Annotated in this window: 54 protein-coding genes and 1 other RNA gene (2 of these 55 running past the window's edge); 37 read left to right on the forward strand and 18 right to left on the reverse strand. The window is 64.8% G+C overall.

The features are described from left to right. Nucleotides 1-832: the 3' portion of a PA0069 family radical SAM protein gene (locus BW975_RS14240; RefSeq protein ID WP_076535255.1), read on the forward strand. 251 nt of this gene lie to the left of the window's left edge; only the last 832 of its 1,083 coding nucleotides appear in the window; the start codon falls outside the window, past its left edge; it ends in the stop codon at nt 830-832. 64 nt (nt 833-896) lie between these two features. Here BW975_RS14240 and bmt read toward each other — a convergent pair whose 3' ends face one another. Together bmt and BW975_RS14250 are read right to left on the reverse strand one after the other, a co-directional pair. Beyond that, nucleotides 897-1,907 (reverse strand): betaine--homocysteine S-methyltransferase, encoded by a 1,011-nt coding sequence (bmt, locus tag BW975_RS14245; protein ID WP_076534991.1) that lies wholly within the window; start codon nt 1,905-1,907, stop codon nt 897-899. A gap of 157 nt (nt 1,908-2,064) precedes the next feature. After that, entirely contained in the window at nt 2,065-2,379 is a 315-nt protein-coding gene (locus BW975_RS14250) for a DUF1476 domain-containing protein (protein ID WP_076534992.1), read from the reverse strand. 183 nt (nt 2,380-2,562) lie between these two features. Here BW975_RS14250 and purC point away from each other — a divergent pair, with 183 nt between their 5' ends. From purC to BW975_RS14280, 6 genes are all read left to right on the forward strand, one after another. After that, nucleotides 2,563-3,324, forward strand: a complete 762-nt coding sequence (purC, locus tag BW975_RS14255) for a phosphoribosylaminoimidazolesuccinocarboxamide synthase (protein ID WP_076534993.1) — start codon at nt 2,563-2,565, stop codon at nt 3,322-3,324. 45 nt (nt 3,325-3,369) lie between these two features. Continuing rightward, the gene (gene purS, locus BW975_RS14260; RefSeq protein WP_076534994.1) at nt 3,370-3,600 is read left to right on the forward strand and encodes a phosphoribosylformylglycinamidine synthase subunit PurS; all 231 of its coding nucleotides are present in this window, start codon (nt 3,370-3,372) and stop codon (nt 3,598-3,600) included. Then, entirely contained in the window at nt 3,600-4,268 is a 669-nt protein-coding gene (gene purQ, locus BW975_RS14265) for a phosphoribosylformylglycinamidine synthase subunit PurQ (RefSeq protein WP_076534995.1), read from the forward strand. Before purS ends, purQ begins: the two co-directional genes overlap by 1 nt. A gap of 60 nt (nt 4,269-4,328) precedes the next feature. Further along, the gene (locus tag BW975_RS14270; RefSeq protein ID WP_076535256.1) at nt 4,329-6,119 is read left to right on the forward strand and encodes a sensor histidine kinase; all 1,791 of its coding nucleotides are present in this window, start codon (nt 4,329-4,331) and stop codon (nt 6,117-6,119) included. A 6-nt stretch (nt 6,120-6,125) separates the two neighbouring features. Further along, nucleotides 6,126-7,460, forward strand: coding sequence for a sigma-54-dependent transcriptional regulator (locus BW975_RS14275; protein WP_076534996.1), 1,335 nt, complete (start codon nt 6,126-6,128; stop codon nt 7,458-7,460). A gap of 449 nt (nt 7,461-7,909) precedes the next feature. Next, nucleotides 7,910-10,681, forward strand: a complete 2,772-nt coding sequence (locus BW975_RS14280; RefSeq protein ID WP_076534997.1) for an Rne/Rng family ribonuclease — start codon at nt 7,910-7,912, stop codon at nt 10,679-10,681. A 172-nt stretch (nt 10,682-10,853) separates the two neighbouring features. On the opposite strand, the gene BW975_RS14285 is transcribed toward BW975_RS14280, so the two are convergent. Continuing rightward, nucleotides 10,854-11,081, reverse strand: a complete 228-nt coding sequence (locus BW975_RS14285) for a sulfurtransferase TusA family protein (protein WP_076534998.1) — start codon at nt 11,079-11,081, stop codon at nt 10,854-10,856. 92 nt (nt 11,082-11,173) lie between these two features. On the opposite strand from BW975_RS14285, the gene BW975_RS14290 reads away from it, so the two are divergent. The 3 genes from BW975_RS14290 to BW975_RS14300 all read left to right on the forward strand — a co-directional run bounded on the left by BW975_RS14290 (nt 11,174) and on the right by BW975_RS14300 (nt 14,697). Further along, the gene (locus BW975_RS14290; protein WP_076534999.1) at nt 11,174-11,929 is read left to right on the forward strand and encodes a cytochrome c biogenesis CcdA family protein; all 756 of its coding nucleotides are present in this window, start codon (nt 11,174-11,176) and stop codon (nt 11,927-11,929) included. An 84-nt stretch (nt 11,930-12,013) separates the two neighbouring features. Further along, nucleotides 12,014-13,336, forward strand: coding sequence for a hypothetical protein (locus tag BW975_RS14295; RefSeq protein WP_076535257.1), 1,323 nt, complete (start codon nt 12,014-12,016; stop codon nt 13,334-13,336). Beyond that, the gene (locus BW975_RS14300; protein WP_076535000.1) at nt 13,333-14,697 is read left to right on the forward strand and encodes a cytochrome P450; all 1,365 of its coding nucleotides are present in this window, start codon (nt 13,333-13,335) and stop codon (nt 14,695-14,697) included. The genes BW975_RS14295 and BW975_RS14300 overlap by 4 nt, the downstream gene beginning before the upstream one ends. A 50-nt stretch (nt 14,698-14,747) precedes the next feature. Here the strand turns inward: BW975_RS14300 and BW975_RS14305 are convergent, their stop codons facing one another. After that, entirely contained in the window at nt 14,748-17,150 is a 2,403-nt protein-coding gene (locus BW975_RS14305) for a GcvT family protein (protein ID WP_076535001.1), read from the reverse strand. 200 nt (nt 17,151-17,350) lie between these two features. Here BW975_RS14305 and BW975_RS14310 point away from each other — a divergent pair, with 200 nt between their 5' ends. From BW975_RS14310 to BW975_RS14320, 3 genes are all read left to right on the forward strand, one after another. Continuing rightward, nucleotides 17,351-18,688, forward strand: coding sequence for a DUF2254 domain-containing protein (locus BW975_RS14310; protein WP_076535002.1), 1,338 nt, complete (start codon nt 17,351-17,353; stop codon nt 18,686-18,688). Between the two features lie 101 nt (nt 18,689-18,789). After that, on the forward strand, nt 18,790-21,210 hold the full coding sequence (locus BW975_RS14315; RefSeq protein WP_076535003.1) for a GcvT family protein: 2,421 nt from the start codon (nt 18,790-18,792) through the stop codon (nt 21,208-21,210). An 87-nt stretch (nt 21,211-21,297) separates the two neighbouring features. Then, nucleotides 21,298-22,788 carry an inorganic phosphate transporter gene (locus BW975_RS14320; protein WP_076535004.1) on the forward strand — a complete coding sequence of 497 codons (1,491 nt, stop codon included), beginning with the start codon at nt 21,298-21,300 and terminating at the stop codon, nt 22,786-22,788. A gap of 15 nt (nt 22,789-22,803) precedes the next feature. On the opposite strand, the gene BW975_RS14325 is transcribed toward BW975_RS14320, so the two are convergent. Beyond that, on the reverse strand, nt 22,804-24,111 hold the full coding sequence (locus tag BW975_RS14325) for an HlyC/CorC family transporter (RefSeq protein WP_076535005.1): 1,308 nt from the start codon (nt 24,109-24,111) through the stop codon (nt 22,804-22,806). Nucleotides 24,112-24,350: 239 nt separating this feature from the next. Between BW975_RS14325 and BW975_RS14330 the strand changes: the two genes are divergently transcribed. Further along, a complete protein-coding gene (locus tag BW975_RS14330) occupies nt 24,351-25,088 on the forward strand; it encodes a leishmanolysin-related zinc metalloendopeptidase (RefSeq protein WP_076535006.1) in 738 nt (245 codons plus the stop codon). Nucleotides 25,089-25,098: 10 nt separating this feature from the next. Here the strand turns inward: BW975_RS14330 and BW975_RS14335 are convergent, their stop codons facing one another. The 3 genes from BW975_RS14335 to BW975_RS18110 are packed head-to-tail and all read right to left on the reverse strand — an operon-like array spanning nt 25,099 to nt 27,735. Next, nucleotides 25,099-26,049 (reverse strand): tyrosine recombinase, encoded by a 951-nt coding sequence (locus BW975_RS14335; protein WP_076535007.1) that lies wholly within the window; start codon nt 26,047-26,049, stop codon nt 25,099-25,101. Continuing rightward, entirely contained in the window at nt 26,046-27,596 is a 1,551-nt protein-coding gene (locus BW975_RS14340) for a hypothetical protein (protein WP_076535008.1), read from the reverse strand. Before BW975_RS14340 ends, BW975_RS14335 begins: the two co-directional genes overlap by 4 nt. Beyond that, nucleotides 27,586-27,735, reverse strand: a complete 150-nt coding sequence (locus BW975_RS18110; protein ID WP_170846589.1) for a hypothetical protein — start codon at nt 27,733-27,735, stop codon at nt 27,586-27,588. Before BW975_RS18110 ends, BW975_RS14340 begins: the two co-directional genes overlap by 11 nt. A 90-nt stretch (nt 27,736-27,825) precedes the next feature. On the opposite strand from BW975_RS18110, the gene BW975_RS14350 reads away from it, so the two are divergent. Beyond that, complete coding sequence (locus BW975_RS14350) at nt 27,826-28,404, forward strand: shikimate kinase (protein ID WP_076535010.1); 579 nt, start codon at nt 27,826-27,828, stop codon at nt 28,402-28,404. Next, nucleotides 28,401-29,513, forward strand: coding sequence for a 3-dehydroquinate synthase (aroB, locus tag BW975_RS14355; protein ID WP_076535011.1), 1,113 nt, complete (start codon nt 28,401-28,403; stop codon nt 29,511-29,513). Before BW975_RS14350 ends, aroB begins: the two co-directional genes overlap by 4 nt. A 72-nt stretch (nt 29,514-29,585) precedes the next feature. Here the strand turns inward: aroB and tyrS are convergent, their stop codons facing one another. After that, the gene (gene tyrS / locus BW975_RS14360) at nt 29,586-30,836 is read right to left on the reverse strand and encodes a tyrosine--tRNA ligase (RefSeq protein ID WP_076535012.1); all 1,251 of its coding nucleotides are present in this window, start codon (nt 30,834-30,836) and stop codon (nt 29,586-29,588) included. Between the two features lie 63 nt (nt 30,837-30,899). Between tyrS and BW975_RS14365 the strand changes: the two genes are divergently transcribed. From BW975_RS14365 to BW975_RS14400, 8 genes are all read left to right on the forward strand, one after another. Next, entirely contained in the window at nt 30,900-32,000 is a 1,101-nt protein-coding gene (locus BW975_RS14365; RefSeq protein ID WP_076535013.1) for an anhydro-N-acetylmuramic acid kinase, read from the forward strand. After that, entirely contained in the window at nt 31,997-32,743 is a 747-nt protein-coding gene (locus tag BW975_RS14370) for a maleate cis-trans isomerase family protein (RefSeq protein WP_076535014.1), read from the forward strand. Before BW975_RS14365 ends, BW975_RS14370 begins: the two co-directional genes overlap by 4 nt. A 66-nt stretch (nt 32,744-32,809) precedes the next feature. Continuing rightward, nucleotides 32,810-34,114: a hypothetical protein gene (locus BW975_RS14375; protein WP_076535015.1), complete on the forward strand. Its 1,305-nt coding sequence runs from the start codon at nt 32,810-32,812 to the stop codon at nt 34,112-34,114. After that, nucleotides 34,111-34,887, forward strand: coding sequence for a COG3904 family protein (locus tag BW975_RS14380; RefSeq protein ID WP_076535016.1), 777 nt, complete (start codon nt 34,111-34,113; stop codon nt 34,885-34,887). The genes BW975_RS14375 and BW975_RS14380 overlap by 4 nt, the downstream gene beginning before the upstream one ends. Before the next feature lie 85 nt (nt 34,888-34,972). Beyond that, entirely contained in the window at nt 34,973-37,471 is a 2,499-nt protein-coding gene (locus tag BW975_RS14385; RefSeq protein ID WP_076535017.1) for a heavy metal translocating P-type ATPase, read from the forward strand. Between the two features lie 12 nt (nt 37,472-37,483). Next, the gene (cueR, locus tag BW975_RS14390; protein ID WP_076535018.1) at nt 37,484-37,870 is read left to right on the forward strand and encodes a Cu(I)-responsive transcriptional regulator; all 387 of its coding nucleotides are present in this window, start codon (nt 37,484-37,486) and stop codon (nt 37,868-37,870) included. Between the two features lie 196 nt (nt 37,871-38,066). Continuing rightward, entirely contained in the window at nt 38,067-38,939 is an 873-nt protein-coding gene (locus BW975_RS14395; RefSeq protein ID WP_076535019.1) for a DUF305 domain-containing protein, read from the forward strand. 30 nt (nt 38,940-38,969) lie between these two features. Continuing rightward, nucleotides 38,970-39,737, forward strand: coding sequence for a MauE/DoxX family redox-associated membrane protein (locus BW975_RS14400; RefSeq protein WP_170846588.1), 768 nt, complete (start codon nt 38,970-38,972; stop codon nt 39,735-39,737). Between the two features lie 13 nt (nt 39,738-39,750). Here the strand turns inward: BW975_RS14400 and BW975_RS14405 are convergent, their stop codons facing one another. Next, the gene (locus BW975_RS14405; protein WP_076535020.1) at nt 39,751-40,383 is read right to left on the reverse strand and encodes a DUF3047 domain-containing protein; all 633 of its coding nucleotides are present in this window, start codon (nt 40,381-40,383) and stop codon (nt 39,751-39,753) included. Between the two features lie 204 nt (nt 40,384-40,587). Beyond that, a complete protein-coding gene (locus BW975_RS14410; RefSeq protein ID WP_076535021.1) occupies nt 40,588-41,280 on the reverse strand; it encodes a metal-dependent hydrolase in 693 nt (230 codons plus the stop codon). 139 nt (nt 41,281-41,419) lie between these two features. Here BW975_RS14410 and gatC point away from each other — a divergent pair, with 139 nt between their 5' ends. The 7 genes from gatC to BW975_RS14445 all read left to right on the forward strand — a co-directional run bounded on the left by gatC (nt 41,420) and on the right by BW975_RS14445 (nt 46,197). Then, entirely contained in the window at nt 41,420-41,707 is a 288-nt protein-coding gene (gene gatC / locus BW975_RS14415) for an Asp-tRNA(Asn)/Glu-tRNA(Gln) amidotransferase subunit GatC (RefSeq protein WP_076535022.1), read from the forward strand. Further along, nucleotides 41,707-43,194: an Asp-tRNA(Asn)/Glu-tRNA(Gln) amidotransferase subunit GatA gene (gene gatA, locus BW975_RS14420; protein WP_076535259.1), complete on the forward strand. Its 1,488-nt coding sequence runs from the start codon at nt 41,707-41,709 to the stop codon at nt 43,192-43,194. The genes gatC and gatA overlap by 1 nt, the downstream gene beginning before the upstream one ends. Nucleotides 43,195-43,251: 57 nt before the next feature. Next, entirely contained in the window at nt 43,252-43,989 is a 738-nt protein-coding gene (locus BW975_RS14425; RefSeq protein ID WP_076535023.1) for a hypothetical protein, read from the forward strand. Between the two features lie 8 nt (nt 43,990-43,997). Next, nucleotides 43,998-44,702, forward strand: coding sequence for an N-acetylmuramoyl-L-alanine amidase (locus BW975_RS14430; RefSeq protein WP_076535024.1), 705 nt, complete (start codon nt 43,998-44,000; stop codon nt 44,700-44,702). A 12-nt stretch (nt 44,703-44,714) separates the two neighbouring features. After that, nucleotides 44,715-45,139: RNase P RNA component class A (gene rnpB / locus BW975_RS14435), an RNA gene on the forward strand. Nucleotides 45,140-45,340: 201 nt separating this feature from the next. Then, entirely contained in the window at nt 45,341-45,508 is a 168-nt protein-coding gene (gene rpmG, locus BW975_RS14440) for a 50S ribosomal protein L33 (RefSeq protein WP_007204264.1), read from the forward strand. Nucleotides 45,509-45,678: 170 nt separating this feature from the next. Next, on the forward strand, nt 45,679-46,197 hold the full coding sequence (locus BW975_RS14445; RefSeq protein ID WP_076535025.1) for a VOC family protein: 519 nt from the start codon (nt 45,679-45,681) through the stop codon (nt 46,195-46,197). A gap of 49 nt (nt 46,198-46,246) precedes the next feature. On the opposite strand, the gene BW975_RS14450 is transcribed toward BW975_RS14445, so the two are convergent. Both BW975_RS14450 and BW975_RS18415 read right to left on the reverse strand, forming a co-directional pair. Then, nucleotides 46,247-46,966 (reverse strand): Bax inhibitor-1/YccA family protein, encoded by a 720-nt coding sequence (locus tag BW975_RS14450; RefSeq protein ID WP_076535026.1) that lies wholly within the window; start codon nt 46,964-46,966, stop codon nt 46,247-46,249. A 75-nt stretch (nt 46,967-47,041) separates the two neighbouring features. Continuing rightward, entirely contained in the window at nt 47,042-47,353 is a 312-nt protein-coding gene (locus tag BW975_RS18415; RefSeq protein WP_335743502.1) for a YjiS-like domain-containing protein, read from the reverse strand. Between the two features lie 123 nt (nt 47,354-47,476). Between BW975_RS18415 and BW975_RS14460 the strand changes: the two genes are divergently transcribed. Further along, the gene (locus BW975_RS14460) at nt 47,477-48,346 is read left to right on the forward strand and encodes a LysR family transcriptional regulator (RefSeq protein ID WP_076535028.1); all 870 of its coding nucleotides are present in this window, start codon (nt 47,477-47,479) and stop codon (nt 48,344-48,346) included. A 24-nt stretch (nt 48,347-48,370) separates the two neighbouring features. Here BW975_RS14460 and BW975_RS14465 read toward each other — a convergent pair whose 3' ends face one another. Next, complete coding sequence (locus tag BW975_RS14465; protein ID WP_076535260.1) at nt 48,371-49,333, reverse strand: NADPH:quinone oxidoreductase family protein; 963 nt, start codon at nt 49,331-49,333, stop codon at nt 48,371-48,373. A gap of 311 nt (nt 49,334-49,644) precedes the next feature. On the opposite strand from BW975_RS14465, the gene BW975_RS14470 reads away from it, so the two are divergent. The 3 genes from BW975_RS14470 to BW975_RS14480 all read left to right on the forward strand — a co-directional run bounded on the left by BW975_RS14470 (nt 49,645) and on the right by BW975_RS14480 (nt 51,476). Then, a complete protein-coding gene (locus BW975_RS14470; protein ID WP_076535029.1) occupies nt 49,645-50,043 on the forward strand; it encodes a helix-turn-helix domain-containing protein in 399 nt (132 codons plus the stop codon). Nucleotides 50,044-50,129: 86 nt separating this feature from the next. Next, nucleotides 50,130-50,948 carry an inositol monophosphatase family protein gene (locus BW975_RS14475; RefSeq protein WP_092746243.1) on the forward strand — a complete coding sequence of 273 codons (819 nt, stop codon included), beginning with the start codon at nt 50,130-50,132 and terminating at the stop codon, nt 50,946-50,948. A 90-nt stretch (nt 50,949-51,038) separates the two neighbouring features. Continuing rightward, nucleotides 51,039-51,476, forward strand: a complete 438-nt coding sequence (locus BW975_RS14480; RefSeq protein ID WP_076535030.1) for a CAP domain-containing protein — start codon at nt 51,039-51,041, stop codon at nt 51,474-51,476. A gap of 13 nt (nt 51,477-51,489) precedes the next feature. Here BW975_RS14480 and BW975_RS14485 read toward each other — a convergent pair whose 3' ends face one another. After that, a complete protein-coding gene (locus BW975_RS14485; RefSeq protein ID WP_076535031.1) occupies nt 51,490-51,738 on the reverse strand; it encodes a hypothetical protein in 249 nt (82 codons plus the stop codon). 177 nt (nt 51,739-51,915) lie between these two features. On the opposite strand from BW975_RS14485, the gene mgtE reads away from it, so the two are divergent. Together mgtE and BW975_RS14495 are read left to right on the forward strand one after the other, a co-directional pair. Next, nucleotides 51,916-53,319 (forward strand): magnesium transporter, encoded by a 1,404-nt coding sequence (mgtE, locus tag BW975_RS14490; RefSeq protein ID WP_076535032.1) that lies wholly within the window; start codon nt 51,916-51,918, stop codon nt 53,317-53,319. Then, nucleotides 53,316-53,876 (forward strand): 5-formyltetrahydrofolate cyclo-ligase, encoded by a 561-nt coding sequence (locus tag BW975_RS14495; RefSeq protein WP_076535033.1) that lies wholly within the window; start codon nt 53,316-53,318, stop codon nt 53,874-53,876. The genes mgtE and BW975_RS14495 overlap by 4 nt, the downstream gene beginning before the upstream one ends. Nucleotides 53,877-53,923: 47 nt before the next feature. On the opposite strand, the gene BW975_RS14500 is transcribed toward BW975_RS14495, so the two are convergent. The 3 genes in view from BW975_RS14500 to BW975_RS14505 are tightly spaced (at most 15 nt apart) and all read right to left on the reverse strand, a layout consistent with a single transcriptional unit that may run on beyond the window. Beyond that, complete coding sequence (locus BW975_RS14500) at nt 53,924-55,108, reverse strand: vWA domain-containing protein (protein ID WP_076535034.1); 1,185 nt, start codon at nt 55,106-55,108, stop codon at nt 53,924-53,926. 15 nt (nt 55,109-55,123) lie between these two features. After that, a complete protein-coding gene (locus BW975_RS18115) occupies nt 55,124-55,291 on the reverse strand; it encodes a hypothetical protein (protein WP_092746242.1) in 168 nt (55 codons plus the stop codon). A gap of 3 nt (nt 55,292-55,294) precedes the next feature. Beyond that, nucleotides 55,295-56,228 carry the 3' portion of a DUF2927 domain-containing protein gene (locus BW975_RS14505; RefSeq protein WP_076535035.1) on the reverse strand. It continues 431 nt past the right edge of the window, so only the last 934 of its 1,365 coding nucleotides appear in the window; its start codon lies beyond the right edge, outside the window; the stop codon is at nt 55,295-55,297.

The following is a 56,228-nucleotide window of genomic DNA, read 5'->3' on the forward strand; positions in this document are numbered from 1 at the left end:
CTACTGTTTTGCGCGCCCGACCCACGCGTGGCTGGGCCTGTCTGCCGGGCTGGATTTCGAAACGCGCCTGGTTGCGCGGCCAGAGGCGCCCGACGTTCTGGCGCGCGAGCTGCGCCACCGCGCCTATACGCCGCGCACCATCGCCATTGGAACCAATACCGATCCCTACCAGCCCATTGAAAAGGTGCATGGGATCATGCGCAAATGCCTTGAGGTGCTGCGAGACTTTCGCCATCCGGTCGCCATCGTGACGAAGGGCACACTCATCGAGCGGGATATAGACATCCTGTCGGACATGGCGCGGCAAGGTCTGGTGCGGGTCGGAATTTCGGTCACCTCGCTCGATGCGGATCTGTCGCGCAAGCTGGAGCCGCGCGCGCCCACGCCGCATCGGCGGCTGGCGACGATCCGCGCGCTCAGCGAGGCGGGGATCGAGGTGCGGCTGATGACATCCCCCATCATTCCGGGACTCACGGATCACGAGGTCGAGGCGCTGTTGAAGGCCGGCCGCGATGCGGGCGCGATTGCCGCCAGCTGGGTGATGCTGCGCCTGCCGCTGGAGGTGGCGCCGCTTTTTCGGGAATGGCTGGAGACGCATTATCCAGACCGCGCGGCGCGCGTCATGGGGCATGTTCGCGGTATGCAGGGCGGCAAGGATTACGACAGCACCTTCGGCACACGCATGCGCGGAACAGGGCCCTATGCCGAGATGATCGCGCAGAGGTTCGAGGCCGGGCTACGGCGCTATGGACACGCGCGCAAGTTGCCGGATCTGCGCTGTGATCGCTTCAAGGCGCCAGCGCGCGCCGGGGACCAAATGTCGCTGTTTTAGCGTGGCGCAGGCTTTTCGATGAAAAGCCTGCGCCTTTTTCTTTGGACAAGAAGATGCCCGCGGGTCAGCCGCCCCGGCGGCGTGTCCGGCGCGGAGCAGGGGCGTCGTCGCCGGTGCCGTCGATGGCCGAGGAAAATCCGCCCAGGGCCTCTGTGATCTGATCAAGCGTCGGGCGCGGGCCCTTGGGGCGCGTCTCGAGCGCAACGCGCATTGCCGACAAATGCTCGGCCATCGTGCCGCAGCAACCGCCGATAATCGTGGCGCCCGCGTCGCGCGCGAGGCACGCGTATTCAGCCATCAACGCGGGCGTGCCATCATAATGGATGTGCCCATCGTGAAATTTCGGGATGCCGGCATTGCCCTTGGCGATCACGGGGCGCTCGGTGCCTTGTGCGACAAAGCCGAGAACCGTGCGCAAAAGATCTGACGAGCCGACGCCGCAATTGGCGCCATAGGCGAGCGGCTTGTAGTCCAGCGTTTCGACCATGTCGGCCATATCGGACGACGTCATGCCCATCATCGTGCGCCCGGCGGTGTCGAAGCTCATCGTGCCGCACCACGGCATATCCGCCAGTTTGAACGCCTCGGCGGCGGCCTTGTATTCCTCGGGGGCGGAAATGGTTTCCAGCCAGAGCACGTCCGCGCCGCCTTCCTTCAGGCCTTCGGCCTGCTCGTGGAACATCTCGACCGCAATCTCGTGGGTCAGCGTACCCATCGGAGCCATGATCTCGCCCGTGGGCCCGACCGAGCCCGCGACGATCACGTCGCGGCCTGCCGTGTCGGCGACTTCGCGGCCAATTTCGGCAGACATCCGCGACAATTCACGCGCACGCTTTTGTGCGCCGTGCAGTTTCAGCCGCGAGGCATTGCCGCCAAAGCTGTTGGTCAAGAAGAGATCGCTGCCCGCATCGACGGCCATCTTGTAGAGCTTGGTGATGCGGTCCGGGTGCGTCTCATTCCAGAATTCGGGCGCGTCTCCGGACTCGAGGCCCATATTGAAAAGGTTGGTGCCCGTGGCGCCATCGGCCAGGATCCAGTCGCGCTGCGACATCATCTTGGAAAGTGCGTTGCTCATCAAATCATCCAAATCCGCTGTTGCGCGTCGTGCTATCAGCCCTGCTTGTGACACGCGCGGGCGCGGGCCGCAAATTCATAACACGCATCAAGATGTCGCGCTGCGGCTGCGCACCGGCAGGGACCACAGGCCGGAGGCCCGTGGCCTGCGCCCTGCCTCAGTTTTCGGCGACCAGCTGCGCCTTGGCGGCGGCCATCAGCTCGGCGCGTTTGGCGCGGATCGTGTCGGCATCGGCCTTGTCACCCAGATCGGCGGCAACTTTGCGGATCACGTCCTCAAACCCGGCCTCTTCGAAATCGGCCTTGATGACCTCGCGCACATAGGCATCCACCTCATCGCCGGTCTTGCCCATGAGGTCTGCAGCCCACTGGCCCAGCAGCTTGTTGCAGCGCGCCTCTGCCTTGAACTTCATTTCCTCGTCATGTGCATATTTATTCTCGAATGCGTTTTCGCGGTCTTTGAACGTGCTCATGGGCGTGGTCCCTCTGTCATGATGGCCGGTAGTGGCTGGCGCAGAATGCGCCCTTTCAGATATGGCTGCACTCGCGCGCGACCGCAAGGGCGCTGCCTGCCCGCTTGCGGCAGCGCGGGCCATGTTCTACATACGCCCTATGACAGAGCGGGGCTGCGCCCCATTGGCAAGGACAGGCATATCATGGCACGTCGCAAAAAGATCTACGAAGGCAAGGCCAAGACCCTTTATGAGGGCCCAGAGCCGGGCACGATCGTCCAGTATTTCAAGGACGACGCGACCGCCTTCAACGCCGAGAAGAAGGCCGTGATCGAGGGCAAGGGTGTACTGAACAACATCCTCTCCGAGTATTTCATGACCGGCCTCAACAATATCGGCGTGCCGACCCATTTCATGAAGCGCCTCAACATGCGCGAGCAGTTGGTGCGCGCGGTCGAGATCATTCCGCTGGAAGTCATCGTGCGCAACTACGCCGCTGGGACCATGGCCAAGCGCCTCGGTCTCGAGGAGGGCGCGCAACTGCCGCGCCCCATCGTCGAATACTGCCTCAAAGACGACAAGCTGGGCGATCCGCTGGTCACCGAAGAGCATATCGCCGCCTTCGGCTGGGCCAGCCAGCAGGATCTCGATGACATGCTCAGCCTCGCCCTGCGGGTCAATGACTTCATGGCGGGCGTCATGTACGGCGTCGGGATCAAGCTGATCGATTTCAAGATCGAGATTGGCCGCGTCTATGACGGCGATTTCCAGCGCCTCATCGTCGCCGATGAGATCAGCCCCGATAGCTGCCGCCTGTGGGATATCGAAACCGGCCAAAAGCTGGACAAGGACGTTTTCCGCCGCGATCTGGGCAGTCTGACCGATGCCTACACCGAAGTGGCCAAGCGCCTCGGCGTGCTGCCCAAGGGCGCGACGCCTATGGCGCGTCCTACACTGATCAACTGATTTATCTCGCCTCGACCTCAATTCTGCGACCCAAGGATACTGCCCATGAAAGCCCGCGTTCACATCATGCTCAAGACCGGTGTTCTCGACCCTCAGGGCGAGGCGGTGCGCCACGCTTTGGGCAGCCTCGGCTTTGACGGCGTCAATGCCGTGCGCCAAGGCAAGGTGATCGAGTTGGATCTGGCCGATGGTACCGATGAGGCCACGGTGAACGAAATGTGCGAACGCCTTTTGGCGAACACCGTCATCGAAAGCTACAAGGTGGAGATCCTCTGATGCACGCTGCCGTCGTCGTCTTCCCCGGATCGAACTGTGACCGGGACTTGGCCGTGGCGTTCGAGCGGGCCGGCGCGCGCGTCACCATGGTCTGGCACAAGGACACGTCGATGCCCGAGGGCGTCGACATCATCGGCGTGCCGGGCGGCTTTTCGTTCGGCGACTACCTGCGCTGCGGTGCGATCGCGGCCAATTCGCCCATTTGCCAATCGGTCAAGGTGCATGCGGACAAGGGCGGTTATGTGCTGGGTGTCTGCAACGGCTTTCAGATCCTGACCGAAACGCGCGTTCTGCCCGGCACGCTTCTGCGCAATGCGGGGCTGAAATACATCTGCCGCGCCGTGCCGCTGACCGTCTCGACCGCCGACAGCCCGTTTACCTGCGGCTACGAGGCGGGGCAGACCATCACGGTGCCCATCGCGCATCACGACGGCAATTACCACGCCGATGCCGAAACGCTGGCCGCCCTCAAGGCCGAGGACCGCGTGGCCTTCCGCTATGGCGCCAACCCCAACGGATCGGCCGATGATATCGCGGGCATCCTGTCGGAAAACCGCCGCGTTCTGGGCATGATGCCCCACCCCGAGCGGATGTCCGAGGCCGCCCATGGCGGAACGGATGGCGCGGCGATGTTCACGGGTCTGGTACGGCAGCTGGAAAACGCCTGAAACAGGCGGCACAGCGTCGAAGGGCTTGAGGCGGCAGGAATGCCGCCGTAGCGTATGGCGATGAGTGACCGCGATCCCAAATCGCCCGCCAAGGGCAGCCAGCGGCCTTTGCCGCCGCAGGCGGACACCCGCCCCACAAGTTGGCGGGTGCGCATCGCGCTGCTCATCCTGACGGCCATTGCCATCGCAACCGTATACGTCACGAACCAGCTGCTGACTGAGCGGTTCACGCAGAACACCCGCAACCGGGCGGAACTGCGTCTGGTGCTCTATTCGGGCAACCTGCTGAGCGAGCTGCGCCAGAACGCCATCGTGCCGCAACTTCTGGCGCGCGATCCGGCGCTGATCTCGGCGCTGAATTCCAGCAATTATTCGCAATCTACGCAGCGCCTGATTTCCTTCGTGGATGAAATCGGCGCCGCTTCGCTGACCTTGCTGGACAAGGACGGGCGCACCGTCGCGTCCACGGACCGCAATTCGCTGGGCGAAAGCCATCGGTCGATGCCTTATTTCGTGGATGCCACCCGGTCAAAAGATACGGTTTTCACCCTGATCCAGGACGAGACGGGCCGGTTCGACTTCTACTATTCGCGCCGTGTCGAAAGCCAGGGCAGTCTGATCGGCGTCATCATGGTCGCTGTCGATCTGCACAAATACGAACGCGCCTGGGCGGGCATTACCGATGCGGTGATCGTGACCGATACCGAAGGCCGCATCATCCTGTCGACCGAGCCGCGCTGGCGCGGCCTGACCGAGGCGCAGGCCCTGGCCGAGCAGCCGGTCAGCAGTGCGTTCGAGCGCGCGATCCAGGCCACCGCCGACTGGACACTTCTGCCTGCCGACGCCTATCTCAGCGGCGAGGCGGTGATGCGCGTCGAGGGGCGCGTGGCCTTTCGTGGCTGGCGCATCGCCAATTTCACAACCTTTGATTCGGTACGCGAGAAGGTGAATGGCGTCCTCGCGCTCGAAATCATGGGCTTCGCGATTCTGCTGGCGCTGGCCTTCTACTTTCTCAGCCGCAAGACGGCGGTGCGCATGGCGCTCTTTCAGCGCGAGTCGGCAGAGCTTCGCCAGTTGAACCTGCGTTTGCAGCGGGAAATCGCCGAGCGCGAAAGGGTGCAGGAGAACCTTGCCGTGGCCGAGCAGACGCTGGCGCAAAGCTCGAAACTGGCCGCGCTGGGCGAGATGTCGGCGGCCGTCAGCCACGAGTTGAACCAGCCGCTGGCGGCGATGAAGACCTACCTTGCCGGCGCGCGCCTCTTGCTGACGCGCAATCGCCCGGACGAGACGATGTCCTCCTTTCAACGCATCGACGATCTGATCGAGCGGATGGGCGCCATCACGCGGCAACTGAAATCATATGCGCGTCATTCGGGCGATACGTTCGAGCCAGTAAATATAGGCGATGCACTGGCTGCGTCCTTGTCGATGATGGAGCCGCAGCTGCGCCAGCGGCGCGTCACGATCAACCGCACCTTGCCGGACGAGCCTGTGATGGTGATGGGCGACCGCGTGCGCATCGAACAGGTGATGATCAATTTGTTGCGCAACGCGCTTGATGCCACGCAAACGGTCGACGAGGCGCAGATCGATATCGTGTTGGCGGCGGGCAGCATGGCGGTGCTGACCGTCCGTGACAACGGCCACGGCATCAAGGATTTCGACAAGATGTTCGAGCCCTTCCACACCACCAAGCAGCCGGGCGAGGGCGTCGGGCTGGGGCTTGCCATTTCCTCGGGGATCGTCAACGACCTAGGGGGAAGACTGACCGCGCGTGACGCGGCGGCGGGGGGGGCTGTATTTGAGATGCGCCTGCCCATATTGACTGAACAAACGCGTGCAGCGGAGTGACCCCAGATGGCTAATGCGATGAAGATTGCGATCGTCGATGACGAGAAGGACATGCGCCAGTCGATCAGCCAATGGCTGGCGCTTTCGGGATACGACACCGAGACGTTCGCCTGCGCCGAGGACGCGCTGAAGGCGCTGGGGCCCGATTATCCCGGCATCGTGGTCAGTGACATCCGCATGCCAGGCATGGATGGGATGCAGTTCCTGAAAAAGCTGATGGGCACCGACAGCACATTGCCCGTCATCATGATCACCGGCCATGGCGATGTGCCGATGGCGGTCGAGGCGATGCGCGTCGGCGCCTATGATTTTCTGGAAAAGCCGTTCAATCCTGACCGCATGACCGAGCTGGCCAAGAAGGCGACCCATGCGCGTCGCCTGACGCTCGACAACCGCGCGCTGCGGCGCGAGCTGTCTGATGGCGGGCAGCTGATGAAGAAGCTGATCGGCTCCAGCCCTGTGATGGAACGGCTCAAGGAGGACATCCTCGATCTCGGGCAGGCGGACGGCCACGTCCTGATCGATGGCGAGACGGGGACAGGCAAGACGCTGGTCGCCCATGCCCTACATGCTGTCGGCGCGCGCGCGGGCAAGAAATTCGTCCTCGTCTCCTGCGCGGCCTATGAGCAGGACCAGCTCTCCAAGCGCCTTTTTGGCCCGATGAACCCCGAGGACAGCCGCCTGCCGGCCGTCGAGGAGGCACGCGGTGGCACTCTGGTGCTCGAGGATATCGAGGCGCTCAGCGACAGCTTGCAGGCCCGCCTGCTGACTTGGCTGAACGAAGAGGGCACACCGCCCGAGACGCGGCTGGTCGCCATCTCGAACCTGCAGGACGAGGGCAAGACATCCGAGGATGCGCTGCGCCCGGATCTTTTCTATCGCCTCGCCAGTCTCAGGATCACCGTGCCGCCGCTGCGCCAGCGTGGCGAGGATATCCTGACACTCTTCACCCGCTTTTCCGACCAGTTCGCCGATGACTACGGCTGCGACGCGCCGCAGGTCAGCGCACAGGAGGCGGCACAGCTTTTGCAGGCGCCGTGGCCCGGTAATGTGCGCCAGCTATTCAACGTGGCCGAGCGGGCGGTGCTGCAGTCGCGGCGCGGCTCGGGCACCATCGTGTCGCTGTTGATGAGCGATCATCAGGACATGCAGCCGGTCATGACGACCGAAGGCAAGCCGCTCAAGGAATATGTCGAGGCGTTCGAGCGGATGCTGATCGACAACACGATGCGCCGCCACAAGGGCAGCATCGCCGCCGTCATGGACGAGCTGTGCTTGCCGCGCCGCACTCTGAATGAAAAGATGGCCAAGTATAATCTGCAAAGATCCGATTATCTTTGAGTGAAACACGGTCAGCCACGGCGCGTGCGCACAGGCGCACGCTCGACGCCGCAGCGCAATCGGCATTTTGCCCATTGTCATCGTGCCCCTCGGGGCTTTAGTGTGAGACGGTGGTAATGCGCTCAAAATCGCGCGCCACTTGAGTTTCGCTGCGCAGGACACGCGTGTAGGCCAGAACGCCGGCACGTCCGCGCAGACCGATAGGGCCCTGATCAAACAGGGCCGCACAAACGCCGGACATCTCTTTAGGGCTGTACCGGATACATCATGGGTGCCGCACAGCAGCGCCGGAGAAGAAATGCGATGACGCGCGCAGCACAGAATGGAATTCTGGCGGGGGCACCGAATGGCGCCCCCCTTTGCGCGCCTGACTTCGCCACAATCAGACACCTTCTGCATAGCGCCGCCCCACCCGGGCGGCGGCTATTGCGTGGGTGCGAACGGAAAACATGGCCAAGAAAATGCTTATCGATGCCACCCACGCCGAGGAGACTCGCGTTGTGGTGGTGGACGGAAACAAAGTCGAAGAATTCGATTTCGAATCTGAAAACAAACGGCAACTCGCCGGAAATATCTATCTCGCCAAGGTAACCCGGGTCGAGCCGTCGCTGCAGGCGGCCTTCATCGACTACGGCGGAAACCGCCACGGCTTCCTCGCCTTTTCAGAGATTCACCCCGACTACTACCAGATCCCCGTCGCCGACCGCGAGGCGCTGATGGAGGAAGAGCGCGCCTATGCAGCGGCCCAGGAGGCCGAGGAAGAAGAGCGCGCCAAGCCAAAGAGCCGCTCGCGCGGCGGGCGTGGCCGCTCCAAGGCTGCCCGCGCGGATGATGACGATGCGGTCACCAGCACCGATGTCTCGGGCATGGAGACGATCGACCTGGGCGAGGATGGGGCGGATGACGACGAAGGCTCGTCCCCCATGGAGCGGGTTGCCGAAACCCCCGTTGAAGAGCCGGATGGCGATGCTTCGGGTGAGACCGATGCAGGCGATAATGGTGACGACAAACCAAAATCGCGCCGGTCCTCGCGGTCGCGCCGCTCGCGCCGCGGCGATGATGGTGACAATACCGACGACAGCATCGAAGATGCCGCTGACAAGGATGACACCATCGAAGTTGTCGCCGACGACGACAATCACGACGACATTCGTCCACCGCGCAAGCCGCGCGCGCGCAAGTACAAGATTCAGGAAGTCATCAAGGTCCGCCAGATCCTGCTGGTTCAGGTCGTCAAGGAAGAGCGCGGCAACAAGGGCGCGGCGCTGACGACGTACCTGTCATTGGCTGGCCGTTATTGCGTTCTGATGCCCAACACAGCTCGCGGTGGCGGCATCAGCCGCAAGATCACCAATGCGCCGGACCGCAAGAAGCTGAAGGAAATCGCGGCCGAGATCGACGTACCCAAGGGCGCGGGCCTGATCGTACGCACCGCCGGCGCCAAGCGTACCAAGCCCGAGATCAAGCGCGATTACGAATATCTTCAGCGCATGTGGGAACAGATCCGCGAGTTGACGCTGAAGTCCATCGCGCCGGCCAAGATCTACGAGGAAGGCGACCTGATCAAACGCTCGATCCGCGACCTTTATAATCGCGACATCGACGAGGTTCTGGTCGAGGGCGAGCGCGGCTACCGCATCGCCAAGGACTTCATGAAGATGATCATGCCGTCCCACGCCAAGAACGTGAAAAATTACGTCGACACGATGCCGCTCTTCGCGCGTTTTCAGGTCGAGAGCTACCTCAATTCGATGTTCAACCCGACAGTTCAGCTGAAATCGGGCGGCTATATCGTGATCGGCGTGACCGAGGCGCTCGTCGCCATCGACGTGAACTCGGGCCGTGCCACCAAGGAAGGCTCGATCGAGGAGACGGCGACCAAGACCAATCTCGAGGCCGCCGAAGAGGTGGCCCGCCAGCTGCGCCTGCGCGATCTGGCCGGTCTGATCGTCATCGACTTCATCGACATGGACGAGCGCAAGAACAACGCCGCCGTCGAAAAGCGGATGAAGGACAAGCTCAAGACCGACCGCGCGCGCATCCAGGTCAGCCGCATCTCGGGCTTCGGCCTGATGGAGATGAGCCGCCAGCGCCTGCGCCCCGGTATGATCGAGGCGACGACGCAGCCATGCCCCTCGTGCCACGGCACGGGCCTGATCCGCTCGGACGACAACCTCGCGCTCAACATTCTGCGCCAGATCGAGGAAGAGGGCACCAAGGGCCGCTCGCTCGAGGTGCTGGTGCGCGCGCCGGTGGGCATCGCCAATTTCCTGATGAACCAGAAGCGCGAGCATATCGCCCAGATCGAGATCCGATATGGCCTTTCGGTACGTATCGAGGGTGATCCGTCGCTGATCTCGCCCGATTTCGCGCTGGAGAAGTTCAAGACGGCCACCCGCGCGGTCCCCGAGCAGGTCATGCGCGTCGTATCGGTCGACAGCTCGCTCATGGACGATATCGACAGCGAGACCGAGATCGACTTGGACGAGTTGCCTTCCGAGGAAGACGACGACGACAGCGATCGCCAGCAGTCCAGCCGGAATGGCGACAGCAATCGCGGCAATGGCGACGCGAATGGCGAGGACGAGGACGGCAAGCCCAAGAAGCGCCGCCGTCGTCGGCGCCGGAGCAAATCATCGAAAAACCGCGAAGACGGTGATAACGGCCAGTCGGATGAAGGCGCCGATGACAGCGATGACGCAGAGGCCAACGGAGCGGTGACGGCGTCTGAAACCGAAGAGGCAGAGGCCAAGCCCGCGCCAAAATCCCGTTCGCGCAGCCGCAAGCCCAAATCCGCCCCCGAGGCCGAGGCCGAGGCCGCCGAAGGCGCCGAAGCCAAGCCGGCAGAGGATGCGGCGCAAGGTGACGAAAAACCCAAGCGCACCCGCAAGCCGCGCCCCAAGAAGTCGGACACGGTAGAGCCTGCACCCGAGGCCGCCGAGGCCAGCGCAGAGGAGGCGCCCAAACCCAAGCGCACGCGCGCCCCGCGCAAGCCGAAGGCGGCGGTCGAGGCGGCGCCCGAGCCGAGCGCGCCGACGCCGGTTGCAGATATTGCGCCCGAAGTCGCAGCGCCTCCGGCTGAGGAGCCCGCGCCCGAGCCAGTTCAGGAGGCGAGCCCGGCGCCTGCACCCGCGCCCAAACCCGCACCGGAACCGGCCGCCAACAAAGAGTCGGAACCTGCCAAGCCCAAGCGTAAGGGCTGGTGGTCTTTGGGCCGCTGACAGGGCACGAGGCACTCAATGATGTCGAAAGGCGCGGTCCCGAACAGGGTCGCGCCTTTCGCAAATTAGCCATCCGCCAAATCACTGCGGCAGGTCCGGTTTCATCTTGGCAAAAATACTCAAATGGGCCGCCGCGCGGTTGCAAGCGCGCCGGGCGGTTCAGATCACTGCCCTACCGGCCTGCGCCTTTGCGTACCAAATAGGCTGCAACTGTCCCGCGCTCCTCGACCGAGATCAGTTCATGGCCTGCTTCCGCGCAAAAATGCGGCACATCCACAGCGGCAGCCGGATCATCGCAAAGCAGGCGTATTTCTCCGCCCAGATCCACGCCGCCGAGCCGCTTGCGCAGCTTGAGGACGGGCAGGGGGCATAGCAGGCCGATGGCGTCGATTTCTTCCATGCTGCCCTTCTGCCGCGCCAGCGCTTGCCTGTCCACAAACTTGTGACAAGCTGCCGCGTGACGCCGCCGGGCCGATAGGCTAAGCCAGCCTCATGTTCGGAATCGAAATCATGGACGCGGGCCTTTTACCCGCGATGATCGTGGCGCTGCTTGCGGGGACGCTGTCCTTTCTCAGCCCTTGCGTGCTGCCCATCGTGCCGCCTTATCTCGCTTACATGAGCGGCGTGACCTTGCCCGACCTCAGCGAGGAGGGAGGCGCGCATCGCCGCCGCGCCATCGTGCCTGCGCTCTTTTTCGTGCTGGGCCTTTCGACCATATTCCTGCTCCTCGGCGCCGCTGCCTCGGCGCTGGGACTGGCCTTTTTGCAATACCAATCGACGCTCAGCAGCATTGCGGGTGTTCTGGTCATGGTGTTTGGCCTCCATTTCCTCGGCATCATCCGCATCGGCTTTCTTGATCGCGAAATGCGCATGGATGCCGGCGACCGGGGCGGCAGCGCCTTTGGGGCTTACGTGCTCGGCCTTGCCTTTGCCTTTGGCTGGACGCCCTGCATCGGCCCGCAGCTGGGCGCGATCCTGTCGCTGGCCGCCAGCGAGGCATCGGTCGCCCGCGGCACCGCATTGCTGGCGGTTTACGCGATCGGCCTTGGCGTGCCCTTCATCCTCGTCGCGGCCTTCCTGCCGCGCCTCACGGGCGTCATGGGCTGGATGAAGCGACATATGAGCCGGATCGAGCGGATCATGGGCCTTCTGCTCTGGACCATCGGCCTCATGATGGTCACGGGCGGTTTTTCCGCCTTCGCCTTCTGGCTGCTCGAGACGTTTCCGGCGCTTGCCGCGCTCGGCTAGACCGCGCGGCCTTACTCTTGCCCCGATCATGGCCTAGCATGACGCCCAACATGGCCAAGCTGGACCTTCGGTGGCATGACGCGGATGACTGACACGCATGACAGGGTGGCCCCGGTCGGGCCGAAAACCGGCGCGCCCCGGCGCGTCGCGCGCCGCCATGTGTTCTACATCCCTGGCTACGATCCGATCCACCCGCGCCGCTACCGCGAGCTTTATCGCAAGGAAGGCGCCGCGCAGGCCGTCATTTCGGGCTATGAAATGCAGCTGACCGCGCGCAAGGCCGACCCCGGCGGGCGCTACGGCTGGAGCGCGATGGGCGAAATGGAGGGCGAGACGGCCCGCGCCGAGATCGACGTGCTGGTCTGGTCCGACATCGTGCGCGCCTCGATGAGCCATACGATCCCCGCCACCTATCTGCAGCTGGTCCGCACCGCCTGGGCCTATATCGGCAGTGGCGCGCTCTGGCGGCTGATGCGGCTGCGCAAGGGGCCGGTGATCGCCGCGCTCTATCCGGTGGGATTCCTGCTTTTGCAACTCGGCATCGCGTTGCTCCTTGGCCATTGGGCGGGCGAGGGGCTGGCGCTCGCGGCATCGCAGATCCCGTTCGGTACCGAGGGTGCGGCGCTGGATGTGCGCCTGATGCTGGGCGGCCTCGTTCACTATGGCGCGATGGCGGTGATCGCCTGGGCCATCCTCAGCTGGTTCAAGCGCAAGGATGGCAAGTTCTACGCCTATTACCTCATGCATGACTTCGCCTATTCGGCGCGCCATGGCGGGGCCAATCCGCCCCCGCTTGAGGCGCGCATGGCCGAGTTCGGGGACGAGATCGCCGCCGCCCTCGCCAGCGATGTGGATGAGGTTCTGGTGGTCGGCCATTCCTCGGGTGCACATCTGGGCGTGTCCATCCTGGCCGACCTGATCCGCGAGGGCAGGGTGCCGGGCGATGGCCCGGCCCTGTCGTTCCTGTCGCTGGGGCAGGTGGTGCCGATGGTGTCGTTCCTGCCCGGCGCGCACCGGCTGCGCGCCGATCTGGCCTATCTCAGCGCGTCGCGCGCGCTGACATGGGTCGATGTAACCGCGCCCGGCGACGGCTGCGCCTTTGCGCTTTGCGATCCGGTCGCGGTCTCGGGCGTCGCGCCGCCGCGCCGCCGCTGGCCCCTGGTGATCTCGGCGGCCTTTACCCAGACGCTCAGCCCGATGCGCTGGCGCGAATTGCGGTGGAAGTTCTTCCGCCTGCATTTCCAGTATCTCTGCGCCTTCGACAGGCCGGGCGACTACGACTATTTCCGCATCACGGCGGGTCCGCAGACCCTCGGCGCGCGCTATGCGGGCCGCGCGCCCTCGGCCAGCCGGATCGAGGCGCCGGTCAACAAATACACGTCCCAATCGGCGGATGCAGCTGCGTGAGCCTGCCTCCGAAACCTCCCGCGCGGCCAAACCGGGTGTCGCTCTGGCGCTATCTCAAGCTCTTTCGGGCCGACATCCTCTCGGCCCAGCCTGCGCGGCTCTACCGTGCCTGGATGGCCGAATTCCGCACGCCCTTTTTCCGCTCGTACCTGTGCAATCAGCCCGACCTCGTCGCGCTGGTGCTGAAGGGCCGGCCCGATGATTTCCCGAAGTCGAACCGCGTGCGCGAGGGGCTGACGCCCTTGCTCGGCAATTCGGTTTTCGTCACCAACGGGGAGGTCTGGAAACGCCAGCGCCGCATCATCGACCCGGCCTTCGAAGGCGGGCGCCTGCGCCATGTGTTTCCGGCGATGCTGGAGGCCGGAGAGAGCGCGGTGCGCCGTCTCGCCCCGCTGGCCGATGGCGCCCCGCGCGATATCGAGGGCGAGGCAAGCCATGTGGCCGCCGACGTCATATTCCGCACGCTGTTTTCCATCCCGATCGAGAACGAGGTCGCGGCCCGCGTCTTTGACGCGTTTCGTGCGCACCAGCGCACGCAGCCGGTGGTCAACCTGGCCGCGCTCATACCGTTGCCCAAATGGATGCCGCGCCCGCGTAACCGCGCCACGCGCGCGACGGCTCAGGTGATCCGGGGCCTCATCCGGCAGCTGACGGCCGAGCGCATGGGCTCCATCGAGGCGGGCACGGCGCCCGAGGATCTGGCGACCAAGATCATGACGACGGCAGACCCGCAGACGGGCCAGCGCTTTGACACCGAGGAGATGGTCGATCAGGTCGCCATCTTCTTCTTGGCCGGGCACGAGACGAGCGCCTCGGCACTTGGCTGGGCGCTCTACCTGCTGGCGCTATACCCCGAGTGGCAGGAGAAACTGGCTGCCGAGGCCGAGGCGGCCTTCGGCGATGGCGCGCCCGAATTCTCGCATATGTCCAGGCTGGCCCTCACCCGCGACGTCTTTCGCGAGACGCTGCGCCTCTATCCGCCTGTCCCAATGATGGTGCGCGAGGCGCGCTGCCTCGAAGAGTTCCGGGGCCGCGACATTGCGCAGGGAAGTCAGATCGTCCTCAGCCCGTGGCATCTGCACCGGCACGAGCGGATCTGGGACGCCCCCGACGCCTTTCAGCCCGAACGCTATGGCACCGACGAGGGGCGCAAATGCCTGCGCGAGGCGTTCATCCCCTTCTCGGCAGGGCAGCGCGTCTGCCCCGGCGCAGGCTTTGCCATGATCGAAGGTGTGCTTTTGCTGGCCATGCTGGTGCGCGCCTACCGGTTCGAGCCAGTCACAGAACGCCCCGCGATGCCCGTCGCGCATCTGACGGTGCGCGGCAAGGACGGGATCTGGCTGAAGATCACGCCGCGCTGAGCGGCCCAAGATCGTTTGAACGATCTTGGCAAAAGCCTTGGGGAGGCTTTTCAGCCCCGCATCCTCGCGCCATCCGTGTCGAAAAGCGGCGCGGTCAGTAGCATCGCGTCGCACATCCGGCCCAGGATTTCGATCTGCGCCGTGGCGCCTTCGCGCCCGCGCGGGATCAGCCCCAGCGCGATGGATTTGCCCGCGTGATGCGAATAGCCGCCCGAAGTGACAAAGCCTTGCACCTCGCCATCCAGCCAGATTGGCTCGTAGCCATGCGCGTCGGCATCCGTGGCCGCGACATCGTAGGCGACCAGTTGGCGCGGCGCGCCCTTTGCCTTCTCGGCCTCCGCCGCGCCGCGTCCGATGAAATCCGCGTCTTTCGACCAGGCGATGAAGCGGTCCATGCCGGTCTCGCCCGGCGTGTAATCCGGCGAAAATTCGGCGCCCCAAGAGCCGAAGAATTTGTCGAGCCGCAGGGACATCATCGCGCGCATCCCGAAGGGGCGCATGCCATGCGGCGCGCCGGCCTCGGTCAGCGTGTGCCAAAGGCCGCGCTGCGCCATCGGATCGCAATAGATCTCGTAGCCCAGATCGCCGGTGTAGCTGACCCGCTGGATCAGGCAGTCCGCCATGCCGATGGTGGCGTGGCGCAGATCCATGAAACGCATTTGCGCCAAATCCTCGCCGCCGCAGGCCAGCAGCACATCGCGCGCGCTTGGCCCCGCGATCTGAAAGCCGGTCAGCCGGTCGCTGACATTTTCCAGATGCACGCCCGCCTCTTCGTGCATCTGGAACCAGCGCATATGCATGGCCTGCGCGCCGTAAGATGCGGTCAGTTGGAACGCCTCGTCCGAGAGGCAAGAGACGGTGAAATCGCCCAAGAGCCGCCCTTTGGGCGACAGCATCGGTGTCAGGCTCATCCGACCGGGCGCGGGGATGCGGCCCGCCATGATGCGATTCAGCCATGCGCGCGCAGTCGGACCCGTCACCAAGTATTTGCCGAAATTCTGCACCTCGTTGATGCCGACGGCGCCGCGCACGGCGGCGACTTCGCGCGCAGTGGCGTCAAAGGCATTCGAGCGGCGGAAGCTGGGCGTCTCGTAACGTGGCTCATTGGCGGTTGCGAAGTAATTGGCAACCTCCAGGCCATATTGCGCGCCCCAGACGGCGCCCTCGGCGCTCAATACGTCATACATGGGCGTGGTGCGGCAGGGGCGGGCAGCGGGCAGCTCCTCGTTCAGGTAGCTGACCGAAAACCGCTTCTGGTAATTCTCGATCACCTTGGGGCGGGTATAGCCGGGCGTGATCCAATCGCCGAAGCGCGCCACATCCATGGCGCGCACGTCCCGCTCGCATTCGCCCTCTACCATCCACTGCGCCAGCATCAGGCCAACGCCGCCGCCCTGTGAAAAGCCCGCCATCACGCCGCAGGCGGACCAGTAGCCGCGCAGGCCCGGCACCGGGCCGACCAGCGGATTGCCATCGGGGGCAAAGGTGAAGGGGCCGTGAATGACTGATTTGACGCCCGCTCGGCCAAGCGCGGGAAAGCGGCGATAGGCGAATTCGATGCTGTCCTCGATCTTGTCGAGATTATCCGGCAGCAGCTCATGCCCGAAATCCCAGGGCGTGCCATCCACGGCCCAGGGCTTGCAGGGCTGCTCGTAGAAGCCGATGCAGAGGCCGCGTCCCTCCTGCCTCAGATAGCTCTCGCCGGCGGGGTCCATCACATGCGGATGCTCGGTGTCGCGCTGGGCGATTTCGGGCACGTCGTCCGTCACGATATACTGGTGCTCCATCGGGTGCAGCGGCAGATAGACGCCCGCCATCGCGCCCACCTCGCGGGCCCAGAGGCCGCCCGCGTTCACCAGATGCTGGGTATGCACCGTTCCCTTGTCGGTAACGACGTCCCACGTGCCATCGGGGCGCTGTCGCGTCTCGCGGACCATGCAATGCGTTTCGATCGTGGCGCCGCCCAGCCGCGCGGCCTTGGCATAGGCGTGGGTGGTGCCCGAGGGGTCCAGATGCCCGTCGAGCGGATCGTAAAGCCCACCAATGATGCCCTCGATATTCGTGACCGGCGCGATCTGCGCAATCTCTTCGGGCGTGACGATATGGGTGTCGAGGCCCATGTAGCGGTGCTTGGCCCGCTCGGCCACCAGCATGTCGAAACGGTCGCGATTGTCGGCCAGCGTTACGCCGCCCACATGATGCAGGCCGCAGGACATGCCCGTAATCTCCTCCAGCTCCTTGTAGAGACGGATCGTGTAGCCCTGCAGCGCGGCCATGTTGGTATCGCCGTTCAGCGTGTGAAACCCGCCCGCCGCATGCCAGGTGGAGCCTGACGTCAGCTCGGAGCGCTCGATCAGCATGACATCGGACCAGCCGAGCTTGGTCAGGTGATAAAGGACGCTGCATCCGACGACGCCGCCTCCGATGATGACGGCCTGTGCTGTGGATTTCATCACTCTGTCCTCTCGCTGAGCGTCGGGCCGTGGCAGCCTGTTCGTGCGAGAATGCGCGCCCGGCGGAGCGTGGCGCATGCACGCTTGCGACACGATCTGTCGTGATCGGATGATGCGCGCCGCACAATTGGAGCCGGTCAGGGCGCGAGGCAGGATGCACAAAGGCTGGAACCCACGCGGCGCGCGGGGTATTGGACTACATGAACAATATCCTGCTGATCCCCGCGACGCTCTGGCGCAAGGCCCAGGCCTATGCCCAAAAACTCTGGGTCCGCGTGCTGGCGATGGGCCTTTTGTCGCTCCTGTCGCTGGGCGTCACGCAGGTGATCGAGCTTTTCATCCCCGAGGATATCTCGTCCAGCATGACCGGCGCGTCGGCGGACCGGCTGCTGGATATCATCGCCAGCGCAATGCTCTCGGTCACGATCTTTGCGATGACGGTGATGGTTTCGGTCTATCGCAGCTCGGCCTCGCAATGGACGCCGCGCGTCCACCGCCTGATCATGAAGGATGCGGTCACGCAAAAGACGCTGGCCGCGTTCATCGGCGCCTATGTCTACGCGCTTGTGGCGATCATCCTGCGCGAGATGGATGTGTTCGGCGACGATCACGCGCTGGTCCTGTTCTGGCTGACGGTGATGGTCCTGGCCTTCGTGGTCTGGTCGCTGATCCGCTGGGTTTTGCACCTGCAAACCTTCGGCAGCCTTCTGCACACCACGCGGCAGGTCGAGGGCATCACCAAGGAGCGGTTTCAGGAACGCCTGCGCACGCCCTGCCTTGGGGCCAATCCGCTGACCGGGGACGTGCCCGAGGCCGCGCGCCCCATCGAGTCGGATCAAAGCGGATATATCCAGCACATCTATCCCGAAGGCCTGAATGCGGTGGCCGAGCGCTATGAGGTCAAGATCTACCTGCCACGCCCCATCGGTTATTTCGTCTTCCTGCACGAGCCGCTGGCGTGGGTCGTCGGCGACGTGGCCGAGGAGGATCGCGAGGAATTTCGCTCGCTCGTGCTTGGCCATGTCAATGTGGAGGATCTGCGCGATTACGATCAGGATCCGCGCTTCGGCCTTGTCGTCATGGGCGAGATCGCGTCGAAGGCGCTGTCGCCCGGGATCAACGATCCGGGCACGGCGATTGACGTGATTACGCGCGTCGGGCGCATCTTGTCGAGTTACTCGGGCATAGATACGCGCCGCGAAGCCCATGTGGATGGTGAGGCGGACCCGGACAAGGAAGGCGAGGGGCCCGATCTGGACCGGCTTTGGGTGCCGCCGCTCGCGCCGGGCGAGCTTCTGGATGACGGGTTCGGCACTCTCACGCGCGATGGTGCGCAGCTATACGAGGTGCAACACCGTCTACAGGCCACATTGGCGGGCCTCATGCGTCATCCGGACGAAGGGCTGCGCAACGCCGCATTTGATTTCGCCGAGACTGCACTGCGCCGCGCCCTGCAGTCTATGGACTTCGAGCCGGACCGCGAACGTCTGCTGCAAAGCGTGGGCGAGCGTTTGAGGATGCGTGTTACCGAAACCTGACAGCCTTGCCTCACCGCGACACTTATCGTCGCGGTCGGGCAACCGGCCCATCCTCATGCGGTCCAAGTTGGGCGCGAATCGCAACGTCAGGAGCCGCGTCCATGAAAACCCACGCACAGGCCGTCGTCATCGGCGGGGGCGTCATCGGATGCTCGATCCTCTATCACCTGACCAAGCTGGGCTGGACCGATACCGTGCTGCTCGAGCGGGACGAGCTGACCAGCGGATCGACGTGGCATGCCGCCGCTAACATCCACGGTCTGCACGACAGCGCCAATATCAGCCGCCTGCAGCATTACACCATGACGCTCTACAACCGGCTCGAAGCCGAGACGGGCCAGAGCTGCGGCGTGTTTCAGCCCGGCTCGCTCTATCTGGCCCAGACCGAGGCGCGAGAGCATCAGCTGCGCCTGCAGGCGGCCAAGGCCAAGCTATACGGCATGAATTTTTATGAAATTGACCGCGCCGAGGCCGAGCGCCTGCATCCGCTGGTCAATTTTGACGGCATCCGCTGCATCATGTGGGAGCCGGATGGCGGCAACGTGGACCCCTCGGGCGTGACGGCGGCCTATGCGTCGGGCGCGCGGGCGGCGGGGGCCGAAATCCACCGCTTCACCCCCGTGACGGCAACCGTGCAGCAGCCGGATGGCACCTGGATCGTCGAGACGCCGAAGGGCACTATTCAGACGCCATGGGTCATCAATGCCGCCGGGCTCTGGGGGCGCGAAGTGGCGGCGCTGGCCGGGATCACCCTGCCGCTGCAACCGACCGAGCACCAGTATTTCGTGACCGAGACGATTGCCCAGATCGCCGCGCTGGACCGCCGCCTGCCGTCGGTGGCCGACCGGGACGGCGAGTATTATCTGCGCCAGGAGGGCAAGGGCCTGTTGATCGGCGCTTACGAGAAGGACATGCGTTTCTGGGCCGAGGAGGGCACGCCGCTCGACTTCGCGCATGAACTTTTTGCCGATGATCTGGACCGGATCGAGGACAACATGATGCGCGCGATCGACCGCGTGCCCGCTGTGGGCGAGGCGGGGATCAAGCGGGTGATCAATGGCCCGATGATCTGGTCGCCCGATGCCAACGTGATCCTTGGACCTGTGCCGGAAAAGAAAGGTTATTTCTGCTGCAACGGGATCATTCCAGGCTTCAGTCAATCGGCAGGCATGGGCCTGATGGTGGCCGATTGGATCGTCGAAGGCGAGATGCGCTACGACATGTTCGCCTGGGACATGGCGCGCTTTGACGATTGGGCCGACAAGGCCTTTACCAAGGCCAAGGTGCGCGACCAATACGCCAACCGCTTTGCGATCCACTTTCCCTACGAGGAGCGCAGCGCGGGCCGGCCCTGCCGCGTGCGGCCCGCCTATGAGGTGCAAAAGGGCATGGGGGCCGTGATGGGCCTCAACTACGGCTGGGAGCATCCGCTGTGGTTCGCCGATACCCCTGATACAGAAGAGACCAAGGGTTTCACCCGTCAGAACTGGTGGGCGCCCGTCGGCGCCGAGTGCCGCATGCTGCGCGAACATGCGGGCATCATCGATATCTCGAATTTCGCCAAGTACCGCTGCGCGGGGCCGGGGACCGAGGATTGGCTGAACGCGGTTTTCGCCAACCGGATGCCAAAGGCGGTGGGCCGGTCCTGCCTGACGCCGCTCATATCCGTGCGGGGTGGGATCGCGGGTGATTTCACCGTGACCCGCACCGGGAACGATGAATTCTGGATCATCGGTTCGGGCATGGCTGAACGCTATCACAAACGCTTTTTCGATATGGTGCCTCTGCCCGAAGGCACGACATTCGAGAGCCGGACCGACGCGATGTGCGGGTTCAACGTCGCCGGTCCCAAATCGCGCGAGATGTTGCAGGGGCTGACGGATACCTCGCTGCAGACCGCCGATTTCCCCTTCATGCGCTCGCAATGGATCGAGCTGGGCGGCGTGCGCTGCCTTGCGCTGCGCGTCAGCTTTACCGGCGATCTGGGCTGGGAGCTTCACTGCGCCGAGGGCGATCAGGTGCAGCTCTATACCGCGCTGCTGGAAGCGGGCCGCAGCATCGGCGCCGGGCCCGTCGGCAGCCGCGCGTTGATGAGCCTTCGCATTGAAAAGGGTTATGGCAGCTGGGGGCGCGAATACAGCCCCGAGTATTGGCCGCAAGAGGTAGGGCTGGCAGGGCTTTGCAAGATGGACAAGGATTTCCTGCACAAGACTCCCGCCGCCGCGAACCTTGCAAAGGATGCGCGCGAGACGCTGGTACTGCTGCACATATCCGAAGAGGACACCGCCGCGTCGAACGCCGATGCCACGGGAGGCGAGCCGATCTTCAGGGAGGGCGTCGGCATCGGGCGCGTCACGTCGGGCAGCTACGGCTATTCGGTGGGGATGAGCCTTGCATTGGGTTACGTGAAAGGCGCGGCGTCCGGTGATACGGTCGAGGTCATGCTGCTGGGCCGCCCGCACCGTGCCGTGATCCTGCCCAAGCCGCCCTTTGACCCCGAAGGCGCGCGCCTGCGCGGCTGATCCGCCGCTTTTCCGCACTGACATGACATCGACGGGTTGCCATCACCGGCCGTCTGGCGCTACTCGTCGCGGCCAGCCAAGGGGGTGATGACGATGAACGACGAACAGGGCGACGCGCGCCATCTAGATACGCTGGACCGCGATCTGGCGCGATACTCGAACCTCGAGATCGCGACCAGCTATGTCTCTCGCCCCATGGTGGGCCCAGGCATCGCGTTGGTCTTTATTTTGATCGCTGGGATTACGGCGATGCTGTTCTTCGGTCAGACGAGCAATGCGGCGATCGTGGTCGTTGCCACCTGCCTCGGTGCCTATATGGCGCTGAATATCGGCGCCAATGATGTGGCCAACAACATGGGGCCGGCGGTGGGCGCCAATGCGCTGACCATGGGCGGCGCCATCGCCATTGCCATCGTCTTCGAAAGTGCGGGCGCGCTCCTGGCCGGGGGCGATGTGGTCTCGACCATCGCCAAGGGCATCATCGCGCCCGAAAGCATCGGCACCACGTCGATCTTCATCTGGGCCATGATGGCGGCGCTTTTGTCGGCGGCGCTTTGGGTCAACCTCGCCACATGGATCGGTGCGCCCGTATCGACCACGCATTCTGTCGTTGGTGGCGTCATGGGCGCGGGCATTGCGGCGGCTGGCTTTGCCGCCGTCAACTGGCCCACTATGGGCGCCATCGCCGCCAGCTGGGTAATTTCGCCCGTGATGGGTGGCGCCGTAGCCGCCGGATTTCTGTGGCTGATCAAGTCGCGCATTATCTACCGCGACGACAAGATCGCGGCGGCGCGTGTCTGGGTGCCCATCCTTGTCGGCATCATGGCCGGCGCCTTTGCGACCTACCTTGCCCTCAAGGGGCTGAAACAGGTCTTGGACGTGTCGCTGCCGCTGGCTTTGTTGATCGGGGCAAGCATCGGCGTGCCGATCTGGCTGATCATGATCCCGGTGACGCGGCGCCAGTCGCGCGGCCTCGAGAATCGCAACAAGTCGCTCAAGGTGCTATTCGGCATTCCTCTGGTGGCCTCGGCGGCTTTGCTCAGCTTTGCGCATGGTGCCAATGACGTGGCCAATGCGGTTGGTCCGCTGGCAGCCATCGTGCAGGCCTCGCAATCGGGCAGTTTCACCGATGCGGTCAGCCTGCCATTCTGGGTGATGGTGATTGGCGCCTTCGGCATTTCCTTTGGCCTCTTCCTCTTTGGCCCCAAGCTGATCCGCATGGTCGGCAGCCAGATCACCAAGCTGAACCCGATGCGCGCCTATTGCGTTGCGTTGTCGGCGGCAATCACGGTGATCGTGGCCAGCTGGCTGGGCCTGCCGGTCAGCTCGACCCATATCGCAGTGGGCGGCGTCTTTGGCGTCGGGTTCTTTCGCGAGTGGGACGCCGAGCGGCGGATGCGCCGCGCGCGGCTCGACATGCCCGAACGCGTCAGCTTCGGCCCGGAGGAGCGGCGCCGCCGCAAGCTGGTGCGACGCTCGCATTTCATGACGATCCTCGCGGCCTGGGTGATCACCGTGCCCGCAGCGGCGACCCTGTCGGGCTGCATTTTCTGGCTGATGAGTGCCGGGCTGGGCTAGTCAGGGGCCCGCGCCTCAGACCTTGCCGATCTTAAGCCGCGTGATGCGGTTGGCTTTGCGCGCCAGCACTTCAAAACGGAAGCCGTGGAAGTTGAACACCTGGTTCACCTTGGGGATCATCTGTGCTTCGTGGATGACGAGGCCCGCGATGGTGTTCGCAGCATCATCGGGCAGGGACCAGTCCGTGGCCCGGTTCAGATCGCGAATCGTCATTGCGCCATCGACCAGATACTGACCATCCTCGCCGCGCTTGATGGGGTGCTCGGCGTCAGCGTCGAACTCGTCCGTGATCTCGCCCACGATCTCTTCGAGGATGTCTTCGAGCGTGATCAAGCCCTGCAGCGAGCCGTATTCGTCGACCACCAGCGCGAAATGCGTGCGCATGCGCAGGAACTGGCGCATCTGATCATCGAGCGTCGTGGTTTCGGGCACGAAATAGGGCTTCATCGCGACTGAGGTGATGTCGAAAGCGCGCCACGCATCGGGGCCACCACCCTCGCCAAGCGCCAGCTTATGCATCGCACGCAGCAGGTCCTTGGCATGCACGATGCCGATGATGTTGTCGGGATCGCCGCTATAGACGGGCAGGCGGGTATGGGGCGATTTCAGGCATTGATCCAGGATCGCGGTCGGCTCGAGCCCCGCGTCGATCATCTCGATCTGGCTGCGGTGGCGCATGATCTCCTCGACCGCCCGCTCGCCCAGATCGAGCGCGCCCAGGATGCGGTCGCGGTCTTCCTTCTCGACCACGCCCTCGGAATGGCCCAGATAAAGCGCGCCGGCGATTTCTTCGCGCACGGCCAGGATCTGACCGTCAGGATCGGTCTTTACCCCGATGGCGCGCAGGATCAGCCGCACAAGGGCGCGCACGGCCGAAACGATGGGTGAGAACAGCCGGATGACGATGGTGATCGCGGGCGCGACGCGGCTGGCCGCGACCTCGGCGTTGGTGATGGCGTAGGTCTTGGGCAGCACCTCGGCAAAGATCAGAACCAGCAGGGTCATCATCAAGGTCGCCAATGCCACGCCCGACTCTCCGAAGAGGCGCGTAAAAAGCGCGGTGGCCAGTGATGTGGCCAGAATATTGACCAGGTTGTTCCCCAAAAGGACACTGCCGATCAGCCGCTCGTTATCCTCTGTGATGACCAGCGCGCGCTCGGCCCCCTTGTCGCCCTTGTCGGCGCGGGCGCGCAATTTGCCGCGCGAGGCGGCGGTGAGGGCGGTCTCGCTGCCCGAGAACATGCCGGACAGGACCAGCAATGCCAGGATCGCCGCCGAGGTGATCCAGAAGGCGGCGTCTAAAGTCATGTTGGCCTGATCCATTGGTAATTGCGTTCCCTTTTGCCACATGGGTTATGGGGTGCGTGGCGCCTGTCTTCAAGACATCATGGCGCAAGCCGGGCCGATCGCGCTGCGACAGATCTGCATTCGAGCGGCAAGCGGGCGCCTGCGACAGCTACCGCGTTTGGCAGAACCGCGCCGAGCGGTGCGGTGCGGCTATGCGGCAAGGCAACGCATGCGCTAAGGTTCCGTCAGGTTTGAGGCCAAAACGCAGGCGCACCATGATTTCCCTCACGTTTTCAGGCAATTTCACCGATACCCGCCGCGCCGTCTTTGCCCGTGCGGCAGCGCGTTGGGATGCGGTCATCGAGACCGGCTTTGCGCCGATCACGTTCGAGGGCGGCACCCTGACGGGCGTTCGCATCGACGCTGCGATCACCGATATCGACGGCCCCCAAGGCGTGCTGGGGCAGGCCGGGCCGACGATCCTGCGTCCCGAATCAGAACTGCCGTTGCTGGGCGTGATGGAATTCGACCGCGCCGATGTGCTGGCGCTGGAGGAAGCGGGCAGTTTCGAGGATGTAATCCTGCACGAGATGGCGCATGTGCTGGGCTTTGGCACGCTTTGGGCGCGCAAGGGGCTGATTGCGGGCGCAGGCAGCGTCGATCCGCGCTTTACCGGGCCCGCCGCCGCGGGCGAATTCGCGCGGCTCGATCCCGCGGGCGGACAGGGCGTGCCGCTGGCAAATACCGGCGGGGTCGGCACCCGCGAGGGCCATTGGCGCGAGCTGGTCTTCGGTGACGAGCTCCTGACCGGCTTCCTCTCGGGCAGCGATCGCCCGCTCAGTGCGATGTCGATCGCCTCATTTGCCGATCTGGGATACGAGGTCGATCTCGGACGCGCCGATCCTTACGCGTTGCCGAATTTCCGCGAACTGGCGCTCAAGGGCGTGACCGAGGCGGTTCGCCGCTGCGATCTGTGCCGGATGGGGCGCACCGAGCCAGTGGTTTTGCGGTAGCGGGCCACCTCTACTTGTCGGACTTACCTTGCGCCGCGTCCGAGAGCGGATGATGGTCGTGCACAAGTGCCTGCAAGCGCGCATCCAGCACATGGGTGTAGATCTCGGTCGTCGCGACATCCGCGTGGCCCAAGAGCGCCTGTATCGCCATCAAATCGGCCCCGTTTGCCAGCAGATGGGTCGCAAAGGCATGGCGCAGCGTGTGGGGCGTGACCTTGGCAGGGCTTATACCGGCGGCAACGGCCAATTCCTTGATCAGCGCATAAAAGCGATGGCGCGTCAGGTGTCCCGATGCACCTGACGAGGCAAAGAGATAGGGCGAAGGCGCTTGGCCTTTGGCCCGGTCGAGCTCGGCCTGCGCGTCCAGCATCGCCAGCCACGCCTCCAGCGCCGTGCGGGCGGGGGGCGATAGCGGCACCATCCGTTCCTTGCCGCCCTTGCCGCGGATCATCAGCATCTGGGGATTGCCCCGCGCCGCCGCGACGGGCAGCGAGACCACCTCGCTCACCCGCATGCCGGTGGCATAAAGCAACTCCATCAGGCAGGTGTTGCGGCAGCGGTCGCGTGCGCTGCGCCCGGTGCTGCGTGCCGCCTCCAAGAGGCGGTCCACCTCTTCCTCGCTCAACGTCTTGGGCAGGCGCGCGCCCCGGCCCGGCCCCTTGATGCGCATTGCGGGATTATCGGCGCGCAGCCGGTCCTCAAAGGCGAAACGGTAGAGCTGCTTGATCGCCGACAGGCGCCGCGCACGGGTGGATTTGGCCAGACCCTGCGCCTCGAGGCCGACCAGATAGCGTTCGATGTCCGCCTGCTGCGCGGTATCGGCGCCCAGTCCGGCATGGGTCAGCCAAGCCGAAAAATCCTCCAGATCGCGCGCGTAGGCGTCGATCGTGTTGCGCGCGGCGCCCTGTTCGGCGGCCTGTGCCTCCAGAAAGGCGGCGCACCACCCTGCCGCACCGCTCACGAGGTCTGGCCGAGGATCAGCGCCTGCAGCGCAGCGCGGCGTGCCGTATCCTCAAGGCCGACGGCCCGCAGCGTGCCAAGCGCGCTGGCCATCTCGCCCGGATCGCCGTCGGCGCGGTCAAACTGCAGTGCGGCGGAGAGGATCGCCTCGCCGAGGCGGCCGGCATCGATCAGCGCGGCATGGTCCGGCGCCCGGCTGGGCGCAGCGGCGAAGGCTTCGGCGATCATTGTTTCAGTGGGGCTGTCGGCAAGCGCGGGATCGGGCCGCCCCTTGGCGAGCCCGGCCAGCAGCCGGGCGGCGCGCGTGTCCGGCGCGCGGGCCGCCGCCGCCTCGTAATCGGGCGTCTGAAGCGCCAGACGAAACGTCAAATCGTTCAGGGCCTCTGGCAGTGCGCTGGTGTCCAGCCGACCGGCGAAAAGCTGGGCAAAGACCATCTCCAGCCCCCCGTCCTGCATCAGACGCCACGCGGTGCGCAGGGCCTTGCCCGCGGCATCGCTATCTCTGCGCGTCAGCGCGGCGTCCAGATCCTGAATCGCGCGCGCCCGGTCCCAGACCCCGCCCGAAGCCGACGGCTTTTGCCGCGTGTAGAGTCCAAGAAGCCGCCCCGGAGCGAGCGCGCCTGCGCGGGTCAGGCGCTCGGCTGCCTCGATCTCGGCCTTCCAGCCAACCGTGCCGCGCAGATCCGCCATGGCAAAAGCGAGCGGCAGGCTGCGCGTCGGCAGCGCGGCGCCGATCGCTTCGAAGAGGCGGAATTCCAACGGCGAGGGGCTGGCGCTCGGGATGGGCGGCTCTGACTCTTCGGCCAGTTCGGGGTCGAGGAAATACTCCAACAGGCGCGCTTCGGTCCCGCGCAGCGTGCCAAGGGCCGCGCCCGTATCATAAAGCAGCGCAGCCGTTGGCCAATCGCCGGTCAGCGCCGCGCAATAGATGCGGGCCGCATCATCGTTTAGAAGGCCGGGCGCGCTTTGCAGCGCGGTGCAGGCCTCGGTCTCGGCGCCTGACAATAGCGCCAGATCGAACCAGGCGGAGAAGAGGCCAGGCGCCTCGGGGCCGGCGCGGGCCAGCAATTCGCGCGCCGGCTCGACCGCGCCGAACTGGCGCAGCATCTGAACCCGCGTGCGCAAGTAAGCCCCCTCGGCGCCATGGGGCGGCTCGGCCTCGGCCAGCAAAAGCGTGTGATAAAGCGCGGCGATGGCGGGCGGCGGCTCGGCGCCCGCACGGCGCCAGAGAGCGGCCAGATCCGCCGCATCGCTCTGCGCCCAAAGACTGGCCGGAAGGCCGGTCACGGAGGTTGGCAGCAACCCCACCGCGCCGCTGGTGGCCGCGGCGAGGGCGGTGGTCTCGATATCCGGAATACTGACGGCACCGGCGACCGGCGGCTCGCTGATGGCCGCGCGCGCACCGAGCCCCGGCAGCGCGCTCAATGGACCGTCCGCCCGGTCGAGCCATTCGATAGCGGAAAGGGGTCGCTGCGTTTCTTGCGCGGTCAAGGCGCCGGGCATCAGCGCCAGCGTGATTGCGGCCGCGCATCCGGCTCTACTGCGCATCCAGCTCTATATCCTGGCGAATCTCATTGGCGGCAGGCGTGAAATCGGCGCCGAAAAACGGACCGATATAGGCATAGCCCACCAAGGCAATGAAGCCGATAATGGCAAGGTAAAACAACCACTTGATAAGTCTGAACACGATATGCCTGCCTGCGGTGCGATCCGTTTTGACCAACTTATAACTGGCCTTTGCCCCAAGATCACGTCATTCAATGCCCGATTGCAACCGATGGGCGGGGGAGTGCCGACAGTGGCAGGCAAGACGCCGGCAGAGTTGAAGCGGACGGTCGTGCTGGTCGGCATGATGGGCGCCGGCAAGACCGCCGTGGGCAAGGCGTTGGCGGCGCGGCTGGGCGTGCCCTTTCGGGACTCGGACGCCGAGATCGAGGCCGCCGCCGCGATGACCATCGCCGAGATTTTCGAGCGGGACGGCGAGGCGTTCTTTCGCGCCCGCGAGACCGAGGTCATCCGCCGCCTCATCTCCGGCCCGCCCTGCATACTCAGCACCGGTGGCGGCGCTTTCCTACAGGCGCAAAACCGCGAGATGATTTCGGCCAAGGGCGTTTCGGTCTGGCTGAACGCCGATCTCGCGCTGCTCTGGAGCCGGGTCAAAAACAAGGACACGCGCCCATTGCTGCGCACACCCGATCCCTACGCCACGCTGCAAGAGATCTACGCCGCCCGCACACCGATATATGCGCGAGCCGATATCGAGGTGGCGTCGCAGCCGGGCTACACCATCGAAACGATGACCAGTCGCGTGATCGACGCGCTGGCCGGCCGCCCCGGAATCCTGGAGACCCCATGAGCAATAAAATCCACGTCCCTCTCGGCGCGCGCGCCTATGACGTCCATGTCGGACCGGGCCTCGTGGCCCGCTCGGGCGCGCTCATCGCGCCCATGCTCAAGCGTCCGCGCGTCGCGGTGGTGACGGACGAGGCGGTGGGCGCGCTTCATCTGGAGGCGCTGCGCGCCGGGCTGGCCGAGGCGGGCATCGAGATGACCTCGCTGGCGCTGCCGCCGGGCGAGGGCACCAAATGCTGGGCCGAGCTGCAGCATGTCACCGAATGGCTGCTGGAGGCGCAGGTCGAGCGTGGCGACGTGGTCATCGCCCTCGGCGGCGGCGTCATCGGCGATCTGGTGGGTTTCGCGGCGGCAATCCTGAGGCGCGGCGTGCGTTTCGTGCAGATCCCGACCAGCCTTCTGGCGCAGGTCGACAGCTCGGTCGGGGGCAAGACGGGCATCAATTCGGCCAAGGGCAAGAACCTCGTCGGCGCCTTTCATCAGCCCAGCCTCGTTCTGGCTGATACTGAATTGCTGGCAACGCTGAATTCGCGCGACTTTCTGGCAGGTTACGGGGAGGTCGTAAAGTACGGTCTGCTCGGTGACGCGGCCTTTTTCGACTGGCTCGAGCAACACGCCCCCGCCATGGCCGCGGGCGACATGGAGGCGCGCATCCACGCCGTTGCACGCTCGGTCCAGATGAAGGCCGATATCGTCGTGCGTGATGAGACCGAGCAGGGCGACCGCGCGCTTTTGAACCTCGGTCACACCTTCTGTCACGCGCTCGAGGCGGCCACGGGCTATTCCAGCCGGCTTCTGCATGGCGAAGGTGTTGCCATCGGCTGCGCTCTGGCGTTCGAGCTGTCGGCCCGCCTCGGCCTTTGCGCGCAAGAGACGCCCAGCCGCGTGCGTGCGCATCTCAACGGCATGAAGATGAAGGCCGATCTATCTGATATCGAAGGAAAAATGCCGGACGCGCAAGCGCTCCTTAGCCTGATGGCGCAGGACAAGAAGGTGCAGGCAGGCCGCCTGCATTTCGTTCTCGCGCGCGGCATCGGCGAAGCTTTTGTCACTTCCGACGTGCCGACTGACGCCGTGCTTTCGGTACTTGAGGACGCGCTCGCTGCTCGCTGACCGCTCCAAGTTTCATCTTGGCAAAAATACTCAAATCCCGGCGCCCCAATCAGGCGCCGGGCCCGGGGATCATCAGCCCAGTTTCACCAGCGCATGGCGTTTCTTGCCCGCGCTCAGCTTGATCGGCTGGGCGAGATCCGCCGCGCCGATCATCAGTCCTGCATCCTCCAAAGGCGCGTCGTTCATGCGCGCGCCGCTCTCGGCGATCAGGCGTTTGGCGTCCTTGCCGGATTTGGCCAGCCCCGCGCGCACGATGAGCTGCACGATCGACACGCCCTCCGCTGCCTCACCGGGTTCCAGAACCAGCGTCGGCAGATCGTCCCCGACGCCGCCCTTCTCAAAGACCTCGCGCGCTGTCGCCTCGGCGGTCTTCGCGGCTTCAACTCCGTGCAGTAGGCCTGTGACTTCATTTGCCAAAATCACTTTGGCTTCGTTGATCTCTGACCCGCCGAGTGCACCCAAACGCTCGCATTCGTCCAGCGGCAGCTCGGTATATAGCTTGAGGAAGCGCCCGGTATCGGCGTCGGTCGTGTTGCGCCAGAATTGCCAGAACGTGTAGGGGCTGCACATCTCGCCATTCAGCCAGACGGCGCCGCCCTCGGATTTGCCCATCTTCTTGCCGTCCGACGTGGTCAGAAGCGGCGAGGTCAGGCCGAAAACATGCCCCTCGATCACGCGGCGTGTCAGGTCGATCCCGTTGACGATATTGCCCCACTGGTCCGAGCCGCCCATTTGCAACGCGCAGCCGTAACGGCGGTTCAGTTCAAGGAAATCATAGGCTTGCAGGATCATGTAGTTGAATTCGAGAAAGCTCAGCGATTGCTCGCGGTCGAGCCGCGACTTGACGCTCTCGAATGACAGCATGCGGTTGACCGAGAAATGCCGCCCGATATCGCGCAGGAATTCGAGGTAGTTGAGGCCATCGAGCCATTCGGCATTGTTGACCATGATCGCGTCGGTCTTGCCCTCGCCATAGCTGAGGTATTGCGCGAACACCTGCTGCATGCCGCTGATGTTCTCGTCGATCACCTCATTCGTCAGCAGGGGCCGCTCGTCCGCGCGGAAGCTGGGATCGCCCACCTTGGTCGTGCCGCCGCCCATCAGGGTGATCGGCTGGTGCCCGCATTTCTGCAGCCAGCGCAGCATCATGATGTTCAGCAGGTGCCCGACATGCAGCGATTTTGCGGTCGCGTCATAGCCGATATAGCAGGGGGTAACGCCGGCCATCAACCGCTCGTCCAGACCTTGCATGTCCGTGCAATCGGCCAGATAGCCGCGCGAGACCATCACGTTCAGGAATTCGGATTTCGGATGGTAGGTCATGGCGCTTGTCCCGGATTGCTTTGCGCGGCATGTATAGGTGCGCATCGGGCAAAGGAAAAGACCATGTTGAAGGCCGAAAGGATGTGGGCGCTGGGTGCCATGTCGGGCACCTCTCTGGACGGCGTCGATGCCGCGCTTGTCGAGACCGATGGCGAGTCGATTTTTGGCTTCGGGGATAGCCGTTATCGCGCTTACACCAAGGATGAGCAGGCCGTGCTGAGCGCCGCACTGGGCCGATGGCCCGGCGACGATCTGGGTTCGGCCGAGGCTGTGGTGCTGCAGGCGCATATCGAGGCGCTCAGCGGCATGAGCGCCGCCCTTGTTGGCTTTCACGGCCAGACGCTGGCACATGATCCGGGCGGGCGCGGCACGCATCAACTGGGCGATGGGGCGGCGCTGGCGGATGCGCTGGGCCTGCCGGTCGTCTGGGATTTTCGCAGCGCCGACGTGCGACTTGGCGGGCAGGGCGCGCCGCTCGCGCCCTTCTTTCACCATGCCTGCGCGCGCTACATCGGCGCGGACGCGCCCGTCGCCTTTCTCAACCTCGGCGGTGTGGGCAATCTGACATGGACCGATCCCAAGGTGCGCCGCCCCGAGGATGCGGGCGCGCTGATCGCTTTCGATACCGGCCCGGCCAATGCGCCGATCAATGATTTCATGATGGCCCGCCGCAATTTGCCCTATGACGAAGGCGGCAGGCTGGCGCGTAGCGGCACCGTGGCCGAAGGCGCGCTCGAGCTTTTCTTGGATGAGGCATATTTTCTCAAGATGCCGCCAAAATCGCTGGACCGCGATGCCTTTGCCGACATGATCGACCTTGTGGGCGAGCTGTCGGACGCCGACGCCGCCGCAACGCTGACGGCGATGTCCGCCGCTGCTGTCCTGCGCGGGATGGAGCATTGCCCCACACCGCCAGCGCGCCTGCTGGTTTGTGGTGGCGGGCGTCACAATCCGGTGATGATGGACATGCTGCGCGCCGCGCTCGATTGCGAGGTGGCGCCAGTCGAAAATGTGGGCCTTGATGGCGATATGCTGGAGGCGCAAGCCTTTGGCTATCTGGCCGTACGAGTGGCGCGCGGGCTGCCAACCTCTTGCGCCGCGACCACGGGCGTGCGCGCGAACGTCTCGGGCGGCACGCTCAGCCAGCCGACGGAGGCAGGATGAAATATGTTCTGAACAACGGCGCCGGTGGCGGCGGTGCGCGGCTGGGTCTGATCGTGCTGGCCACGGATGAGACGCTGGAATTCGAGGCGCGTCAGCTGCTGGCGGGCCGCGAGATCCAGCTCTTGCATGCGCGCATCCCCGTGGCGCGCGACATCACGCCCGCCAGTCTAGGCGCCATGGACGCCGCGATGCCTGTTGCCGCCGCGCTCTTGCCTGAGGGGCTGGATGTGATCGGGTATGCCTGCACTTCGGGCGCCACCGTTATCGGGCAGGCGCGCGTCGCGGCGCAGGTGCAGTCGGTGCATCCCCAAACACGGGTCACCGACCCGATCAGCGCTGTGATCGCGGCCCTGGGTCATGTCGGCGCGGCCCGGATCGCTATGCTAACGCCCTATGTGCCTTCGGTCACGGCGCCGATGCGCGCGCTTCTTGCGGCGAACGGGATCGAGACAATGCATGAGGCCAGTTTTGCCGAAGGGGATGATCGCAAAGTGGCCCGCATTGATCCTGCCTCGACCCGCGCGGCCCTGCTGGAGGCGGCCAAGACACCGGGTGTCGAGGCGCTTTTTGCCAGTTGCACGAATTTGCAGACCTTCTCCATCATCGATGACGTCGAGGCTGAGACGGGCCTGCCGGTCATCACATCCAATCAGGCGCTGCTATGGCATATGCAGGTGCTGGCCGCTGACGGCGCAAGTGCCGAAATCGCCGCCGCGGGGCCGGGCCGGCTTTTCACGGTCTAGTCAGCGCATTTTGCCAATCCTGCAGGCGGCCCCATATTGGCATGGCACCAACAAGGAGAGCTCCGCATGAGCGACAAGGCATCGCAACCTGGCATTAGCCGCGCCGAGGCGCAAGGCGTGCGTTATGCCGCCGAACTGGAGGGCCACGTCAAATGGCTGGACTCCATCACTGGCGCGGCCTTGGGCGTTCTGGCCACGGCCTCAGGGATCTACACGTATCTTGGCGTCTCGTCGCTGCTGGACGATAACGGCGCGCTCAGCTTTTTCGCGGCCGCGTCCTATTCCATCGCCGTGTCGGTCGGCATCTTCGTCTTCTGGTCCTATCTCATGCGGCTTTTGCCTTCTGTGCGCAGCATGGCGTCGCGTATTGGTCTCCTGGTGTCGATGGGCATCGGCTCGCTGGCCATCATTGCCATGTCGTCGTGGCTGAACGCCGCGGCGTTGGCAGGATCGGCGGCGGTCGAGCAGCATCTGGCCAAGACGGTGCAGGACTATCAGGCGTCATTGGAGCAGGCGAACAGCATTGCCGTCTCGGCGCAGGGCCTTGAGCGGGACGTGGCCCGCGTGCGCCAATCCTTTGAGGATCTTAGCGCGCAGGAGGCGAGCGGGGATCTGTCGGGTCTTGCCGGGCGCGGCGCCGTGTTTCGCGTGCTCAGCCAGAAGGCGGACGAATTGCGCGGCCTCGAGGCGCAGATCGCCAGCCAGCAGCCGCTGGTCGAGGCGGCCTTTGCCGAGGGCAACGCGACGCTCAGCCGCATGCGCGCGCTGACTGTCGAGCCGGGCCCGGTCGAGCCGCGCTCGGTGCATTTTTCGGAAGAGGCAGTGCGTCTTGCAGGCCTGATCACCCAGCTGCGCCAGCTGTCGGTTGCGCCCTTGGTGTCACGCGCGGCACAGGATCTGGCGGCCTCCGTGGTCCTGCCCGAGCTGGACGGGCGCACCGGCGCCGCGCGCGAGGGGCAGCAAAGCACGATCGCTTCGGTGCTGGAGGTGCTGGGTCAGCGCGCCGCCACGCTGCGCAGTGCGGCGGATGCGGTGATCGCCATGCCAGCCCCCGCCGACACCACCTATACGCCGATTTCCACGGCCGATGCGGTGATACGTTATGCGGGCAATTTCGCCCCCTCCTGGGCTGGCGCGATCGCGATTGACCTGCTGCCCGCCGTGCTCGTCTTTATCCTGATGGTGACCCAAGCGGCCATCCGGTCAGGGCGCGAGGGTGTCGGGATCGAGCAGACGCTGACCCTGTCCGAACTGCGCGCCGCGATGATGGTGCTGCACGAGATGGATGAGGTCCGCCGCCCTGTGCCGCCCGTCCCAAGGCCGACACCGGCGGATGCGCCCGCCAAGGGCAACGGCGCCAGTCCGACATGAGTGCGCGCGCCAAAAGCGGCTGGGACGTGCGGCGCGTGCTTTTCGCTGTGCTGGGCCTGCAACTGGGCATGGCAGCGCTGCTGGCCGGATCGGACGTGCTGGGTGCGCTGCCGCAGCTGTTGCGGCCCTCCAGCGCGCCCGGTTTTGACAGCCCCGTCGCGCCCGGCGATCAGACGCGCCGCTATGCGCCGCGCGACACGCCCCTGCCGGAGCGTGCCCCCGGCGCGCCCGAGCGGCCCTATCGCAACACCGGCGACATGCCCTCGCGCCTGGAGTTCGTGCGCGAGGGCGCCGCGCTGCGCCTCACCGGCACCATCGCGCCCGGCGATGACGCGCGTCTGGCCGAGCGGCTGGAGACCGAGGTGGGGCTGGAGCGTGTGGTTCTGAGCAGCCCCGGCGGATCGGTGCGCGACGCGCTGGAAATCGGGCGCGCCATTCGCGCGGCAGAGCTGGCGACCGAGGTGGAGGCGGATGACGTCTGCTTTTCGGCCTGCCCCTATGTGCTGGCCGCGGGCGTCACGCGCAGCGCCGGGGAAGGCGCGCAAGTGGGCGTGCACCAGCATTACTTTGGCAAGAATACCGTTTTGCCCGCCTTCCTCGCGGTCGAGGATATCCAGCGCGGGCAGGGCGACGTGATGGAGTATCTGGACGGTATGGGCGTCGACATCCGGCTCATGCGACCCGCGCTCGCCACTGGGCCGGATGATATCTACGTCCTTCTGCCCGAGGAATTGCGCGACTATCGTCTTGTGACGGGCGGCGCCGAGGACTAGCGCGGCGCCGATTTCACATCCTGCCCTTGACCTTCCAGCCAGTGGAACCCCTATGTCCTGAAATATGAAGGCGCAGGAGCACATCATGGCGAGCGACTCACTTTTTCGGATCAAGGTTCAGAACATGTCCTGCGGCGGCTGCGTGGGCCGGGTCGAGCGTGCTTTGAATGCGCTTGAGGGCGTTTCGGATGTCTCCGTAAACCTGGCCAGTGAAGGGGCGCAGATGCGGCTGGACCGGCCTGAGCGGGCTGGCGCGGCGATCGCCGCGCTGAAGGACGCAGGCTATCCGCCGCTGCAACAATCCGTGCGCCTCACCATTGAAAATATGTCCTGTGGCAGCTGCGTGGGGCGGGTCGAGCGCGCGCTGGCCGCCGTGCCGGGCGTGATGGGCGTGTCCGTGAACCTGGCCACCGAGACGGCCAGCGTGACCTACGCCGAGGGTGCGCTGGGCGTCTCTGACCTGCTGCGCGCAGCGGAGGAGGCGGGCTATCCGGCCACGCTGCCGGATGCGGCGCCGCCCGAGGAGGCCGGCGCGCGCAAGGCAGATGAGGCGCGCGGCCTGGCGCGCAAGGCGGCGCTGGCGGCTCTTCTGGCGCTGCCGGTCTTCTTGCTGGAAATGGGGGCGCATGTGGTGCCTGGCATGCACGCGCTGATCGGTCAGACCATCGGCCATCACACCAGTTGGTTGATCCAGTTTGCCTTGACCACGGCCATTCTGGTCGGACCGGGGCGCGCGTTTTACCTGCGCGGGTTCCCGGCACTGGTGCGCGGCGCGCCCGACATGAACAGCCTCGTCGCGCTGGGCACCTCGGCGGCCTATCTCTATTCGCTCGTGGCGCTGTTTGCGCCCGGCCTGTTGCCCGAGGCCGCGCGCGCGGTCTATTTCGAGGCGGCTGCGGTGATCGTTGTTCTGATCCTGCTGGGCCGCTGGATGGAGGCGCGCGCCAAGGGCCGCACCGGGGCCGCGATCCAGCGCCTTCTGGGTCTGCAGGCGCGCACCGCGCGCGTGATGGTCGACGGCGAAGCGCAAGACGTGCCTATCGAGGAGATCGGCACCGGCGCCATCCTGCTGGTCCGTCCGGGCGAGCGCATCGCGGTTGACGGCGAGATCACCCAAGGCAGCGCCCGCATCGACGAGAGCATGATCACCGGCGAGCCGCTTCCCGTGGCGCGGACAGTGGGCGATCCGGTCATCGGCGGCACGGTCAACGGCGCGGGCAGCTTCCAGTTTCGCGCAACGCGTGTCGGCGCAGATACCGCGCTGGCGCAGATCATCCGCATGGTCGAGGAGGCGCAGGGCGCCAAACTGCCCGTGCAGGGATTGGTGGACCGTATCACACTCTGGTTCGTGCCGGCGATCTTGGCACTGGCGGTGCTGACGGTGCTGGTCTGGCTGTTGCTTGGCCCCGCCCCGGCGCTGCCTTATGCGCTGGTTGCGGGCGTGTCGGTCCTGATCATCGCCTGCCCCTGCGCGATGGGGCTGGCGACGCCGACCTCCATTATGGTCGGCACCGGCGCCGCTGCCGAGATGGGCGTGCTTTTCCGCAAGGGCAGCGCGCTGCAGGAACTGTCGGGTGCGAAAACCGTCGCGCTGGACAAGACGGGCACGGTGACCGAGGGCCGTCCCGCCTTGACCGATTTGGTGCTGGCGACAGGCTGGACCCGGGCCGAGATCCTGGGCCTTGTTGCGGCGGTCGAGGCGCAGTCCGAGCATCCCATTGCCGACGCCATCCTGCGCGCTGCCGAGGCCGAAGGCGCGCCGCGCCATGACGCGCATAGTTTTGAGGCAATTCCGGGCCATGGCGCGCGTGCCCAGGTGGCAGGGCGCGATGTGCTGGTCGGGTCGGGCCGCCTGATGGCCCGTGAGGGGCTGGATCCGGGCGCTTTGGCAGACGCGGTGGCGGACCTCGCCGGACGCGGCCGCACGGCGCTTTACGCTGCGGTGGACGGGCAGGTTGCGGCGGTGATTGCCGTGGCCGATCCAGTCAAACCCTCCAGCGCGGCGGCGATCCGGGCGTTGCGGGACCTGGGCCTGCGCGTTGCCATGATCACGGGCGATCAGCGCGAAACGGCAGAGGCCATTGCACGCGAGACCGGCATCGACGAGGTGATTGCCGACGTCCTGCCCGAGGGCAAGGTCGCCGCGGTGGAAAAGCTCCGCACCGCCGGCCCGGTCGCCTTCGTCGGCGACGGTATCAACGATGCGCCGGCGCTGGCCCACGCGGATGTCGGTATCGCCATCGGCACCGGCACGGATGTGGCGATCGAATCCGCCGACGTGGTGCTCATGTCCGGCGATCTGCGCGGCGTGGTCAACGCGGTAACAGTCTCGACCCGCACGATGCGCAACATTCGGCAGAATCTTTTCTGGGCGTTTGGCTATAACGTGGCGCTGATCCCGGTGGCCGCGGGCGTGCTCTATCCCGCATTCGGTCTCTTGCTGTCGCCGGTGTTGGCGGCGGGGGCGATGGCGCTGAGCTCGGTCTTCGTGCTGGGCAATGCGCTGCGCCTGCGCCGCATGAGGCCTCAGATGCCCGAGAGCGCGGCAAGGACCGCGCCGGCCATCCCTCAGCCCGCAGAATAAGGACGCTTGCCCATGAACATCTCTGACGTTGCGGCCCGCGCTGGCCTGCCACCCAAGACCATCCGCTATTACGAAGATATCGGCCTGATCAAACCGCAGCGCAGTGCCAACGGCTATCGCAGTTTTTGCGAGGCTGATGTTCACAAGTTGGCCTTTCTGGGCCGCGCCCGCGCGCTTGGCTTCAGCATCGAGGATTGCCGCAGTCTGATGCGGCTCTATGAGGATCGCGGCCGGGAAAGCGCCGAGGTCAAGCAGATCGCCGAAGAGCACCTGAGCCATATCGACGCCAAGATCGCCGAGCTGTCGCAGATGCGCGCTACCTTGGCATCCTTGGTCGAGGCTTGCGCGGGGGATCACCGCCCTGACTGTCCGATCCTCGCCGATCTCGCGTCCAAGTAGCGCGGCGCGCTGCACATTTGCTGAACGGCGCGAAGAGCGCGCGTGATCATGACCGCACCCGCCGCACGATAAAATTCGCAAAAATCGGAACCCTCCAGCGCAGGAACATGGTTTTCGCACCATAACCGCAAGCAATGTGCCGGTCGCGCCTGTCGGAATCGGCTGCTTGCGACTGTAAGCAAAAAGGGGGAGTGCCATGTCCTATTGGAGATTTGCCGCAATGATCGCGACCTCGACGGTCGTGATGTTCATCCTGATGTATCTCAACACGTTTCTCTGGGACCATATTTTCTGGTCCGAGACGCGCGCCTATATGGCGATCCTCATGGGCGGCGTCATGGCGATCATCATGCTTGCCTTCATGCTATCGATGTATTCCAGCAAGGCGATCAATACCGCAATTTTCATCGGCGCGGGTATCGCTGTCGCGGGCGCGCTGTCGCTGGTGCGCAGCCAAGTGACCGTGGGCGATACCAGTTACATGCGCGCGATGATCCCGCACCATTCCATCGCGATCATGACCTCGGGCCGCGCGAATATCGAGGATGCCCGGGTGCGCAAACTGGCCGACGGAATCATCTTTGCGCAGGACAAGGAAATTGCCGAAATGCGCTATCTCATCAACGAGATAGAGGCATCAGGCATTCAGACCGAAGCAGCGAGCGAGGCGCCGGCCCGGATTGTCAGCCTTGAGGATGCGCTCTCGACCGCCAAGGTCGCCGGTCTGGATGCCGAATTCCTCGATCGCGCCGAGATCGCTCAGCTTTTCCCCGACGGTGCGGCTTGCACATTCAATTATACCACGCAAAGCCCTGCCTCCCTCGCGATTGGCGAGGTCGAGGGCGCCACCTCAGCCCTCGTGAAACTCAGCGGTGATTTGGTGCAGTTGGAGGCGGATGGTGCGGGCCAGACGTTTCGCGCGGATGGGATCATGGCGCGCCTGACCGCAGCGGATGACGCGGCGGACCTTGCGCAAACCGGAACCAAGCCTGTCGAGGCGAATTTGGTTCTGGAACTCGAGGCAGGCCTGACGGCGGGCTATCGCGGCTTTTACAGCTGCCGCAGCTGACACCTCAGACATCACGTGAAAGGAGATCCTATGCCAAAGGACAGTGCCAAAACAGCCAAACTCTACCGAATGGTCATGCCCGGCCACCTTTGCCCTTTCGGCCTCAAGTCCAAGGACTTGCTGGAGCGCGAGGGATACGAGGTCGAGGATCACCCTCTCGAAACACGCGAGGAAACCGACGCTTTCATGGAGCGCCACGGCGTAGAGACAACGCCGCAGACCTGGATCGGTGATGAGCGCATCGGCGGCTATGACGAGCTGCGCGTGCATTTCGGCCTCGACAAGCCAGAGGCGGAGCGTTCGGGCACGTCTTACCGGCCGGTCATCGCCATCTTCGCCGTGGCCTTCCTCATGGCGCTCGGCCTGTCATGGTTCAGCTTCGACAGCGTGCTGACCCTGCGCGGGTTCGAGTGGTTCATCGCCATTTCGATGTGCTTTCTGGCCGTGCAGAAACTTCAGGATGTCGAAAGCTTCTCGACCATGTTCCTCAATTACGATCTGCTCGCGCGCCGCTGGGTGCGCTACGGCTATGTCTACCCCTATGCCGAGGCTTTTGCCGGGATCTTGATGGTTGCGGGCGCGCTCACATGGCTCTCTGCGCCGGTCGCGCTCTTTGTCGGCACGGTCGGCGCCGCGTCGGTGTTCAAGGCTGTCTATATTGACAAGCGCGAGCTGAAATGCGCCTGCGTGGGCGGAGACAGCAACGTGCCGCTGGGCTTTGTGTCGCTGACCGAGAACCTCATGATGATGGCCATGGGTATCTGGATGCCACTCAAGATCTACGTCCTGGGCTGGTAGGCGCGCGGCGCCGCTATTGCAGGCGCAGCCCGCTCAGCGACGCGCGGATCGCGCTGCCCGTGTCGTCGCTATCCGCCGACAGTGCGAGCCCCACCAGCGACGTGGCGTTACCGCCGAAAGCGCGGGTGTAATCGCGCGCCAGATCGACGCTCTCGCTGTGCTGCCCAGTGCCCGCCCCCCGCAATACGATGGTGCGACCGCGGGCGCCCAGATAGGGGGATTGCAAAAGCGCACCGCGCGCCGACGCACCGCCATGAACGTACATCAGCACGCGCGCCTCATCGACCTTCAAAAGGCGCGTGATGCTGGCTCCCTGATTTTGGCGTGCGATCTCTGCGGGCATGAAGACGAAGTAGACCGACAGGTTTCTGTCATCGCCGCCCTTGCGGTCAAGTGCCGTGGGCGGGACGCTGTCTGAGACCGACCAGGTCCACGAAGCGGTGCGCGTATCCCACTCTGCCTCGGGCAGGGCCGTCCAGATCATCGAGGCGGTCCCGTCCGACGCCACATTGACCGCGTCGCGCCCCTGCGCCCAGGTGTTCGAGGAAAAGAGCGAGAATTTCTGCTCGGTCCAGCCGCCCAGATGTTGGGCGGCGGAAGGCAAGGGCGCCGCGGCAAGCATGCAGGCGAGGATCAGGCGTTTCATGAAGTTCCTTTCGAGGATCAAAGGCAAAGTGTTGCCGTCACGTTCCGCCAAATTGCCCACTATTGCTACCGGCCTCGCGCGATTGTCATCCAAACGGAGCGCGCCCGCTATCTGGCGTGCGCGCTCCGTGCAGGAGTATTCGCAGAACAATGAAAGACGGGTGCGCCCCTGTTTCATCTTGGCAAAAATACTCAAATACCGCCCTCAGAGGTCGATCGCCTGCATCACTTCGGGCTCGATCACGTCCACGCCGGGCAGGGCCGCCACCAGCGCCTCGGCGGATTGCTCCAGCGCGTCGAAGGTCCGGTAGTGGCAAGGGATGACCGTTTTGAAATCGAAAAAGGTCTTGGCCGCATAGGCGGCGCGGCGCATGTCCATGGTGAAATGCCCGCCCGCGCAGAGAATACCGATTTCGGGTTGGTGCAGGTCGTGAAAGACCTTCATGTCGGCCATCACGTCCGTGTCGCCGCTGACATAGATGGTGCGCCCCTCATATTCGATCATGTAGCCGCATTCGCTGCCGGGCACATGGGGGCCGTCCTTGCCGGGAAAGCTGCTGGAATGGGTGGCGTGAACCATCGTCACGCTTACTCCGCCCAAATCAACGGTGCCGCCCTTGTTGAAGCCGACGGTCTCGATGCCCTCGTTCTCGGCCCAGTGGTTCATCAGATCGAACTGCCCCACCACTGGCACGCTCAGCTTGCGCGCCAGATCCAGCGTGTCGCTGGCATGGTCGAAATGGGCATGGGTCAGCAGGATATGCGTTGCGCCGTGCGTCGCTTCTTTGTGCCTCTCTTCGGGCAGCATCGGGTTGCCGTTGAGCCAAGGGTCGATCAGCAGGGTCTGCCCACCCCATTCGATGCGAAATGAGCTATGTCCGAGCCAGATGATCTTCATGTGAATTTTCCTATGTCGTTCCGCCGCTACGCTATCACAGCGCAGCGCCTGTGCCACCGGTTCCCCGGCGACGCTTGCGCTGCGGGCGGGGCGGCGGTAAATGCGGAACGGAAATGCCCTGACCCGAAGGATCGCACCAATGTCCATCGATACCGCAACCGCCGCCCGCGTGGCCAAACTGGCGCGGATCCGCGTCGAAGAGGATGCGCTGCCCGCGCTCGCGGATGAGTTCAACACCATCCTCGGGTTCATCGAGCAGCTGGGGGAAGTCGATGTCGAGGGCGTCGAGCCGATGGTTTCGGTCACGCCCATGCGTCTGCCGCGCCGCGCGGACGAGGTGACGGATGGCAATCAGCAGGGCAAGGTCCTGTCGAATGCGCCGGATGCGCGCGAAGGCTTTTTCGCCGTGCCGAAGGTGGTGGAATGATGACCGATCTGAATGCTTTGACCATTGCCGATGCCCGCGATGCGCTGCGCCGCGGTGACGTGACCAGTCTCGAGCTGACCGAGGCGTGCCTGACCGCGATCGAGGGTGCCAGCGCGCTGGGCGCCTTCGTGCACAATACGCCCGACGTCGCCCGCGACATGGCGAATGCCGCCGACGCGCGGCTAAAGGCAGGCGAGGCGCCCGCGATGTGCGGCATTCCGCTCGGGATCAAGGATCTGTTCTGCACCAAGGGCGTGGCCAGCCAGGCTGGCAGCGGCATCCTGGAAGGGTTCACGCCCGAATACGAATCGACCGTCACGCAGAACCTGTGGGACCTGGGCGCGGTCATGCTGGGCAAGCTCAACATGGACGAATTCGCCATGGGCTCGTCCAACGAGACCAGCGTTTATGGCAATGCAGTGAACCCCTGGCGCCGCGGCAATGATGATGCCGCGCTGACGCCCGGCGGCTCCTCTGGCGGCTCGGCCAGTGCGGTCGCTGCCGATCTTTGCCTGGGCGCGACGGGCACCGATACCGGTGGCTCGATCCGCCAGCCGGCGGCCTTTACCGGCATCACCGGGATCAAGCCGACCTACGGGCGCTGCTCGCGCTGGGGCGTCGTTGCCTTCGCGTCGTCGCTCGATCAGGCGGGCCCGATGACCAAGACGGTGCGCGACAGCGCCATCATGCTGAGCGCGATGTGCAGCCACGATCCCAAGGACAGCACCAGCGCCGATCTGCCCGTGCCCGATTTCGAGGCGATGCTGACCGGCGACATCCGGGGCAAGGTGATCGGCATTCCGGCCGAATACCGCATGGAGGGCATGCCTGCCGAGATCGAGAAGCTATGGCAGGACGGCACCGCCATGCTGAAGGACGCGGGCGCCGAGATCCGCGATATCAGCCTGCCGCACACGAAATACGCACTGCCGGCCTATTATGTCATTGCGCCCGCAGAGGCCTCGTCGAACCTCGCGCGCTATGACGGCGTGCGGTATGGCCACCGTGCCAAGCTGGCGCCGGGTGATGGCATCACCGAGATGTATGAGAAGACCCGCGCCGAAGGCTTCGGCGCCGAGGTGCAGCGCCGCGTCATGGTGGGCACCTACGTGCTCTCGGCGGGCTTCTACGATGCCTATTACAACCGCGCGCGCAAGGTCCGCACGCTCATCAAGCGGGACTTCGAGCAGGTGTTTGAGGCAGGTGTCGACGCGATCCTGACGCCCGCCACCCCCAGCGCCGCCTTCGGTCTGGGCGAGATGGCGAGTGCCGATCCGGTGCAGATGTATCTGAACGATGTCTTCACCGTCACGGTGAACCTCGCCGGCCTGCCGGGCATCTCGGTGCCCGCCGGACAGAATGCCCAAGGGCTGCCGTTGGGCCTGCAATTGATCGGGCGTCCGTGGGAGGAAGGCGATCTGCTGAATTGCGCCTACGCGCTGGAACGGGCCGCAGGCTTTGTGGCAAAACCCGATAGATGGTGGTAATCCCGGGCGCAGACGGCCAGTGATGGCCCACTTGCGGTGGTTTTGAAGGCGAATGGTATGAAGCGATTTCTTTTGGCCAGCGCGGCTCTGGCGGCGCTTGCATCTTGTGGGACATCCATCCCCGAAAGCGGCCCCGATATGGGCGCCGGTGTTGGCTTTGGCGATTACGACGAATACCAGGCCCGCCGCGAAGCCCAGCTGAACGGCACGGCGCTGCCTCCGCCCGATGCCATTTCGTCCGAGCCGCTGGACGGCACCGGGGCCGCGGGCAATGATGCGGATGACATCGCGGCCCAGACCCGCGCGGCCCTTGGCGGCGAGGCGCGTGACACCGCCGCCAATTCTGGCGAGCCGCCCGTATATGCCAGCCCCGACAACCCTGCGCCTGCCATCACGAACAGCCAGGGCATATCGATCGAAAACAATTTCGACGCGGTCAGCGCCAATCGCACCATTCAGGACGATGCGGCGCGCGTGGCGGCGCAGCGCCAGCAATACGAGGTGGCGTCGGTCGAGGCATTGCCCAGCCGTACCGGTGGCGAGGGGCCCAATATCGTGGCGTATGCCCTCAACACGACTCACGCGCCGGGCACGCAGATGTATCGCCGTGGAGGTTTCAACAAGGAAGCCAAGTTCGAGCGTGCCTGCGCGGCCTATCCCGGCCCCGACATGGCGCAGATCGACTTCCTGTCGCGCGGCGGGCCCGAGCGGGACCGCCTTGGGCTCGACCCCGATGGCGACGGCTTTGCCTGCACGTGGGACCCGCGCCCCTTCCGCCGCGCTGCGGGCAACTGATCGCGCCCATGGGCGATGCTGCGACGCAGGCGGATGCGACATGGCATCCGTCGCCCAATTCCGGCCCGCGCCGGGATGGCCTGCGCCCCGAGCTTCTGCTGATCCACTTCACCAAGATGCAAAGCGCCGAGGCGGCGGTGGCGCGCCTGTGCGATCCCGCCGCCGAGGTCTCGGCCCATTACGTGATCGCCGAGGATGGGCGGCTGTGGCAGCTGGTCGACGAGGCGGCGCGCGCCTGGCATGCCGGACGTGGCAGCTGGCGGGGGGCGGGCGACGTCAACTCCCGCTCGATCGGGATCGAGCTGGCCAATACCGGCGCGCATCCGTTTCCCGAGCCCCAGATGTGCGTTCTCGAGCGGTTGATGCACGGCATCATGGCGCGCTGGCATATCCCGCCCGAAGGGGTGCTGGGGCATTCCGATATTGCACCCGATCGCAAGGACGACCCCGGCGCGCGTTTTGATTGGCGCCGGTTGGCGCGGCAGGGCTTTGCGGTCTGGCCGGAGGCGGGCGCACAGGCGCCCACAGAGGCGTTTCGAGATCTTGCCGCACAGGTTGGCTATGGCATGGATTTCAGTGATGCTGACCTGCTGACTGCGCTGCGCCTGCGCTGGCGGCCTTGGGCACGCGGGCCACTGGTGGCGGCGGATATGGCGGTGCTGGCCGACATCGCCGCGCGCTTTGGCGTTGACCGGAGCGGCGCGGACGCCTAAACGCCCGAGTGCGCGGAGGGCCGGATGGCCGCTTGGGCGGGCTTCGGCCCGTCGGGGAGGAAAGTCCGGACTCCACAAGGCAACGGTGCCGGGTAACGCCCGGCTGGGGTAACCCAAGGGAAAGCGCCACAGAAAACAGACCGCGTCGGTCGATCGCGTGCGATCGACCTGCGTAAGGGTGAAACGGTGGGGTAAGAGCCCACCGCGGGGCTGGCAACAGCGCCGGCACGGCAAGCCCCACCGGGAGCAATGCCAAATAGGGACCGCGCGCGGGGCTGGTCGAGTTCGCTCGATACCGCCCGCAGGCACGTCTTGGCCCGGCGGTCCGGGTTGGCAGCCAAAGGGGCGGTGGCAACACCGTCTTTAGATGAATGGTCATCCAGGGGCGGGTTACGGCCCGCTCTGGACAGAATCCGGCTTATAGGCCCTCCGCGCATTCACGGGCTTTGCGGGCGCTGCACCAAGATCGCGCAGGCGCCGCACATCCTGCCATCTGGCTTTTGGGTATTTTGGCCAAGAAAAAACCGGGGCCGCGCAGCGCCTAATTGACCTTATGCGGTTGACTCGGGCGGCGGCGCGGTTAAAAGGCAGGAAATTGAATTACCGGCAGCGGCGCTGCCCGGCGCAGGAGATGACAAATGGCGAAGCCGACCACAATCAAGATCCGCCTGAACTCGACCGCGGGCACGGGCCACTTCTATGTGACCAAGAAGAATGCCCGGACCATGACCGAGAAGATGGCGATCAAGAAATACGACCCCGTCGTGCGCAAGCATGTCGAGTACAAGGAAGGCAAGATCAAGTAAGATCTGCCGATATACCTTGGATGAAATGAGCCGCGCCCTCCGGGTGCGGCTTTTTCTTTGCTTGGAGGGTGGGTTCGCTGCGGCGCACATGACCTGTGCGGCGAGCCGGAATTGCTCTGTTTTGGCGGCCGTGCCTAAGGTCTCTGCATGGAAATCCCGGGGAGGTGCAGATGTCCGATAAACCCAAGAGTGTGGAAGACGCCCGCGTCGGCCATGCGCATTTGAAGGTGGCCGATCTGGAGCGGGCGGTGCGGTTCTACCGCGATGTCATCGGGATGGATGTGACCGCGCGCTACGGGGCGGCCGCGGCGTTCCTGTCGTTCGGCGGCTATCATCACCATCTGGGGCTGAATACCTGGCACAGCCGGGGCGGGACTGCGCCACCGGCAGGCCACACGGGGCTCTACCACGTCGCGTTGCTGTTCCCGGACCGTGCCGCTCTGGGGCGTGTGATCTTGCGGCTTCTGGAAGCGGGCTATGACCTGACGGGCGCCGCAGATCATGGGGTGAGTGAGGCGGTCTACCTGGATGATCCCGATGGCAACGGTTTGGAGCTTTACCGCGACCGTGACCCGGGCGATTGGCCGAGAGACGCAGACGGCGCATTGCAAATGGTAAACGAGCGGCTGGACATTGATGCTTTGGTTGAAGAAGGGCGCGCAAGCCTTTTAAAGGCATCCGAGAAATGAAAAAGGCCGCCCCGAGAGGCGGCCTTGGTCCGTTTCAAGCTGAGCGGGTTTACTCGCGATTGCCCAAGAGCTGCAGCAGGAACATGAACATGTTGATGAAGTCGAGATAGAGACGCAGGGCGCCCATGATCGCCGACTTGCCCAGCCATTCGCTGTCGCCGTGATGCGCGTGGGCCAGATACTCGTTCTTGATCGACTGCGTGTCGTAGGCCGTCAGGCCCGCGAAGATCAGTACACCGATGATCGAGATCGCGAACATGATCGCCGGCGAGCCGAGGAAGATGTTGATGATCGACGCCACGATGAGGCCGATCACACCCATGATCAGGAAGCTGCCCCAACCCGAGATGTCCTTCTTGGTGGTGTAGCCCCAAAGGGACAGACCGGCGAAGGCGATCGAGGTGGTCAGAAAGACCTGTGCGATCGAGAAGTCGGTGAAGACGACGAAGATATAGCTGATCGACACACCCATGACGGCGGCAAACGCGTAGAAAAAGAGCTGCGCGGCAGCGGCCGACAGTTTGTTGATCACGGCACCAAAGGCGAAAACCATGATCAGGGGCGCGAACATGACGATCCAGCGGGTGATCCCGGTAAAGAGCGTCTCCATCATGTAGGCATTGTTGCCCACGGCCCAAGCCGTCAGGAATGTCAGCAGCATGCCCACGGACATGGTGCCATACACCTTATTCATATGGGCGCGCAGGCCCTGGTCGATCTCGGCTGTGCGGGTGCCGCCCGCCGTCCGGATCGTATTGAATTCAGCCATCTAAGCCTCCGTGTTGCTGAAGAAGACCCCGCCTTGGGGGCTTTGACTGCAATATCGGGGCGCGCGCCTCGGTTTTCAAGGTTTTTCGGCTTCGGATTTGCGCCGCCGCGCTGCGCGTATTGACGCAGCGTCAGCGGCGCGGTGCTTCACCTGCGGCAGTGCCGACCCGGCGAATCGGCATTTGGCGCGGGGTTGCCAGGCATGGGGCAGATCCCACAGAGGGCGGCGCGCTTCGGCGTCGGCCTCGGCACGAGTCAGACCGATATCTGCCAAGGCTGCGCCGTCCAGCGCGGCCAGCGCGCGGCGCGAGCGGTAGAGGGCCGCGAGCGAGCTGAGCGAGGGCCAGTTGCGGGAGGCGGCGGGGCGGGCGTGAACCAGGCTGGTCATGAAAATCATCCTTTCTCTGTGATGTTTGGTGGATCACTCATATCGTCTGTTGATATATCTGCCCTGTTATGATCAATATTGGAAATGAATGTTTATCGCCCTATACATCAAGGATCGTGATATATGAGAAATCTCGACATGACGACGCTGCGCTCTTTCGTGGCGGTAGCGGACCAGGGCGGGGTCACGCGCGCGGCGGCGATGCTGAACCTGACGCAATCGGCGGTTTCGATGCAGCTCAAGCGGCTGGAGGATCTGTTGGGCCTTGGCCTGTTGGACCGCAGCGGGCGAGGCGTCGCTTTGACGCCTTCGGGCGAGCAAATGCTGGGCTATGCGCGCCGTCTCGTGGCGCTGAATGACGAAGTGGTCGGCCGCCTGACGGATCAGGTATGGGAGGGTGAGGTCACGTTTGGCGTGCCGCATGACATTATCCATCCCGTCATTCCGCGCGTGCTCAAACAGTTTTACGCAGCCTTCCCTCGCGTGCGCGTGCATCTCATCTCGCTCTATTCCAGTTTGCTGATGGAGGCACATGGCAAGGGTGAGATCGACCTGATCCTGACGACCGAGACAGTTCTGGGGCCGGGGGGCGAGACGCTGACCGAAGTGCCCTTGCGCTTTTACGGGGCGCCAGGCGGGGTTGCCTGGAAGCAGCGGCCTTTGAGGATCGCCAATTGCCGCAATTGCCTCTTCCGGCCCAAGGCCATCCGCCTGCTGGAGGAGGCGCAGATTCCGTGGGAGAGCGCGATCGATTCGAATTCTGACGGCGCGATCGAGGCCACCGTCAGTGCCGACCTTGCGGTGACGACCATGTTGGAGGGGACCGCCCCGCATCTGCTCGAAGCGGTGCCACAGAATTCCGGCCTGCCGGATCTGGGTCTGCAAAAGATCAACATGTACGGCGCCGCGACCCCGCGCAGCGAATTGGTGACGCAGCTGGCGGCAGTCGTGAGGCAGGGCTTTGGTGCGCCGCTGATGGCCGTGGCGTCCTAAGGCACCGGTGTCGGGTGCCCGGCCTCAGGCCATCGTGACGACGACCTTTCCTGTCGATTTGCGGGCGCGCAACAGCTCGAGCGCGTCCGCGGCCTGATCCAGAGGATAGACGTGATGCGCCCTCGGCGCGATGCGGCCCTCGTCGGCCCATGTCAGCAGCTCGGCCAGGGAACGGGTCAAAAGCTCAGGCGCGAAGGTCAGATAGCCGCCCCAGTAGAGGCCCATGACGGTCAGGTTCTTGACCAGAAGGTGATTGGCCGGAATGCGGGGCACATCGCCACTGGCAAAGCCGATGGTCAGAATGCGCGCCTCGGGGCGGCAGGCACGGAACGCGGCGGTGAACTGATCGCCGCCGACGGGATCATAGACCACGTCCGCGCCGCCAAGCGCCTTGCATGTCTCGCGTATATCGTCGGTCTCGCTGTCGATCAGCTCATGCGCGCCGGCGGCGCGGGCGGCCTCCAGCTTGTCCTTGCCGCGTGCGCAAGCGATGACGCGTGCGCCCATCGCGGCGCCGATCTCGACTGCGGTCAGGCCGACACCGCCCGCAGCGCCCAGCACCAGTAGGGTTTCGCCGGGCTGCAATCGCGCGCGCCGGGTCAGCGCCAGATGAGAGGTGCCGTAGGCGATCTGAAAGGCGGCGGCGGCCTCATGGCTCAGGCTGTCGGGCAGGGCAACGGCGCGCGCGGCGTCGAAACAGCCGTAGTCCGCCAGCCCGCCTTGCCCGCCATAAACCGCGACGCGCGTGCCGGGCGCCGGGCCAGAAGCGCCCTCGCCAAGGCTATCGACCACGCCTGACAGCTCCAGCCCGAGGGTGAAGGGCAGGGCGGGCGTGTCCTGATAGCGCCCGCTCATCATCAGCAGATCGGCGAAGTTGAGCCCGCAGGCATGGATCTTGATACCTATCTGGCCGGGGCCGGGGCGGGGCCGTGCGATCCGCTCGATCGCGGGCGGCGCATCATGCGAAGTGACGCAGTAGGCGCGCATTGTCATGGGGTCTATCCTTTCGGCTTGGCCGCTTGGCGCCAGTCCGTCGGACGTAGCCGATGGCCTGCGACGCTGTCAATTTCGCTCCGCTCGTCGGGACTGTGCCCTTCGCTACCGCTTAAATTGATCGAATTTTGATCAAACATCCTGGCGCGTATAAATTTTCTTGTGTATTGCCGCCGTGATGTTAATCTTTTGCCATTAGCAAAATCAAATTACCCTGGGCAGGGATTGCACGCCCGGCCTGAGCAAAACAGACAACTCGATGTCCGGGCAATCTTCGGTCATCCCTTCGTCAAAGGATTGAAAAGATGCCCCATCACGTTGATGTTCATGTGGGAAAACGGATTCGCCATCGCCGTTGGCTGGTCGGTATGACGCAGCAACAGCTGGCCGAGAGTGTTGGTATCAAGTTCCAACAGATCCAGAAGTATGAAACCGGCGCCAACCGCGTCAGTGCATCGCGCCTTTGGGATATCGCGGCTTCGATGGAAGTCGATGTGGGCTTCTTCTTTGAAGGGGTCGAGGCGGGTCAGGCGGCAGCGGATGCCGCAGCCGCGTCGCCCACCAAAATGCCCGCACGCGGTGGTCCTGCCGATCTGCTGGGCGACAAGGAGGCGCTGGATTTGGTGCGCTCCTACTACGCAATCCCGGAAAATCAGCGCCGGCGTCTATTTGATCTTGCGCGTGTTCTCAGCGACGTTGCCTGAACGCGGCCCTAGACTGGCGGCCTTGTAACACGGGCCGCCGCGCTCTACTCCTGCGGGCCAGAAGGCGGGCAGGGGGCGAAGGCGACATGATCCAAAGTGACGAGGTGGATGACATCATCGCGGCGGCGCATGCGGCCGCGGATGCCGCGCGCGGTGCGATCCTTCCCTATTTCCGGCTCTCGTCGCTTGACGTCGATGACAAACACGCGCCCGGCGCCCAGAGCGAGGGCACGTTCGACCCCGTCACAGCGGCCGATCGCGCCGCAGAGCAAGCGATGCGCGCGGTTCTGGCGCGGCTGCGGCCCGCCGACGCGATCCTGGGTGAGGAGTTCGGCGAGGCAGGCGGCACAAGCGGTCTCACTTGGGTGCTGGACCCGATTGACGGCACGCGCGGATTTCTGGCGGGCACGCCCACATGGGGCGTTCTGATCGCGGTTTGCGGACCCGAAGGGCCGATTTACGGCGTCATTGATCAGCCCTATATCGGCGAACGTTTCGAAGGCGGTCTTGGCCGCGCGCGCCTCACCGGTCCGGCGGGCCAGCGCAGCCTGGCGGCGCGCGGCGCCCGGCCCCTCGCCGAGGCGACGGTGATGACCACGTTCCCCGCGGTCGGCACGCCCGCCGAAGGCGCCGCCTTCGCCCGCATCGCCGACGCTGCGCGTACGGTGCGCTACGGCTATGATTGCTACGCCTACGCCCTTCTGGCGCTGGGATTGATTGATCTGGTCATCGAGGCGGGGCTGAAACCTTACGATATCTGCGCGCCCATTGCCGTCATCGAAGCAGCGGGCGGGATCGTCACCGATTGGCGCGGCGGTCCGGCGCATCACGGCGGACGCATCGTCGCCGCGGCGAACGCGGCGCAGCATCGTGCTGCGCTGGAGATCCTGTCGCAAGTCGCCTGACCAGCCGCCCCCCGTTCGCGGGGGTGGCGCGCGGGCGTTCTTGACGCTAGCCTCGCGTCACTTGCACCTGATCACTCCGGAACCAGTCCAATGCGCCACCTTCTTCTTGCCTATCTTATCTGCCTCTTGCCGGCGGCGTCCTTTGCGGCCGAGGACGTGAGCGCCGCCGCAAGCCCTGCGCTGAGTGAGATCCGTGGGCGGAATAACCTGCCGCCCCTTGAGACCAGCGCGGCATTGGCGCGCGCCGCCAGCGCCCATGCCGAGGACATGGCGACGAACGGATTTTTCAGTCACACCGGCTCGAACGGGTCAGGCATCGGTGACCGGGCGCGCGCGGCGGGCTACGGATTTTGCTTCATCGCCGAAAACATCGCGAAGGGGCAGGGCAGTCTGGATCAGGTGATCGAGGGTTGGATGGGCTCGACTGGGCATCGCCGCAACATCCTGGCAGAAAACGCGCGCGAGTTTGCCGTCGCGCGAGGCGATGGCGCGATCTGGGTCATGGTGCTGGGCCGGCCCGGCTGCTGACGCTGCGGCGCCGTCAACCGCCAAAGAATTTGGGCTTGAGCCTCAGAAGTGTCTCGCAAATCTGGGCTGTCAGGCTCTGCGCCACTCCCAGCGCCTCCTGGTGCGCGCCGTAGCCCTTGGATACGGCCGCCTCTATGGTCGAGGATTGTACGAGCGACGCAACCAGCTCGGGGTGCTTGGCGGCATAGCCCTCGCCCAGCTGGGCATCGATCGCGGCAATCGCTTGGGCAAGGTGGCGCGCGGCGGCGGGGTCTTGGGACATGGATCTTTTCTCCTCGTTGCGAGGTTGAGCTAGCGCGCCGCTTGCTCTTGGCGAGTGCGCGCGCGCCCGCAAATCCGTCGGCGCAGGTCTGGCGTTTCCCGTGATGCCTGATTGTTTTTCACCCCTCGCATGGCTAATGCTGCGCGAGACAATCCGCATGAACACGCGAGAGGCCATATGAGCGATCAAGAGCAGACCCCGCAGACCTCCGCTGCCACAGCCGAGGACGAGCGCGACGACGCCTACGAGCTGGATCGCAACGCCGTCGCGCGCATCATCCACGCGGTCGACAATGATGACCGCGCCCAGCTGATCGAAGAGATGGAGCCGCTACACCCGGCGGACATCGCCGACCTTCTGGAGCAGGTCAGCGCCTTTGACCGGCGCCGGGTCATTGCGCTTTACGGCGACGAGTTCGACGGCGACATCCTGTCCGAGCTGGACGAGTCGATCCGCGAGGAAGTGCTGGGTTATCTCAGCCCCGAGGTTCTGGCCGTCGCCGTGCGCGAGCTTGACAGCGACGACGTGGTCGATCTGGTCGAGGATCTTGAGGACGATCAGCAGAACGCCATTCTCGAGGTGCTGGAGGATAGCGATCGCATCGCGGTGCGCCAGTCTCTGAACTACCCCGAATACTCTGCCGGCCGTCTGATGCAGCGCGAATTCGTCATGGCGCCCGAGCATTGGAACGTGGGAGAAGCCATTGATTTCATGCGCAATCAGCAGGATCTGCCCGAGCAGTTCTATCACATCATGCTGGTCGATCCCAAGCTGCACCCCGTGGGCAACGTCACCTTGGGCAAGCTGATGTCGTCGCGCCGCGAAGTCATGCTGTCGAGCCTCGTCGAAGAGACGTTTCATGTGATCCCGGTCACGCAATACGAGGGCGACGTGGCCTATGCGTTCAACCAGTATCACCTGATTTCGGCGCCCGTCGTGGACGAGAACGAGCGCCTGGTGGGTGTGATCACCATCGACGACGCCATGGCCGTCCTCGATGAGGAGCATGAGGAAGACATCCTGCGTCTTGCCGGTGTGGGCGAGGGCGGTCTGAACGACAATTTCATCGACACGACCAAGCAGCGTTTTCCTTGGCTGGCCGTCAACCTGGTGACGGCGATCCTTGCCTCGCTGGTCATTGCGCAGTTCGAAGCGACGATTGCGCAATTCGTGGCGCTGGCCGTTCTGATGCCCATCGTCGCGTCGATGGGCGGCAATGCGGGGACGCAGAGCCTGACCGTCTCGGTCCGCTCGATCGCGACGCGCGACCTGACCGGATCGAACGTCTGGCGCGTCATCCGGCGCGAGGTGACGGTGGGTCTGATCAACGGGCTGATCTTTGCGGTGGTGATGGGCGTGATCGGCGTGGTTTGGTTCGGATCTCCGGCGCTGGGATACGTGATTGGCGCGGCGATGGTGATCAACCTGGTCGTCGCGGGCCTTGCGGGCACCGGCATACCCGTCCTTCTGGAGAAGGCGGGCATTGATCCGGCGCTTGCCTCGGGTGCCTTTGTCACGACCGTTACGGATATTGTCGGCTTCCTGGCCTTTCTGGGCCTTGCGGCGCTCTTCCTGCTATGAGCGAGCTTGCCGCGATCAAGGACGCTGCCCGGCGCGCGGCATTTGCGCGCCGCAAGGCCGCGCATGACGTCCCAGGCCCTGCGCCCGCTGCCCGTTTGTCCGAAGTGTTGGCAGGCTACCGGGGCGTGCCGCTTGCGGGGTATATGGCGATCCGGACCGAAATCGATCCGCTGCCCGCGATGGAGGAAGCCGCGGCGCATGGGCCAGTCGGTGTGCCTGTCATCATGGCCAAAGACGCACCCCTGAAATTCTCTCGCTGGACGCCGGGCTGCGAGATGAAGGACGGCCCGTTCGGGGCGCGCATCCCGAAGATCGATGACTATTTGACGCCTCAGATCCTTATCGTGCCCTTGGTCGCGTTTGACCGTGCGGGCGGGCGGTTGGGTTATGGTGGCGGCTTCTATGACCGGACGCTGGAGGGCCTGCGCGCGTGTGGCCCCGTCTTGGCCATCGGCTTTGCCTATGGCGCGCAAGAGGCCGATGGCCTGCCGCTTGAGCCGACGGATCAGCCGCTAGACATGATCGTCACCGAGTCTGAGGTCATCGAGCTTGGCTAGGTCCGCCTCCGGCGGGAGTATTTTCGGAACAATGAAAGCAGTTGGCGTCAACGGGTGAGCTGGCGCATGCCGTGGTCCAGCCCTTCGAGCGTCATGGGCACCATCCGGCCCTCGAAGATCGCTTCGATCATTGCAGTCGACTGGGTGTAGCGCCAGCGCGGCTCGGGCACCGGATTGATCCAGAGGTTCATCGGCCATTGGGCGCGGGCGCGCATCAGCCAGGTCTGGCCCGCCTCCGCGTTCCAATGCTCGTTCGCGCCGCCGGGATAGGCAATCTCATAGGGGGACATCGCGGCGTCCCCGACGAAAATGCAGCGGTAATCCGCGCCGTAGGTGTTGAGGATGTCCTGCGTCGGGATCTGTTCGCTCCAGCGGCGGCGATTGTCGCGCCATACCCCCTCGTAGAGACAGTTGTGGAAGTAGTAATACTCGAGTTGGCGAAATTCGGTCCGGGCGGCCGAGAAAAGCTCCTCGACCAGCTTGATATGCGGGTCCATCGAGCCTCCGACATCGAGGAAAAGCAGCACCTTGGCGGCGTTGCGCCTTTCCGGACGGGTCTGTACGTCCAGATAGCCTTTTTGCGCGGTGGCGCGGATCGTTCCAGGCAGATCGAACTCGTCCTGCGCGCCATCGCGCGCCCACATGCGCAGGCGGCGCAGCGCCATCTTGATGTTGCGCGTGCCCAGTTGAACGTCGCCGTCCAGATTGGCGAACTCGCGCTTGTCCCAGACCTTGACCGCGCGCTGGTGGCGCGACTTGTCCTGCCCGATGCGCACGCCCTCGGGATTGTAGCCATGCGCGCCGAAAGGCGAGGTGCCGCCCGTGCCGATCCATTTGTTGCCGCCCTGATGGCGGCCCTTTTGCTCGGCCAGGCGCTCTTTCAGCGTCTCCATCAGCTTGTCGAACCCGCCAAGCGCCTCGATCTCGGCCTGCTCTTCGGGCGTCAGGTGTTTCTCGGCCATCTTGCGCAGCCACTCTTCGGGCAGATCGACGGCATTCAGCACATCCTGGGCGGTGATCTGGTCCAGCGCCTCGAAGGCTGTAGCAAAGGCGCGGTCAAAGCGGTCTATGTGCCGCTCGTCCTTCACCATCGCGGTGCGGGCGAGGTAGTAGAACCCGGTCACGTCATATGTGACGAGCCCGGCGGAGACGCCTTCAAGAAAAGTGAGATATTCGCGCAAGGACACGGGCAGGCCAGCGCTGCGCAGCGACTGGAAGAAGGGCAGGAACATGCCGTGCCCCGCCAGTTACAACGTGGCGCGCTGGATCATGATCGTGACGAAGAGAGCGACCAGCGCGAAGATCAGCGCATGCACGGCGGCATATTGCGCGATATCGGCAGGGCGCCCCTTGCGACGACGCGCCCGAAGTCCGCCGATAACTGCACCGAGGATGGCCGCGACGATGACGATCATATGCTACCCGTTTCTTCCCTTCAGCGGATTGAGGTTCGAGACCTCGCGCAGCTTGGCGCGTACGGCCCAGTCCGCGCCGTAGCCGTACCGCGCCCAGCCGAGGCTGTCCATACGCACCTGCCGCGCTTCGGAGACGCGGCCCGTCAGCTCGAGCGCCTCTGCGCGCATCATCATCAGCTGCGCCAGAAGGGCCGCGTTCTCGTGGCGCTCGGCCACGGCGATCTGCGGTCCAAGAATGACCAGCGCATCGGCGCCGCGCCCTTGGGTGATGGCATAGGCGGCCAGCTGGGCCGCAGCATGCGCGCGGTGCAGCGATGTCACTGGCGCGCGGCGATAATAGGCGTCTGCGGCGGCGAAATGGTTCTGCGCATAGACGGGATCGGTGCTTTGGGTGATGCGGCCGATGGCGTAATGGGCAAAGGCCCGGCGGTGATCGGTAAAGCCCACAGTCTCGGAGATGCGCACGGCCGTTTCGGCGGCGGCACGGCGCTGCGCATTATTGGCGCCCGGCCCGAGGGCCGTTTGCATGGCGCGCACCCAGGCGCGCGGCGTGGAGTGCAGCGGGCGCGGGGCAATGCGCTCGCCCGCGGGATTGAGCCGGCGCAGGATGCCGGGAATCGCGGCAGCCACCTGGCGGCGGGTCATACCCGATTGCAGCTCGGGTGCGTAATAAGCGCGCAGGATCAACATGTCGAAGCCGGTCAGCACTGTATGCACGTTGTCGTCGTTGAAGACCGAATCGGGCAGGCGATAGAGGTCGTTCAGTGGGCCGAGCGCCTGGGACAGCTCTTCGTGCAGGCAATCGCGCACCTCTTGGGGGCTGCTGTCATTCGGCACGAAAATGGCCACCTTGCGCCGGGTCTGAAGGCCGCTCCAGGCGGTCAGGCGGCTGCGCTTGGCCGCGCGATACTCATCGAGGTTCGAGATGTTCGGCACG

Origin of the sequence: Roseovarius nanhaiticus (genome assembly GCF_900156535.1) — a bacterium.
GTDB classification, from domain to species: Bacteria; Pseudomonadota; Alphaproteobacteria; order Rhodobacterales; family Rhodobacteraceae; genus Roseovarius; species Roseovarius nanhaiticus.

Coding starts and splice junctions, on each gene's coding strand:
- bmt (WP_076534991.1), bottom strand. CDS start 1,907: ATGAGCAACGCACTTTCCAAGATGATGTCGCAGCGCGACTGGATCCTG.
- BW975_RS14250 (WP_076534992.1), bottom strand. CDS start 2,379: ATGAGCACGTTCAAAGACCGCGAAAACGCATTCGAGAATAAATATGCA.
- purC (WP_076534993.1), top strand. CDS start 2,563: ATGGCACGTCGCAAAAAGATCTACGAAGGCAAGGCCAAGACCCTTTAT.
- purS (WP_076534994.1), top strand. CDS start 3,370: ATGAAAGCCCGCGTTCACATCATGCTCAAGACCGGTGTTCTCGACCCT.
- purQ (WP_076534995.1), top strand. CDS start 3,600: ATGCACGCTGCCGTCGTCGTCTTCCCCGGATCGAACTGTGACCGGGAC.
- BW975_RS14270 (WP_076535256.1), top strand. CDS start 4,329: ATGAGTGACCGCGATCCCAAATCGCCCGCCAAGGGCAGCCAGCGGCCT.
- BW975_RS14275 (WP_076534996.1), top strand. CDS start 6,126: ATGGCTAATGCGATGAAGATTGCGATCGTCGATGACGAGAAGGACATG.
- BW975_RS14280 (WP_076534997.1), top strand. CDS start 7,910: ATGGCCAAGAAAATGCTTATCGATGCCACCCACGCCGAGGAGACTCGC.
- BW975_RS14285 (WP_076534998.1), bottom strand. CDS start 11,081: ATGGAAGAAATCGACGCCATCGGCCTGCTATGCCCCCTGCCCGTCCTC.
- BW975_RS14290 (WP_076534999.1), top strand. CDS start 11,174: ATGTTCGGAATCGAAATCATGGACGCGGGCCTTTTACCCGCGATGATC.
- BW975_RS14295 (WP_076535257.1), top strand. CDS start 12,014: ATGACTGACACGCATGACAGGGTGGCCCCGGTCGGGCCGAAAACCGGC.
- BW975_RS14305 (WP_076535001.1), bottom strand. CDS start 17,150: ATGAAATCCACAGCACAGGCCGTCATCATCGGAGGCGGCGTCGTCGGA.
- BW975_RS14310 (WP_076535002.1), top strand. CDS start 17,351: ATGAACAATATCCTGCTGATCCCCGCGACGCTCTGGCGCAAGGCCCAG.
- BW975_RS14315 (WP_076535003.1), top strand. CDS start 18,790: ATGAAAACCCACGCACAGGCCGTCGTCATCGGCGGGGGCGTCATCGGA.
- BW975_RS14320 (WP_076535004.1), top strand. CDS start 21,298: ATGACGATGAACGACGAACAGGGCGACGCGCGCCATCTAGATACGCTG.
- BW975_RS14325 (WP_076535005.1), bottom strand. CDS start 24,111: ATGGATCAGGCCAACATGACTTTAGACGCCGCCTTCTGGATCACCTCG.
- BW975_RS14330 (WP_076535006.1), top strand. CDS start 24,351: ATGATTTCCCTCACGTTTTCAGGCAATTTCACCGATACCCGCCGCGCC.
- BW975_RS14340 (WP_076535008.1), bottom strand. CDS start 27,596: ATGCGCAGTAGAGCCGGATGCGCGGCCGCAATCACGCTGGCGCTGATG.
- BW975_RS14350 (WP_076535010.1), top strand. CDS start 27,826: ATGGGCGGGGGAGTGCCGACAGTGGCAGGCAAGACGCCGGCAGAGTTG.
- aroB (WP_076535011.1), top strand. CDS start 28,401: ATGAGCAATAAAATCCACGTCCCTCTCGGCGCGCGCGCCTATGACGTC.
- tyrS (WP_076535012.1), bottom strand. CDS start 30,836: ATGACCTACCATCCGAAATCCGAATTCCTGAACGTGATGGTCTCGCGC.
- BW975_RS14365 (WP_076535013.1), top strand. CDS start 30,900: ATGTTGAAGGCCGAAAGGATGTGGGCGCTGGGTGCCATGTCGGGCACC.
- BW975_RS14370 (WP_076535014.1), top strand. CDS start 31,997: ATGAAATATGTTCTGAACAACGGCGCCGGTGGCGGCGGTGCGCGGCTG.
- BW975_RS14375 (WP_076535015.1), top strand. CDS start 32,810: ATGAGCGACAAGGCATCGCAACCTGGCATTAGCCGCGCCGAGGCGCAA.
- BW975_RS14380 (WP_076535016.1), top strand. CDS start 34,111: ATGAGTGCGCGCGCCAAAAGCGGCTGGGACGTGCGGCGCGTGCTTTTC.
- BW975_RS14385 (WP_076535017.1), top strand. CDS start 34,973: ATGGCGAGCGACTCACTTTTTCGGATCAAGGTTCAGAACATGTCCTGC.
- cueR (WP_076535018.1), top strand. CDS start 37,484: ATGAACATCTCTGACGTTGCGGCCCGCGCTGGCCTGCCACCCAAGACC.
- BW975_RS14395 (WP_076535019.1), top strand. CDS start 38,067: ATGTCCTATTGGAGATTTGCCGCAATGATCGCGACCTCGACGGTCGTG.
- BW975_RS14400 (WP_170846588.1), top strand. CDS start 38,970: ATGCCAAAGGACAGTGCCAAAACAGCCAAACTCTACCGAATGGTCATG.
- BW975_RS14405 (WP_076535020.1), bottom strand. CDS start 40,383: ATGAAACGCCTGATCCTCGCCTGCATGCTTGCCGCGGCGCCCTTGCCT.
- BW975_RS14410 (WP_076535021.1), bottom strand. CDS start 41,280: ATGAAGATCATCTGGCTCGGACATAGCTCATTTCGCATCGAATGGGGT.
- gatC (WP_076535022.1), top strand. CDS start 41,420: ATGTCCATCGATACCGCAACCGCCGCCCGCGTGGCCAAACTGGCGCGG.
- gatA (WP_076535259.1), top strand. CDS start 41,707: ATGACCGATCTGAATGCTTTGACCATTGCCGATGCCCGCGATGCGCTG.
- BW975_RS14425 (WP_076535023.1), top strand. CDS start 43,252: ATGAAGCGATTTCTTTTGGCCAGCGCGGCTCTGGCGGCGCTTGCATCT.
- BW975_RS14430 (WP_076535024.1), top strand. CDS start 43,998: ATGGGCGATGCTGCGACGCAGGCGGATGCGACATGGCATCCGTCGCCC.
- rpmG (WP_007204264.1), top strand. CDS start 45,341: ATGGCGAAGCCGACCACAATCAAGATCCGCCTGAACTCGACCGCGGGC.
- BW975_RS14445 (WP_076535025.1), top strand. CDS start 45,679: ATGTCCGATAAACCCAAGAGTGTGGAAGACGCCCGCGTCGGCCATGCG.
- BW975_RS14450 (WP_076535026.1), bottom strand. CDS start 46,966: ATGGCTGAATTCAATACGATCCGGACGGCGGGCGGCACCCGCACAGCC.
- BW975_RS18415 (WP_335743502.1), bottom strand. CDS start 47,353: ATGACCAGCCTGGTTCACGCCCGCCCCGCCGCCTCCCGCAACTGGCCC.
- BW975_RS14460 (WP_076535028.1), top strand. CDS start 47,477: ATGAGAAATCTCGACATGACGACGCTGCGCTCTTTCGTGGCGGTAGCG.
- BW975_RS14465 (WP_076535260.1), bottom strand. CDS start 49,333: ATGCGCGCCTACTGCGTCACTTCGCATGATGCGCCGCCCGCGATCGAG.
- BW975_RS14470 (WP_076535029.1), top strand. CDS start 49,645: ATGCCCCATCACGTTGATGTTCATGTGGGAAAACGGATTCGCCATCGC.
- BW975_RS14475 (WP_092746243.1), top strand. CDS start 50,130: ATGATCCAAAGTGACGAGGTGGATGACATCATCGCGGCGGCGCATGCG.
- BW975_RS14480 (WP_076535030.1), top strand. CDS start 51,039: ATGCGCCACCTTCTTCTTGCCTATCTTATCTGCCTCTTGCCGGCGGCG.
- BW975_RS14485 (WP_076535031.1), bottom strand. CDS start 51,738: ATGTCCCAAGACCCCGCCGCCGCGCGCCACCTTGCCCAAGCGATTGCC.
- mgtE (WP_076535032.1), top strand. CDS start 51,916: ATGAGCGATCAAGAGCAGACCCCGCAGACCTCCGCTGCCACAGCCGAG.
- BW975_RS14495 (WP_076535033.1), top strand. CDS start 53,316: ATGAGCGAGCTTGCCGCGATCAAGGACGCTGCCCGGCGCGCGGCATTT.
- BW975_RS14500 (WP_076535034.1), bottom strand. CDS start 55,108: ATGTTCCTGCCCTTCTTCCAGTCGCTGCGCAGCGCTGGCCTGCCCGTG.
- BW975_RS18115 (WP_092746242.1), bottom strand. CDS start 55,291: ATGATCGTCATCGTCGCGGCCATCCTCGGTGCAGTTATCGGCGGACTT.